Origin of the sequence: Sulfuricurvum sp., assembly GCF_023229695.1 — a bacterium.
Classification (GTDB): domain Bacteria; phylum Campylobacterota; class Campylobacteria; order Campylobacterales; family Sulfurimonadaceae; genus Sulfuricurvum.
In genome coordinates, this window is sequence record NZ_JALNYS010000024.1 from 1,177 (window position 1) to 44,852 (window position 43,676).

General features: G+C 45.6%; 45 protein-coding genes. 23 read left to right on the forward strand and 22 right to left on the reverse strand.

The features are described from left to right. Nucleotides 1–61: 61 nt before the first annotated feature. Nucleotides 62–217, reverse strand: coding sequence for a hypothetical protein (locus tag M0P91_RS14170; RefSeq protein ID WP_295068841.1), 156 nt, complete (start codon nt 215–217; stop codon nt 62–64). A gap of 181 nt (nt 218–398) precedes the next feature. Here M0P91_RS14170 and M0P91_RS14175 point away from each other — a divergent pair, with 181 nt between their 5' ends. Next, nucleotides 399–626 carry a CopG family transcriptional regulator gene (locus M0P91_RS14175; RefSeq protein WP_295068843.1) on the forward strand — a complete coding sequence of 76 codons (228 nt, stop codon included), beginning with the start codon at nt 399–401 and terminating at the stop codon, nt 624–626. A gap of 11 nt (nt 627–637) precedes the next feature. On the opposite strand, the gene M0P91_RS14180 is transcribed toward M0P91_RS14175, so the two are convergent. After that, nucleotides 638–1,054 carry a HEPN domain-containing protein gene (locus M0P91_RS14180; protein ID WP_295068846.1) on the reverse strand — a complete coding sequence of 139 codons (417 nt, stop codon included), beginning with the start codon at nt 1,052–1,054 and terminating at the stop codon, nt 638–640. Continuing rightward, nucleotides 1,035–1,370 carry a nucleotidyltransferase domain-containing protein gene (locus M0P91_RS14185; RefSeq protein ID WP_295068849.1) on the reverse strand — a complete coding sequence of 112 codons (336 nt, stop codon included), beginning with the start codon at nt 1,368–1,370 and terminating at the stop codon, nt 1,035–1,037. The genes M0P91_RS14180 and M0P91_RS14185 overlap by 20 nt, the downstream gene beginning before the upstream one ends. 164 nt (nt 1,371–1,534) lie before the next feature. Between M0P91_RS14185 and M0P91_RS14190 the strand changes: the two genes are divergently transcribed. Genes M0P91_RS14190 through M0P91_RS14200 form a run of 3 tightly spaced genes read left to right on the forward strand, consistent with a single transcriptional unit; the run spans nt 1,535 to nt 2,605 of the window. Next, nucleotides 1,535–1,723 (forward strand): hypothetical protein, encoded by a 189-nt coding sequence (locus M0P91_RS14190; RefSeq protein WP_295068851.1) that lies wholly within the window; start codon nt 1,535–1,537, stop codon nt 1,721–1,723. After that, nucleotides 1,708–2,013 carry a type II toxin-antitoxin system RelE/ParE family toxin gene (locus tag M0P91_RS14195; RefSeq protein ID WP_295068854.1) on the forward strand — a complete coding sequence of 102 codons (306 nt, stop codon included), beginning with the start codon at nt 1,708–1,710 and terminating at the stop codon, nt 2,011–2,013. The genes M0P91_RS14190 and M0P91_RS14195 overlap by 16 nt, the downstream gene beginning before the upstream one ends. Next, nucleotides 1,994–2,605: a hypothetical protein gene (locus tag M0P91_RS14200; RefSeq protein WP_295068856.1), complete on the forward strand. Its 612-nt coding sequence runs from the start codon at nt 1,994–1,996 to the stop codon at nt 2,603–2,605. The genes M0P91_RS14195 and M0P91_RS14200 overlap by 20 nt, the downstream gene beginning before the upstream one ends. On the opposite strand, the gene M0P91_RS14205 is transcribed toward M0P91_RS14200, so the two are convergent. Then, nucleotides 2,602–3,975, reverse strand: a complete 1,374-nt coding sequence (locus tag M0P91_RS14205) for a PLP-dependent aminotransferase family protein (RefSeq protein ID WP_295068859.1) — start codon at nt 3,973–3,975, stop codon at nt 2,602–2,604. The genes M0P91_RS14200 and M0P91_RS14205 overlap by 4 nt on opposite strands. A gap of 89 nt (nt 3,976–4,064) precedes the next feature. Between M0P91_RS14205 and M0P91_RS14210 the strand changes: the two genes are divergently transcribed. Together M0P91_RS14210 and M0P91_RS14215 are read left to right on the forward strand one after the other, a co-directional pair. Further along, complete coding sequence (locus M0P91_RS14210; RefSeq protein ID WP_295068862.1) at nt 4,065–4,679, forward strand: pyridoxamine 5'-phosphate oxidase family protein; 615 nt, start codon at nt 4,065–4,067, stop codon at nt 4,677–4,679. Continuing rightward, a complete protein-coding gene (locus tag M0P91_RS14215; RefSeq protein ID WP_295068865.1) occupies nt 4,676–5,431 on the forward strand; it encodes an arylamine N-acetyltransferase in 756 nt (251 codons plus the stop codon). Before M0P91_RS14210 ends, M0P91_RS14215 begins: the two co-directional genes overlap by 4 nt. Nucleotides 5,432–5,567: 136 nt before the next feature. On the opposite strand, the gene M0P91_RS14220 is transcribed toward M0P91_RS14215, so the two are convergent. The 11 genes from M0P91_RS14220 to M0P91_RS14270 form a co-directional block, all read right to left on the reverse strand. Continuing rightward, nucleotides 5,568–6,344 carry a TOBE domain-containing protein gene (locus M0P91_RS14220; RefSeq protein WP_295068867.1) on the reverse strand — a complete coding sequence of 259 codons (777 nt, stop codon included), beginning with the start codon at nt 6,342–6,344 and terminating at the stop codon, nt 5,568–5,570. A 9-nt stretch (nt 6,345–6,353) separates the two neighbouring features. Continuing rightward, the gene (locus M0P91_RS14225; RefSeq protein ID WP_295068870.1) at nt 6,354–6,890 is read right to left on the reverse strand and encodes a hypothetical protein; all 537 of its coding nucleotides are present in this window, start codon (nt 6,888–6,890) and stop codon (nt 6,354–6,356) included. Between the two features lie 143 nt (nt 6,891–7,033). Continuing rightward, nucleotides 7,034–7,825, reverse strand: coding sequence for a shikimate dehydrogenase (locus M0P91_RS14230; RefSeq protein WP_295068873.1), 792 nt, complete (start codon nt 7,823–7,825; stop codon nt 7,034–7,036). Then, entirely contained in the window at nt 7,822–9,234 is a 1,413-nt protein-coding gene (locus M0P91_RS14235) for an anthranilate synthase component I family protein (RefSeq protein WP_295068875.1), read from the reverse strand. The genes M0P91_RS14230 and M0P91_RS14235 overlap by 4 nt, the downstream gene beginning before the upstream one ends. 1 nt (nt 9,235) lies before the next feature. Beyond that, complete coding sequence (locus M0P91_RS14240) at nt 9,236–10,132, reverse strand: SPOR domain-containing protein (RefSeq protein WP_295068878.1); 897 nt, start codon at nt 10,130–10,132, stop codon at nt 9,236–9,238. 45 nt (nt 10,133–10,177) lie between these two features. After that, complete coding sequence (locus M0P91_RS14245; RefSeq protein WP_295068881.1) at nt 10,178–10,720, reverse strand: DUF1882 domain-containing protein; 543 nt, start codon at nt 10,718–10,720, stop codon at nt 10,178–10,180. Between the two features lie 222 nt (nt 10,721–10,942). Then, nucleotides 10,943–12,190: a serine hydroxymethyltransferase gene (locus M0P91_RS14250; RefSeq protein ID WP_295068884.1), complete on the reverse strand. Its 1,248-nt coding sequence runs from the start codon at nt 12,188–12,190 to the stop codon at nt 10,943–10,945. Then, complete coding sequence (gene lysS / locus M0P91_RS14255; protein ID WP_295068887.1) at nt 12,187–13,704, reverse strand: lysine--tRNA ligase; 1,518 nt, start codon at nt 13,702–13,704, stop codon at nt 12,187–12,189. The genes M0P91_RS14250 and lysS overlap by 4 nt, the downstream gene beginning before the upstream one ends. Nucleotides 13,705–13,715: 11 nt before the next feature. Next, nucleotides 13,716–14,201 carry a Fur family transcriptional regulator gene (locus tag M0P91_RS14260; RefSeq protein WP_295068890.1) on the reverse strand — a complete coding sequence of 162 codons (486 nt, stop codon included), beginning with the start codon at nt 14,199–14,201 and terminating at the stop codon, nt 13,716–13,718. 2 nt (nt 14,202–14,203) lie between these two features. Continuing rightward, nucleotides 14,204–14,761, reverse strand: coding sequence for a CvpA family protein (locus M0P91_RS14265; protein ID WP_295068893.1), 558 nt, complete (start codon nt 14,759–14,761; stop codon nt 14,204–14,206). Beyond that, nucleotides 14,761–15,690: a diguanylate cyclase gene (locus M0P91_RS14270; RefSeq protein WP_295068896.1), complete on the reverse strand. Its 930-nt coding sequence runs from the start codon at nt 15,688–15,690 to the stop codon at nt 14,761–14,763. The genes M0P91_RS14265 and M0P91_RS14270 overlap by 1 nt, the downstream gene beginning before the upstream one ends. Before the next feature lie 160 nt (nt 15,691–15,850). Between M0P91_RS14270 and M0P91_RS14275 the strand changes: the two genes are divergently transcribed. After that, complete coding sequence (locus tag M0P91_RS14275) at nt 15,851–17,197, forward strand: class II 3-deoxy-7-phosphoheptulonate synthase (protein WP_295068898.1); 1,347 nt, start codon at nt 15,851–15,853, stop codon at nt 17,195–17,197. A gap of 61 nt (nt 17,198–17,258) precedes the next feature. Here the strand turns inward: M0P91_RS14275 and M0P91_RS14280 are convergent, their stop codons facing one another. From M0P91_RS14280 to gatC, 3 genes are read right to left on the reverse strand one after another with little or no spacing between them, the layout of a single operon-like run. Then, nucleotides 17,259–18,329 (reverse strand): type IV pilus twitching motility protein PilT, encoded by a 1,071-nt coding sequence (locus M0P91_RS14280; RefSeq protein WP_295068901.1) that lies wholly within the window; start codon nt 18,327–18,329, stop codon nt 17,259–17,261. Beyond that, the gene (locus M0P91_RS14285) at nt 18,326–18,670 is read right to left on the reverse strand and encodes an arsenate reductase family protein (protein WP_295068904.1); all 345 of its coding nucleotides are present in this window, start codon (nt 18,668–18,670) and stop codon (nt 18,326–18,328) included. The genes M0P91_RS14280 and M0P91_RS14285 overlap by 4 nt, the downstream gene beginning before the upstream one ends. Before the next feature lie 3 nt (nt 18,671–18,673). Then, nucleotides 18,674–18,964: an Asp-tRNA(Asn)/Glu-tRNA(Gln) amidotransferase subunit GatC gene (gatC, locus tag M0P91_RS14290; RefSeq protein ID WP_295068907.1), complete on the reverse strand. Its 291-nt coding sequence runs from the start codon at nt 18,962–18,964 to the stop codon at nt 18,674–18,676. A gap of 134 nt (nt 18,965–19,098) precedes the next feature. On the opposite strand from gatC, the gene M0P91_RS14295 reads away from it, so the two are divergent. The 13 genes from M0P91_RS14295 to M0P91_RS14355 all read left to right on the forward strand — a co-directional run bounded on the left by M0P91_RS14295 (nt 19,099) and on the right by M0P91_RS14355 (nt 36,847). Further along, nucleotides 19,099–19,695, forward strand: a complete 597-nt coding sequence (locus M0P91_RS14295) for a hypothetical protein (protein ID WP_295068912.1) — start codon at nt 19,099–19,101, stop codon at nt 19,693–19,695. Then, nucleotides 19,695–20,693 (forward strand): hypothetical protein, encoded by a 999-nt coding sequence (locus tag M0P91_RS14300; protein WP_295068914.1) that lies wholly within the window; start codon nt 19,695–19,697, stop codon nt 20,691–20,693. The genes M0P91_RS14295 and M0P91_RS14300 overlap by 1 nt, the downstream gene beginning before the upstream one ends. Next, entirely contained in the window at nt 20,693–21,568 is an 876-nt protein-coding gene (locus tag M0P91_RS14305; RefSeq protein ID WP_295068917.1) for a tyrosine-type recombinase/integrase, read from the forward strand. The genes M0P91_RS14300 and M0P91_RS14305 overlap by 1 nt, the downstream gene beginning before the upstream one ends. Nucleotides 21,569–21,742: 174 nt before the next feature. Continuing rightward, complete coding sequence (locus M0P91_RS14310) at nt 21,743–24,625, forward strand: CHASE domain-containing protein (protein ID WP_295068919.1); 2,883 nt, start codon at nt 21,743–21,745, stop codon at nt 24,623–24,625. Then, nucleotides 24,622–26,055, forward strand: coding sequence for an HD domain-containing phosphohydrolase (locus M0P91_RS14315; RefSeq protein ID WP_295068921.1), 1,434 nt, complete (start codon nt 24,622–24,624; stop codon nt 26,053–26,055). Before M0P91_RS14310 ends, M0P91_RS14315 begins: the two co-directional genes overlap by 4 nt. A gap of 156 nt (nt 26,056–26,211) precedes the next feature. Next, nucleotides 26,212–26,880, forward strand: coding sequence for a response regulator transcription factor (locus M0P91_RS14320; RefSeq protein WP_295068924.1), 669 nt, complete (start codon nt 26,212–26,214; stop codon nt 26,878–26,880). A gap of 7 nt (nt 26,881–26,887) precedes the next feature. Then, nucleotides 26,888–28,390 (forward strand): response regulator, encoded by a 1,503-nt coding sequence (locus tag M0P91_RS14325; RefSeq protein WP_295068926.1) that lies wholly within the window; start codon nt 26,888–26,890, stop codon nt 28,388–28,390. Further along, the gene (locus M0P91_RS14330) at nt 28,371–30,530 is read left to right on the forward strand and encodes a CHASE domain-containing protein (protein WP_295068930.1); all 2,160 of its coding nucleotides are present in this window, start codon (nt 28,371–28,373) and stop codon (nt 30,528–30,530) included. Before M0P91_RS14325 ends, M0P91_RS14330 begins: the two co-directional genes overlap by 20 nt. Nucleotides 30,531–30,583: 53 nt before the next feature. After that, entirely contained in the window at nt 30,584–33,115 is a 2,532-nt protein-coding gene (locus M0P91_RS14335; protein WP_295068933.1) for a GAF domain-containing protein, read from the forward strand. Nucleotides 33,116–33,156: 41 nt separating this feature from the next. Beyond that, entirely contained in the window at nt 33,157–33,765 is a 609-nt protein-coding gene (locus M0P91_RS14340; RefSeq protein ID WP_295068936.1) for a type III pantothenate kinase, read from the forward strand. Nucleotides 33,766–33,767: 2 nt separating this feature from the next. Beyond that, nucleotides 33,768–34,394: an ATP phosphoribosyltransferase gene (gene hisG / locus M0P91_RS14345; protein ID WP_295068938.1), complete on the forward strand. Its 627-nt coding sequence runs from the start codon at nt 33,768–33,770 to the stop codon at nt 34,392–34,394. Nucleotides 34,395–34,604: 210 nt separating this feature from the next. After that, nucleotides 34,605–35,600 carry a type I glyceraldehyde-3-phosphate dehydrogenase gene (gap, locus tag M0P91_RS14350; RefSeq protein WP_295068941.1) on the forward strand — a complete coding sequence of 332 codons (996 nt, stop codon included), beginning with the start codon at nt 34,605–34,607 and terminating at the stop codon, nt 35,598–35,600. Then, nucleotides 35,600–36,847, forward strand: coding sequence for a glucose-6-phosphate isomerase (locus tag M0P91_RS14355; protein WP_295068942.1), 1,248 nt, complete (start codon nt 35,600–35,602; stop codon nt 36,845–36,847). Before gap ends, M0P91_RS14355 begins: the two co-directional genes overlap by 1 nt. A 2-nt stretch (nt 36,848–36,849) precedes the next feature. Here the strand turns inward: M0P91_RS14355 and M0P91_RS14360 are convergent, their stop codons facing one another. Genes M0P91_RS14360 through dbpA form a run of 3 tightly spaced genes read right to left on the reverse strand, consistent with a single transcriptional unit; the run spans nt 36,850 to nt 40,166 of the window. Beyond that, nucleotides 36,850–38,307, reverse strand: coding sequence for a methyl-accepting chemotaxis protein (locus tag M0P91_RS14360; RefSeq protein ID WP_295068944.1), 1,458 nt, complete (start codon nt 38,305–38,307; stop codon nt 36,850–36,852). Then, nucleotides 38,282–38,770 carry a PAS domain-containing protein gene (locus M0P91_RS14365; protein ID WP_295068946.1) on the reverse strand — a complete coding sequence of 163 codons (489 nt, stop codon included), beginning with the start codon at nt 38,768–38,770 and terminating at the stop codon, nt 38,282–38,284. Before M0P91_RS14365 ends, M0P91_RS14360 begins: the two co-directional genes overlap by 26 nt. 43 nt (nt 38,771–38,813) lie before the next feature. Beyond that, a complete protein-coding gene (gene dbpA / locus M0P91_RS14370; RefSeq protein WP_295068948.1) occupies nt 38,814–40,166 on the reverse strand; it encodes an ATP-dependent RNA helicase DbpA in 1,353 nt (450 codons plus the stop codon). A 129-nt stretch (nt 40,167–40,295) separates the two neighbouring features. Between dbpA and M0P91_RS14375 the strand changes: the two genes are divergently transcribed. Continuing rightward, nucleotides 40,296–41,321 (forward strand): hypothetical protein, encoded by a 1,026-nt coding sequence (locus M0P91_RS14375; protein ID WP_295068951.1) that lies wholly within the window; start codon nt 40,296–40,298, stop codon nt 41,319–41,321. A gap of 66 nt (nt 41,322–41,387) precedes the next feature. Here the strand turns inward: M0P91_RS14375 and M0P91_RS14380 are convergent, their stop codons facing one another. Beyond that, the gene (locus tag M0P91_RS14380; protein WP_295068954.1) at nt 41,388–41,882 is read right to left on the reverse strand and encodes a histidine phosphatase family protein; all 495 of its coding nucleotides are present in this window, start codon (nt 41,880–41,882) and stop codon (nt 41,388–41,390) included. A 343-nt stretch (nt 41,883–42,225) separates the two neighbouring features. On the opposite strand from M0P91_RS14380, the gene M0P91_RS14385 reads away from it, so the two are divergent. Beyond that, nucleotides 42,226–42,693 (forward strand): globin, encoded by a 468-nt coding sequence (locus M0P91_RS14385; RefSeq protein ID WP_295068956.1) that lies wholly within the window; start codon nt 42,226–42,228, stop codon nt 42,691–42,693. 223 nt (nt 42,694–42,916) lie between these two features. Next, a partial coding sequence (locus tag M0P91_RS14390; RefSeq protein WP_295068959.1) for a citrate/2-methylcitrate synthase occupies nt 42,917–43,676 on the forward strand: 760 nt, incomplete at its 3' end.

Below are 43,676 nucleotides of genomic sequence, written 5' to 3' on the forward strand. Positions count from 1 at the left end.
GATCAGATGTTTGTGAAATTAGCATGAAGTGGCAGTGGAAACCGATTCAAAATCGCGAATGCTATTTGACGAGCCACTCTTTAGCTGCTACTTCATTGCTCTCTTCGGTAGGTGTTCCGTAAGCGTAGGAACCGAACAGGATGATTTTATCGGGATCGAGAGGTTTGAGGGGGAGCGTTAGAAATTCTGTGTCAATCCAGTAGAATAAACTACTCAAGGACAGACACATGGAACTAACACTCGACACACAAGCAATATCGTCTCGCTCCCAAGCTCCAGCTTGGGAGTGTATACGTTAGTCTGCATTCCCAATGAGGACGTTGGGAACGAGGGAAAAAATATTTCAGCATTCGAGTGATGACTCCCAAAGAATTTTATCCCTTATTAGGAGGTGTACAATGAATTTCGTACTACGGATTCCCGATTATTACCGACATGAGATCGAAGCCCTAAAAGGCGATGTATCCATCAATCAGTTTATTATTTCGGCATTGAGTGAAAAGATCGCTTCATTGCGAACGGAAGAGTATCTGCAAGAGCGTGCAAATCGCGGTTCACGTGCTCATGCACTTTCAATGCTCAAAAATGCCCCTGATGTGAAGCCCGTAGAGGGAGATGGGGTTTAAAACTCGTATGTTCAGTTCGGCTCTGATTTGATTTCTTGGGTAGAGATATTGAGTAGCGTGCAGACGCGATCTAAAAGTTGATCGGCGAACTCTAACACCTTTTTGATTTCGTCTCTGGAAGGAAGTTTTCTATGGGGAGTGGGATAAGAACCTTTGATATGATATTTAGTAATAATACTGAGTAACACGGACTCTTCATCTGAGAATACCATATATGCTTTAACAAGTTCAGCAATCTCAAGTAGATTATGGGTTTTGAGTATTTTTTTATTTTCGTATGCTAAAAAAGATTTTAGCGTTATTTCAATAGCATAATGCAAATCTACACCAATGGTATCTGTATAGTGATTTGCATCGTACAAAATTCTTCCAGAGCTATAGTGATGCCAAGCTTTAGTAAGCCACTCTTTAGCTGCTGCTGCGTTCATAAAAAACTTTACCTTTTTCCAAAATATCTATTTTATAAAAGTAATCTTCCCTTGCATTTAAAAAGCTACTTGAAGCTGAAAGTATGTCAAACCCAATATGGTACTTAGAGATAAGGTCTCTCGTATTCATCATTGCTTCTATTTCGTATTGATCATAGGCATCGTCACTCAGACCATTTTTGACTAAAAACAGATCAATATCGCTCTCTTCGGTAGGTGTTCCGTAAGCGTAGGAGCCAAACAGAATGATTTTATCGGGATCGAGTGGTTTGAGACGTTCGACGATTTCATGTTTGATTACTTCGATATCGACCATCTGATCCCTCCTGTTTTGTAATGAGTTATTATACCTCAAAACCTATTCTCCGTTATTGTGTGAAATCCTTAAGGGCTTGATACGATATTTTGCCATTAATATTTAATGCTTGTCATGTATGAAAAAAACAACTATGCTATAATTTTGATAAAAAGGGAGTATTCATGGTAGCTGTAAAACAAGAAGCACAACAAATGATTCAAAATCTTCCCGATAATTGTACGTATGAAGATATACAATACCATCTGTATGTGGTGGAAAAAATCAAAAACGGTATTGACCGCGCTCAAAAAGGGGAAACTTCATCCCATGAAGAAGCAAAAGCAAGAATGGCTAAATGGCTATCACATTAGAGTGGTCGAATGAGGCACTCGAAGATATAGAATCCATCGCTACGTATATCGAAAAAGACTCCCCCGCCTATGCAAAATCCGTTGTATCAAAATTTTTTGAAAAAGCTGAAATTATAAAAGACTTTATCGAGATAGGTCGCAAAGTTCCTGAACTTAATGATAGTAATATTCGAGAAATATTTGTCTATAGCTACAGATTAATTTATAAAATCGATTCTAATACTGTTTTATTTGTAGCTGTAATACATGGCAAACGACTTCTTGAAAATCATGAAAAAAGTTATGGTTAAAGGAAGAAATTATATGAAATATGCTGATGATTATTCTGGATATGGCAATGAAATTTTATATAAGATGTGCCAAAATAAGCTGTACCATAACGATCTCGATGTTGTTGAATCTAAACTTTGGATTATTGGCAGAGCATATGCTGCTTCTATAGAACGGAAAGCTGGTAAAGATTTTGATATTAAAGTAGCGGCTCAGATTTTAATTGATTCAGAAATAGATAAAAAGATTGCTAATCTAAACTCTATAGGTAGAATCAACAGCAATCATGTAGATGAGCTGCTTGATACTCACAACTATATGATGCAATTATTAAAATTAGCAACTGGTGTGGACAAGCGTTCGCTAGCTTCTAAATATCTTCATTTTCATGCGCCAATGTCGGTATTCATTTATGATTCTATTGTAAGGAATAATTTAAGAGACAGATTGCGAAAGATTGGAAAAAATAGGTTTCCTATTTCAAAAAAATATGATGATGAATATGAATCACATGTAAAAAGGTGTATATCTTATAGAGACAGTGTGTATGAGAATGAGTTGGGTTTATTGGCAACCCCGAGAAAATTAGATTCTCATCTTTATGGATATTAATTATCTTTCAAACTCTCCAACACCTCCGAAAATGCTCTAACGGCGGGTTCAATCTCCTCCATTTTGAATCCGCCGAATCCCATCCGCAAAGCATCCCACTCACCCCCTGAGTAATCTTTTGCTGCGTAGAGTTTGATCCCCGCTTCTTCGGCATATTTGCGCAAAACATCATAATCGATGTCGGAAGTAGGGCGGATATTGATCGAGAGACCTCCCCCTTCGCTGAGGATGAGTATCGAATCGCCCAAATATTTCGTGAGCATCTGTTTCATCAGGTCGTGTTTCTTGCGGTTTAGGTTTCGTACTCGTCGCAGATGACGTTCCCAATGCCCCTCGCGCATGAACAGCTCTAGTGTCTTTTGGGTCATGAGGCTGACCCGTGCGAATGCGCCGTGAAAGGAGCGGTATCGGTCCATCAGATGACGTGGCAGTACGATATATCCGACACGCAAGGCAGGGGAGAGAGCTTTTGCAAAGGTGCCGATGTAGATGACTCTCTCACTACTGTCGAGTCCTTGGAGTGAGGGGATAGGGCGGGAGCGGTAGGTGAGTTCGCTGTCGTAGTCGTCTTCGATGATGTAGCCGTCGTTCTCTTTTGCCCATGCGAGGAGTTTCAGACGGTTGGTGATGGGCATCGCCGCACCTGTGGGGTACTGGTGCGAGGGGGTGATGTAGACCACGCGCGCATCGGACGCGGATAGCTCATCGATGAGGAGTCCGTTCTCATCAACCCCTATGGGGGTAATATCATAATGTCGGTGGGCGAAAACCTTTCGGGAAATATGGTAGCCGGGATGTTCGATAGCAAAATGGGGGTGGGTCGGGCGGAGAATATCGGCGATCATACTCATCGCGTCGATAAATGCCCCCGTAACGATAATGTGTGAAGCGTCACACCGCACGCCACGCAGTTCGGTCAAATACCGTGCTATTTCAGCTCTCAATCCAATTTCTCCTTGCGGGTCGGAGTAGGCACCAAAATCGAGAGAGTCGTCTATAGCGCGATTATAGAGCCGTTTCCAAAGTTTGAGGGGAAAGACCTCTTTGGAGAGGCGGACGGGGTAAAAGTTGTAGCGGTAGGTGAGGGCGGGGGTGTCGGTAGCTACTGGCGTCGCAGGTTTCCCCAGCGGATTAAAATCGGCATCGGCGACGTAATAACCGCTTTTGGGACGGCTCTCGATGTAGCCTTCCGCGTAGAGTTGGCTATAGGCGGATTCGACGGTGTTTTTGCTGATGCGATACTCTTGGGAGATTTTGCGGATTGAGGGGAGTTTACTCCCGATAGCAAGAGTGGTCGTGATGTCGTGTTTGAGTGCTTCATAGAGCTGGATGTGTAAAGGAATATCCGAAGTTGCGTCGAGGAGATACATAAACTGACCTCATAATTAGTAAATATTTTGTCACTTGTACACAGTGCAGATTGGCGATATAGTATCACAAAATTTTTGAGGAAAACGATATGAGACGATCAGAATTTGAAGTCACAGACCCGCAAGCCATCGAATCAGTATTAAGCGAATGCGAGTACGGGGTATTGTCGCTTATGAGCAGTGGTGAGCCGTATGGAGTTGCGGTTAACTTCGCCTATCGTGAGGGGGCGGTGTACTTTCACGGCAGTAGAGAAGGGCGAAAAGTCGAAGCGATAGGTGAGGGTGCGAAGGTGGCGTTTTTGGTCGTAAAGCCGTATGCCTATATCCCGTCGTATTTCAGCGATACGAGTGCGGCATATCCCGCGACACAGTTTTTTACCTCGGTGCATATCAGCGGTGAAGCGTTACGGGTAAGAGATGAGCGAGAAAAAGCGTTCGGATTGACTGCTCTGATGGAGAAAATGCAGCCTGAGGGAAAATACGATCCCATCGATGCGGCCAATCCGATTTATACAAAAGTGCTGGAACAAACGGGCGTATACAAGATAGTGCCGAACGTGATGACCCTCAAAGTCAAAGCGGGGCAAAATTTACCGAAAGAGCGGTACGATACCCTTATCAAACACATAGAAGAGCGAAACGGCATAATGGACAAAGAAACAATCCAGTTGATGCAAAACGCCCACACCAAGGAATCTCGATGACAGCCGAAAATTTTAATCTCACAGACTACCTTTCCCGTATCGGCTACGATGGGGAAGTGCATCCTGATGTTGCGACACTCACTCAGCTAGTACAAAAGCAACTACGAAGTATCCCGTTTGAAAATACTGAGGTTCAGGCGGGGAGAATCCCCTCACTGGTTCCCGAAGATATTGTGAACAAAGTGCTATTGCATGGGCGTGGCGGGTACTGCTACGAGATCAACGGAATCTTTGCGATGGCACTCACCGCCATCGGGTTCGAGTGGTATTTCGCCGGAGCGCGACCGATGTTTTATCCGATGCGCCGACCAAAAACCCACATGGTGGTGATCGTCCGCATCAAAGGGAGAGATTATCTCTGTGATACGGGATTCGGCGGATACGCACTGCGCGCACCGATGGAGATTGTGGAGGGTGAAGCGGTGCAGGACGGTGATCGTTTCCGCATGGAGCGGGTCGATGGGGAATATGTCCTAAGCTCTTTAATACAGGGAGAATGGCAACGACAATACGGTTTTGCCCTTCAACCGCAAGAGTGGATCGAGTTTAGCCTCGCGAACTATTTTAACGCCACTCATCCCGATACCATTTTTACTCAAAAGAAACTCGCGATCATGCAAACACCTAATGGGCGTAAGATTCTCGTGGATAATGAGTTGAAGTTGATCGAAAATGGGGAATTGGAAAAACTCGAAGTGGAGTATGAGAGTGCGTTAAAAGAGTATTTCGGGTTGGAGTTATTTGAAAAATAAACCGATGAAACCGTTTTTAGAAGCAACCGACATAATCGATTTTACCCATCCGAGTGTTGTGTAGGTTATAACCGAATCTGAGCTGGATGCCCGATCTACCCTAAAGGGCACGTGAGGCCGGGAATGACGAGAAAGTTTACAGCCCGATAATAATATGCAGCGGCGAAACAACGGCATAAGCACGCATACCGATCTGCAGTTTCTGGAGAGCATCGTGTTTTTCGAGGGCGATGAGGAGGGTCCCGCCCTGGAGACGAAGAGCGATTTCGGTATTTTCCCCCGACGATTCCAACGATTCGATGGTGCCGGAGAGGAGATTGTCGGCAGTGTCGGCAGAGGGAGGTGACGAGACGATGGAAATGTCGCTGGATTTGATAATCGCATAAGCGTCGCAACCGATACTCAGCCCCATGTTTTCGACCGATTTGGCCGTAATGGTGGAACGGAGGATATCGGAGCCGCTGAGGGCGAGGGTGAGGGTGCAGTGGAGTCCGTTTGTCTCGATGTTCCGCACGGTAGCAGGGAGCTGATTGCGCGCGCTGGTAGTGAGAAACGTGCGGCTGAGGATGCGGGCGAGACGTTCGGGATCGTTGCCGGCTTCGGCAAAACGGTCGATGAATTGGCGATGGAGTTCACCCAGCCGATGAAACGTGGCAATGAGTTCACGGGCATAGGGGGTAAGTTTGGTCCCTCCACCTCCTCGCCCCCCTGTGAGGCGTTCGATGAGCGGTTGGCTTGCTAGGGCGTTCATTCCGTTGATCCGTTCCCATGCCGCCTTGTAGCTCATTTTCATGGCTTTGGCGGCGGCATTGATGGAACCGGTCTGATCGATGAGCTCCAGGAGCTCAATTCTCCCTGAGCCTAAAAAACTTTGACCCTCCTTGGTAAGCCAGAAACGTCCGTCAATCTTCACGAGACCTCTTTATTCGCCGTTTTCTTCGTTGGTTGCTACACCATTGGCAGGCGAATCGGTGAAATTGAGGATCTTTTTCGTTACGTTGACGGGGCAGAAAAAGAAAATTTCAAAGATGGGGTTCATAACGGTGGTCTCATCATCGATAATATTAAACGCTTTAAAGCTGAACCCTTTGCCGTCGGATTCATTGTTCATTGAGATTGTAAAAGTTAACGGCCCAAGTGAGCGGAGCATATTGGTAATTTTTTTGAAATTTTTATCCTCTTGGGCGGCCATCAGATTCGGGCTCTCTTCGGTACGGGCATTCATTTGGGTACTGAGGAGGGCAAGATTGTCGCGATGGACATTTTTATTCCATTTGATAACCCCTTTAGGGAATCGGAGCAGTGAAGTTTTAGAGATCAACGGATGGGGAGAGGTCTTTTTAATCGTCTCTAAAAGTTTTAAAAAAGAGTTTTTTCCACCCATATTGGCAGCATACGCAAGGAGTTGATCGCGAAGAAGAATTTTGTCAGCACTGGATAGCTGATGAAAATGGCACATAGTGGGCCCTTGCATTAAGATGCGCTATTATAGCGGATTCTTAGAGCGATAAGCCCCTTAGTGTGAGTTACGCACCTTGCCTTAGCAGGTATTTGAAGGGGAATTAATCTCCCGGGCATTGCGTGGAAAGTGCGTAACATCAGTTAATACAAAAAGCTCTTTTGCATCAAGGGTCTGATCTGTTCAACGGAATGGAGCTTATTTAGAAAAAGGTGGTTGGCAAGGAGTCCCTGTTCGAGAAGCATATCGCTTCCGTCTTTATACGGAAGGGCGAGAATTTTGACTTCCTGCAAAAATGGGGTCTCTTTTCCATAAATGACATCCACCGCCCCTTTGGTCTGTGCGAGCAGTTTCTTGAGGAGGGATCGGGGGAGCGGAAGTTCGTCATCACTCAATCCCGCAGAGGTGGTGTTGATGATCAGATCGTACGGCTTTGCGGTAAATTCATCCCAACATAGGGCAGAAAAACCATTCTCTCGGAAAAAATTTAGGCGACCGGATGAGCGGTTGAGGATGGTCGGGGTGATCCCTTCTTGCCGCAAAACCGTAGCAAGTGCACGGGCGGTGCCGCCGGCTCCGAGAATCAGAGCGTTTTGGATCGGACCGAAGGGCTGGATCGCATTGATGAAACCGTCCGCATCGGTGTTGTATCCGATCAATTTCCCATTTTCGTTTATCAGGGTATTGACCGCCTGGATCTTTTGTGCAATGCCGCGCACTTCGTCGCATTGGAGGTATGCGGCCTCTTTGTGAGGGACGGTGACGTTGGCGCCGCTAAGAGCTTTGGCAAAAAAAACGTCGCGGAGTTTCGATCCGTCACGAAGAGGGGAGCGTGTATAACACGCTTTGACCCCCAGCGCCTTAAAGACACTGTTATGCATCAAGGGAGAACGTGAATGTTCAATGGGATCCCCGAAGATGGTGAAAATTTTCATGCGGGGTTGACCAAATCTTCCAACGTACTGGTGAGGGCACCGAGTTTATTGGTCACTTCGAGATATTCAAGCTCGTTTTGCGAATCGGCGACAATGCCGGCTCCCGCCTGCAATATTACATGATCGGGCTTGATGAGGGCAGTACGGATCGTGATCGCGCTGTCCATATTGCCGTCAAATCCGAAATAACCGATCGTTCCGCTGTAAAAGCCGCGCTTTACCCCTTCGAATTGGGCAATCAATTCCATTGCACGGATTTTCGGAGCTCCGGTCATGGTCCCTGCGGTAAAAGTAGCGGCGAGAAGATCAAACATATCTTTATCCTCGCGGAGTGAGGCATGGACATCGGAGACGATGTGCATCACGTGCGAATAACGTTCGACGTGCATCATCTCTTCGACGCGGACACTGCCGGTTTTTGCAATCCTGCCGACATCGTTGCGCCCTAAATCGATCAGCATCAGATGCTCCGCCAGCTCTTTGGGATCGGAGAGGAGCTCTTCTTCAAGTTCCAAATCACGCTGTTTGGTCCCTCCGCGCTTACGGGTGCCGGCGATGGGACGTAAAAGGACATCGCCGTCGCTCAGACGTACCATCACTTCGGGAGAACTGCCGACGATATTGAAGTTTTCGTATTCCATCAGATACATGTAGGGTGAGGGGTTTTTCAGGCGTAAAATACGATAAAAACTAAACGGGTCAACCTGTGCGTGTCGAATATAGCGGTTGGTCATCAGGATTTGGAAAACGTCTCCGCTGCGGATCATTTTTCTGGACTCTTCGACCATCGAAAAAAACTTCTCTTTGGTGTGGATAAACTCGCCCCCCTTATCCTCTTTGATCGGGATCAGAGGCGTGTAGCGGTAAGGGGATTTCAATTCCGCTTCGATCGATGCGAAGCGTCCTTGAATCTCATCGGAGCTTGAAAGCATGGTGATCGTCAGATCTTTATGCGAAACGACAAGGGTGAATTTCGGGAGGATAAGATCCATGTCGGGAGTAGACGTTTGATCTTCCAGATGGGACATCGTTTTTTGAAGGACCGGTTCAAAAACTTGGACCATGTCATAACCGATAAATCCGATAAATCCGTCTACGTAACCGATCTTTAGATCCCGTGTAATGTTGCGGTAGCTTTTTTGATCCAGTTTCGCATAGTAAGATTTTAAAAATTCAAAAGGGGAGATATCCAGAACATTGATTTTTCCCGATCCGTCGGTGTAGGTGGTCGTTTGATCGGCATACACGAGACGCTCACGCGCCCCGATCACAATAATGGTATAGTTCCCCTCACTGTTTCCGGCACTTTCGAATAAAAAACTCACTTCCCCCGGGAAGAGGGTTTTTGTCTTCTCATAAACAGCTATCGGAGCAAACTGATCCAGTGAAAAAGAGAGTGAACGTATCACGTTACCCCTTTGTGATGTAGGCACCCGATTCGATATTTCTTCGAACCGTTCCTAATACATCACGTGCCGCTTTTTCATTTTGGAAAGGGCCGACCATGACTTTGGTTGCCGCACCGCTGGGAATATTCGAATATTTCAATCCGCTTGCATTGAGCCGCTCATAGAGCTGCGGATTGGGGGTTTTGGCAAATGAACCCACCTGGATATAGTAAACGCCTGTTGCACCGGCAGCTTTGGGAGCAGCCGCTTCTGTAGGTTTTGCCGCTGCTTTCTCTACCGGTTTTTCGGCCGGTTTGGCTACGGTTTTTTCGGGAGCTTTTTCCACCGTTTTTGCAACGCTCTTTTCAGCTGCTTTAGGTGTTGATTTGACAATAGCCGGTGCCTGAATTTTTTGTACTTTATCCGGTTTGGTCGATTTAATCGTCGGTGTATTGACAACCGGTTCAGCCGCTTTCGGCGTAACGACAGGGGCAACCGCTTTCGGAGCAGCCGCAGGAGCAGGCACCGGAGCAGCCGCAACACTTTGCGGAATCGGTTTGGACTCAATCATTTGCGGAGCTTGCTGTACGGTCGCAGCCGGAGCATTGGCTTCTTGTTTGATGCGCTGTGCAATCTGTCCTAAATCTTCAGAACCCGCAGCTGTCGTATTCCCCTCCTGAATCACCTCTACCGGTTCGAACAACGGATCATCGATAATTTCGGTTGGAGCAGAAGGTTCCGGTACGGCAGCGGCAGCCGGTGCACTCTCAACGCTTTCACTTTTGAGTGAATTCATAATGACCAGAACAATGATCAAGATCAGAGTAAGCGTCGCAATGGCAAGCAATAATTTTTTGCTGCCGGAGCTCCCCCCCCTTTTATTGAGGATGATGTCGTTGAGTTCGTTTTTTTCTTCCATTTGAGTATCCTTAATGTTGATTCTTACTACGCGATAAAGGCAATGCTACATATGTTTGGACCACGAAGCACCGCGCTCTTTGGCGTAAACTTCGTAGGGGAGATTCAGGATATTATAGTCCGGCGGCAAATCAAGCGTCGGAAAAATTCGCCACTGTTTTGGTTGTTTTGCGGCTAATTTCATCGAAATCATTTTACCCAGTTGATCGGCTTCTTGTAAAGTGGTATGCCCTTTATGGATATAAACGTGTAAATGGCCGGGAGTTTTGGTCTCAAAAGCGGTAAAGTTGATGTATCCCTCTTCCCGGAGGAGCAATTGGGCTTTGTGATAGAATCGCTGAGGATCGTTCCCGTTGTAATCGATGACGATGTTTTCAACTTTGTTGAATTGGTTGATCAGTGAATGGGCAACGGTAATCTGCCCCTTAAGATGTTGATCGATAACGGCCTGAGTAAGCGGCTTATCGATTCTTTCATATTTATTGAAAAAAGTACGCCCTTTGAAATCGATTTTATTCACGACGTTGTCGTGCTTGAGCCAGTAATGATCCGAGATCATTTTTATCAGTTTCATCTCCATCGACGTCATAAATGCGATACCCTCTTTTTAGAATAAGGCGGGTCTTCCCACCCCTTACGTTGGCCGTTTGGCACAGAAAATCAATAGCAAACCTTACGCACCTAGTCTAAACACGTGCGAAAAGGTTAGTAACCTCCCGTATCCGAAAGATACGGGAAGCTTCAGGGGGGTGCAGGGGACAAATTGTCCCCGCCACTTTACGGGCTTTGCCCGGAAAGTGCGTAACATCAGTTAATAGGTGGATTGTTTATAAATAATAAATCCGCGTGCCAGTTCTTTGAGTTCATCTTTGATAGCGGCATGAGCGGCTTCATCTTCGATATTGTCCAAAACATCGGCAATTTTATTGGCGATAATCTCAAACTCTTTCTCTTTCATACCGCGTGATGTCAGGGCAGGGCTTCCGATACGGATACCGCTGGTGACGAACGGTGAACGGGTTTCCCCCGGAACCGTATTTTTATTGACGGTGATCCCCGCACGTCCGAGCGCTGCATCGGCATCTTTTCCGCTGAAGGGTTTATTAAGAAACGACACCAATACAAGATGGTTGTCCGTTCCGCCGCTGACCACATCGTAGCCCCGTTCCATCAATACTTTAGCAAGTACCGCAGCATTTGCTTTGACTTGTTTGGCGTATACTTTCCACTCCGCAGAGAGATTGTATTTAAATCCGACCGCTTTTGCCGCAATGACATGAACCAACGGTCCGCCTTGAAGACCCGGAAAAATTGCGGAATTGACTTTTTTGGCGATCTCTTCGTCATTGGTCATAATCATACCGCCGCGTGGGCCGGCAAGGGTTTTGTGGGTTGTTGTCGTGACAACATGGGCATGAGGGAACGGGCTGGGGTGTTCACCGGCAGCTACGAGACCCGCGATGTGGGCGATATCGGCAAACAAGAGTGCTCCGACCGCATCGGCAATTTCACGGAATGCGGCAAAATCGATTTCGCGGGCATACGCGGATGCGCCGCAGACGATGATTTTAGGCTGAACGATTTTGGCGATATCCATAACACGCTCATAATTGATGCGGCCATCCAGTTCGACACCGTAGGTGAAACTGTGATAGTTTTTACCTGAAAAACTCACTTTTGAACCGTGGGTTAGGTGACCGCCGTGGCTGAGATCCATACCGAGGAGTTTGTCTCCCGCCTGTAAAAGGGCCGCATAAACCGCACCGTTGGCTTGTGAACCTGCATGAGGTTGAACATTGGCGAATTTGCATCCGAACAATTCACAGGCGCGATCAATGGCCAATTGTTCAACACCGTCGGCGTATTCACATCCGCCGTAGTAACGTTTTGCCGGATACCCTTCGGCATACTTGTTGGTAAACACACTTCCCATTGCTTCCATGACGGCCGGAAGGGTAAAGTTTTCCGAAGCGATCATCTCCAGATGGTCGCTTTGACGTTCAAGCTCTTGCTCACACAGGGTATAAATTTCATTATCGAATTCTTTGAGGAAACTCATTCTTCTTCTCCGTTATTAAGTTGGTTGTTGTGTAAAGGTTTCATGGCCGGGAAAAGCAATACGTCCCGAATTGAGTGTTGATTGGTCAGCAGCATGACGAGGCGGTCCATTCCGATCCCCTGACCCGCTGTCGGAGCCATCCCGTAGCTGAGTGCCGTAACGAAATCATCATCCATTTCATGGGCTTCGTCATCGCCGCAAGACTTGGCCGCCATTTGCCCCTCAAAACGTCCCAACTGATCGACCGGATCGTTGAGCTCGCTGAAGGCATTGGCAATTTCACGTCCCGCAATGAAAAGCTCAAAGCGGTCGGTCAGTTCGGGACGCTCGTCATTACGACGTGCAAGCGGTGAAATCTCGACGGGGTAGTGGGTGATAAACGTCGGATTGATCAGTTTGGCTTCGACAAATGCATCAAAAAGTTCCCCTTGAAGCTGCCCGAGATTCATCGCGGTGTTGGCCTCAAGATTTTTCGAACGAAGATAGGCTAAAATCGCCTCTTTATCATTGACGATCTCCTCCGGTACCCCGCCGATGGTGCTGAGGCTTTTGATCAGTTCGATTTCACTGAATTGGTCGAAATCGACCTCAAGTTCACCGTAGGGAAGACGTTTCGGCAGATTTAGATGGTCAAAGAGGTACTCGAAATACTCTTTGGTGATCTCGATCAGGTCTTTATAGGTTTTATAGGCCCAGTAGAATTCGATGGAGGTGAATTCGGGATTATGGGTCGCATCCATCCCCTCATTACGAAAATTGCGGTTGATTTCAAATACCGCTTCAAATCCCCCGACGATGAGCCGTTTCAGATACAGTTCGGGAGCGATACGCAAATAGCGGTCAATTCCCAGAGCATTGTGATGGGTGACAAACGGCTTGGCATTGGCACCGCCGGCGATCGGGTGCATCATCGGGGTTTCGACTTCCAAAAACCCTTTCTCTTCAAAGAAACGGCGGGTGAGGCTGATCACTTTCGAACGGATATGAAACGTCTTGCGTACTTCGGCGTTCATGATTAAATCAAGATAGCGCTGGCGATAACGCATCTCTTTATCCTGAATGCCGTGAAATTTTTCCGGCAGCGGAGAGATCGCTTTGGTCAGTATTTTTAGAGTACCGGCATGAAGGGAAAGCTCTCCGTGCTGGGTGACGAACGGATATCCGCTCACTTCGACAATGTCACCCACCTCGATCAGCTTTTTAAAGACGTCGTTGTAAAAATTCTCCGGAAGATTGTCGCGTGCCACGTAAACCTGAAGCATTCCGCTTTCGTCTTCGATTTTAATAAAACTGGCTTTCCCCATCAAACGGTAAAGTTTGATCCGTCCTGCGACGGTGTAATGGCGGTGTTCGTCTCTTTTCTCCTCTTTGGTGAACAAATCGGAGTTAACGTTGTGAAATTTATCGATAGTAGTATTACGCTCAGAATGGTTTGCGTAGGGATCGATCCCTAATTCTCTGAGTGCATTGGATTTTTCAATCCGTTGCTGTACGTATTGGTTTTCAAATGCCAATGGGATTCCTTTTACTTAGTGGTTTGTGAATGCTGACATGTTTCGCATATGCCGTATATCTGCATGGAGTGCTCTTGCATGATAAAACCGAGATCTTCGGTAATCTTTTTTTGGCGCTGTTCAATCTGCTCATCGACAAATTCGGTAATGGTGCCGCACTCGGTACAGATGATGTGATCGTGATGATCTTTTGCTCCGAGTTCATATTTTTTACCCTGCGCTCCGAAGGAGAGAGAGGTGACCATCTCCGATTCTTCCAGCAAAGAGAGGGTCCGATAAACGGTCGCGATCCCGGTGTTGAGGGTGGGGTGTTTCTCCTGAATCAGATGATGGAGCGCTTCGGGGGTGAGATGTTCATCCGAGCTGTAGAGCATCTCTAAAATGACCTCCCGTTGGATGGTGAATTTGAGGCCGTTATCTTTGAGCAATTGTTTGAAATCACTTAAAAGCTTGTTGTATTCTACGGTCCGTTCCGTAAAATCGGTATAAGCGTTCATGGTTATTTCTCCTTAGCCTGAATGGTGTCGTTTTGATCGCTTTGATTCGTATCGTCAAGAAGAGAGGTGACATCATCCGTTTCAATGTGGAGGATGAAATTCCCTGTCGAAAACATCGGTTCGTAGAACAAACTGCCGGCCATTTTCTCTTCAAAATTTTCACGAATCGCCGATACGCTGAAAAGGGCGTATATGATCACGGAAAGGATAAAGAAAAATTTGCTGCTTCCGATGACAAATCCCAATGCACGGTCAAGTGCCCCCAATCCGCTGAGGGTACTGAGTTTTTTAAATCCGGATCCCAGTGAGACCATTAAAATCCAGAAAATTCCCAATGCAAAAACAAAACCGATGAGATTGACTGCGGTAGGGGTTTCGAAATGAAAGAGGGTTTCGCTCAAAAAGCTACCGATTATCCCCCCCATATGAGAAGCGACGTAAATCCCCCCGACAATACCGACAAGGCCGAAAACTTCTTTTGAAAAACCGTTGAGAAACCCTTTGAGCCCCAGTAACAGAACGATGGAACCCACGGCGACATCAAAATAATTCAAATCCATTAAAACTCCATTTCGAGACGGTCTTTACCGCTGTTTTTTGCTTTGTACAAGGCACTGTCCGAACGGCCTACTAGCGAATCGATGGTATCCCCTTTGACTATTTTGGTGAGGCCGATGCTAAGGGTGACGGCAAGCTGTTTATTCTGAACCAGAGGTTTGTTCTGGCGGCACAAATTCAAAAGGCGCTCAGCGATCAGTTTCGCCCCCTCTTTATCGGTACGGTTGATCAAAATGATAAACTCCTCGCCGCCGAATCGGTATACGCGGTCTCCGTCACGAAGGGCTTTCTTCATGATTTTGGCAATAAAAATCAGTACTTTGTCCCCCACAATATGACCATATCGGTCATTGATCAACTTGAAGTCATCGATATCGATCATTAGGGCGTACATATCATAATTAAAGTGCTCCTTGTAAAGGATGGCGAGGAGATGTTCCTGAAGGGCATGACGATTGTAGGTTTTGGTCAAAGGATCCAACGTGGTTTTAATTTCCAAATTCTTGACTTGATTGGAAAGCTCTTTGATCACTTTGTTGGCACGCTGAACTTCGTGATTGAGATGGTTTTGAATATCGCCGAATTTTTCCGATATTTTTCCGAATTCAATCAAATCGGAAGATACCGATTCTTCTATAAGATCGGCATGTTTTTCGGTAATTTCGGTAAATCTGTTGTTGGTGGTTGAGTACGAATCGATACTTTTCTGGGCAAGCACTTTGTAATCGTTTGCCGAAAATCCGTAATAGCTTTGCAAATCGAGTTCACCGGAAATATAGGCATCCAGCGTCTCTTGCACCGTAGCGGTGATGAGCTCTGAAAATTCGGGTGAGCTAAGGGCCTTTTGGCGTTTTGTTGCAACGTCGAATTGGATCGAAAGTTCTTTGCACAAGTAGGCTAAAAAGGGATTAATCTCGCTGTGTGGCATCATCGACCTTGGGTATCTTAGAGTAGTGCAATTATACTTTTAAAAACATAAATATAACTTTTGAGAGGGTTAATCAGTCCCTTTTTAGGATAAAACGCTAAAATTCGGATACTTTAAAATAAATAAACGTTTTTTGAACGATATAAATATAGGAGATGATGGTATGAGTGTTTGGAGCCGATCGAGCTGGAGAGAGAAACCGATTAAACAGCAGCCTACCTATCCTGATGTAGCTGAACTGGAAAAAATTGAGGCACAACTTCGTAATTATCCGCCGCTTGTTTTTGCCGGGGAGGCGCGTACGTTGAAGAAAAGTCTTGCCGATGTGTGCGAGGGGAGAGCGTTTTTGCTTCAGGGGGGTGACTGCGCCGAGAGTTTTTCAGAGTTTCATGCCCATAATATCCGTGATACGTTTAAAGTTATCATGCAAATGGCTGTTGTTATGACATTCGCCGGAGGGGTCCCTGTCGTTAAGGTGGGGCGTCTGGGGGGGCAGTTTGCCAAACCTCGTTCATCCGATACGGAAACGGTGGAGGGGATAACGTTGCCGAGTTATCGCGGGGATATCATCAACGGTGCCGATTTTACTTCGGAAGCACGTATTCCGGATCCGAAACGGATGGTACAAGCGTACAACCAATCGGCCGCGACACTCAATCTTCTGCGTGCATTTGCATCGGGCGGACTGGCCGATCTTCATCAGGTTCATGCGTGGAACCTCGGGTTTGTGGGACAAAACGAACTGACAAAAAAATACGATGACCTTTCGCGTCAGATTGATGATTCCCTTCGCTTTATGGCGGCATGCGGAATCACGTCGGATACCTACCGAACACTACGTGAGACCGATTTTTATACCTCTCACGAAGCGCTCCTTTTGAATTACGAAGAGGCTTTTACCCGTCAGGATTCATTGACCGGCGAATGGTACGACGTATCGTCTCACATGCTCTGGATCGGTGACCGGACGCGGCAGCTTGACGGTGCCCACGTCGAATTTATGCGGGGAATCCAAAATCCGATCGGAATCAAAGCGGGTCCTTCCATGAGTACGGAGGATCTAATCCGTTTGTGCGATGTTCTTAACCCGAATAATGAAGCGGGGCGTTTAAATATTATTGTCCGTATGGGCGCCGATAAAGTAGCCGACGGAATGCCTGCACTGATTCGTGCGATTGAAAAAGAGGGGAAAAAAGTGCTCTGGAGTTGTGATCCGATGCACGGAAACACGATCACCAGCAACGGGTACAAAACCCGTCCGGTAGATGCCGTCCTCAAAGAGATGAAACAGTTTTTTCAAGTTCACAAAGCGGAGGGGACGTATGCAGGAGGAGTTCATCTGGAGATGACCGGGAAAAATGTGACGGAGTGTCTGGGAGGCTCTTTTGAAATCACATCAGAGAATCTTAAAAGCCGTTACCATACCCACTGTGACCCGAGACTCAATGCCGATCAATCGCTTGAACTTGCTTTTTTAATCGCCGATACCCTTAAGGAAGCGCATCGTTAAGTGCGGATTTTATCCGCTTTTCGGGCCAAGAAGGAAGATTTTCTTCGGCGAGCGTGCGCGATCAGGTTGCGCTGAGGATACGGATCAATTCATCCGGTTTGTTGGAATACTGTATGGCCGTATCTTTGCTGACCATTTTCTTGCGGACAAATTCTACGATTTCCTGCGTCTGGGTCGTCATGTTGGTCACTTGCTGATTCAACTGCATTTGAGAGTAGAGCTGATGCACTTTGTCTTCACGGATAAGATTGGAGATGGCCGGATTGGTAATCATAATCTCTTGTGCGGCGACCCGTCCCCCTCCGATTTTCGGAAGAAGCGCTTGGGAGACTACGGCTATTAGCGATGTCGAGAGCTGTGCGCGTACCTGAGGCTGTTCATCACCCGAGAAAACGTCGATGATACGATTGATTGTCTGAGGGGCGGAGTTGGTGTGCAGGGTTCCGAAAACCAGGTGACCCGTTTCTGCGGCGGTGAGGGCGGCTGAGATCGTTTCACGGTCTCGCATCTCCCCGATCAGGATGATATCGGGGTCTTGCCGCAGGGCGTATTTCAAAGCGGCTGAGAAACTTTTCGTATCGCTCCCGACGTTACGGTGGGAGAAGAGTGATTTTTTATTGGTATGGACAAATTCAACCGGATCTTCGACGGTAATGATATGTCGCGATTCGCTTAGATTGATTTCGTTGAGCATCGCGGCAAGGGTCGTCGACTTACCGCTTCCGGTAGGCCCGGTGACAAGAATCAGCCCTTTTTCCCGTTTGATAATCTCTTTAAAGATTTTTTTGGCATTCAGATCGTCGAGTGAGGGGATATTGACCGGAATGATACGAAACGCGCAGGCGATATCGTCCATCGTTTTGTAATAGTTGGCACGAAACCGGCCGACATCGGGGATAATGATTGAGAAATCGAGTTCGTTGTTCTCTTCAAACGCTTTTTTCTGTTTTTCGGTCAGAAGGGAATACCCCATCTCTTCGATCCCTTTTCCGTCTAATATGGGAAGGTTAAGTGCCACCAGACGTCCGTCAATACGAATCTGGGGTTCGGAACGGCTGACGAGGTGCAAATCCGATGCCTTGTAGGCAACAACACTTTTAAGAAGCTTATGGATATCTAAAGGGGTGCTCATGCTAAAAATATTCCTTCGTATTGGGATGGGTTGAATCCGATCAGCAATTTGCCTTCATACTCGATAACGGGGCGTTTGATGAGACGGTTGTCTTGCGCCATCCACTCAATCTTTCCGTTATCGTCTAGGTTGAGCGATTTTAAATTCAAGGTTCGGTAGGTCGTCCCTTTGGTGTTGAAGAGTGTGGCTACATCGCTCAAGTGAGCCCAATTTCGGATGACGTCGCGGGAAACCGGGGCAGATTTGAAATCATGAAAAGTATACGCAAGGGCGTGTGCATCAAAAAATTGGAACGCCTTTTTAACGCTGCCGCAATTTTTAATTCCGTAAATACAAATCATCCGTTACTCGATAATTTTGGGAACAATAAAGAAGTGCTCTTTTGCATGGGGGGCATGGGCAAAGATATCGTCATTGATTGAACGTTCTACGTAGCTGCTGTCATCGCGCAGTGGGGTCGAAGCGTTGTCCATCGCAAATGTCGGATCAATCCCTTCGGTGGTGAGTTCGGATAAATTATCGACAAACGAGACAATCTCGCTTAGTTGTGCAATCATCTGCGCACGCTGTTCTTCGGGAATTTGTAAATACGATAGTTTTTCTAGCCGTTGCAATAAGGTTTCATCAATTTGCATGGGTCCCTTTCATCATGTTATGGTAAATTGAAGAAGATTGTACCAAAAAAAAAGGAAGATTCGGTCGGTTTACAAATTTTTAACGAATCATAAGATATCATTGTACACATTATGATAATAATCAGGAGCATTTTTTGAGTCTAAAAGAGAATATGGAGGCCCTTAAAGAGGAGCTGAATTCCGAAGAAAAATTTTTTGAAAGTGCGGTTCGAACGGAACGTTTTATCAAACGCTATCAGAAACCTTTAATGGCGGGGGTTGCTGCTTTATTATTATTTGCAGGGGGTGCTATAGCCTATCAGGCCTATGCCAATAGCAAAATTGAGAGTTCAAATGTCGCTTTCAATACGCTTCAGTCCAATCCGACGGATGCGCAAGCGTTAAAAATACTCAAAAATGACAATCCTAAATTGTACGACCTGTGGATGCTTTCTCAAGCCATCGGAAAAAACGATGCCGCTGCATTGGAAGCCTTGAAACATTCGGATGCTTTGGGGGTCGCTGATATCGCTGCGTATGAAGCGGCCGCCATCAAAAAGGACAAAGGTGCCCTTGAAGGGTATACCAAAATGCAGGGGGCTTTGTACAAAGATCTCGCTTTGGTCGAATTGGCCGTTATGGCATTACAGCAAGGGAATGTAGAGGAAGCGCATAAAAAAATCGCCCTGATACCGGAAGATTCGCCAATGTATTCCGTGGGGCGTTCACTCTCTCACTACGGAATAAAATAATGAAGATTATAGTTTCCGGGTCTTTGATTGCCGCGATGATGCTTATGAGCGGATGTTCCCATAAAGAGATTTTCAAACCTGAAAATGTGAAAGGGACGTGGAAAAATTCCGGCCGTTTGAGTGCACCGATCCGGGAAGTCTCCCAATCGGCGGCATCTTTGGAAAACGGCCGTCTCTTAACCAAAGAGGGGGAGAAAACAGTTGCGATTCCCCAAGATTTCCGGTTGATTAACGTCAGTGACGGATGGATTATCACCGAAAACAAAGAAGGGCATCTGGTATTGCTTCCTGAAGAGGGAACGGACGGTACCATTACCTTCGATATGAAGAGGGGTGTTGCCGCCGCTACGGTTCAAGGGGATACGGCAGCAATTTTGTTCACGAACAACGAGATGGCTTTGTATTCGCTTGAGACCAAAAAGCTCCTCTTTAAAGAGAGTTCAAACGCTCCGGTCGCTGTGGATGCGCGGATAGCGAATCCCTATTTTCTTAAAGAATTGGTTTTGTTTTTAACGCTCGATGGCAAAGTGGTCATCGTCAATTCCGAAACCAAACAGGTTCTTCGATCGCTGGTGATCAGCTCGGAAGAGTATTTTAATAATGTCACCTATCTGGGGGTTATTGAAGAGAACCTCATCGCCGCGACCGGAAACGGAATTCTGGCCCTTTCCCAAAAAGAGGGGCGTGAGAAATACGATCTTCGCAATATCACCTACACGGCGGACGGAATCTGGATGACGACGAAGCAGGGGGAGGTGATCGCATTGAGTCCCTCTTTGCAATTAAAGGCAAAGAAAAAATTTCCGTTTGCCCATTTTGTCGGGATCAATGTGTATAACGATCATGTTTATCTCCTTGAAGAGCAGGGGTATATGGTCGCATTGACGAAAGATCTGTCGACATACGAGATCTATTCTGTTGATATGGAAAAAGAGAATAAAATTTTTGTCGGTGAGGGACGATTTTATTTTGATGATCATTACATTACCATCAAGTAATGTCACCGGGGCTCGAAGCATTTATCGAATACATCACCGTCGTTAAAGCGCTGAGCCCGCGAACGATCGAGGCGTATCGGGGTGATTTGTCCGAGATCGAGACGGCGGCGGGAGGCGCTCTCGTAACGCTGGATTCCAATGCTGTTTTCGGTGTACTGGGGAATATTGCCAATAAGCGGACGTTAAATCGTAAGCTCTCCGCTTTTAACTCTTTTTTAGACTTTTGCCACCGTCACCGCTTCACCTCTTCCTCCTCCAAATTTTCCCTCTCTAAAATACCGAAAAATCTTCCGAAATACCTTACCTACGAAACCATTCAATCGGGGTTGAAACACATCGACAGGGGGGAATGGATCGGGATGCGCGATTATGCCCTTATCCTTTTTTTATACGCGACCGGGGTGCGGATCAGTGAATGTTTGGGGGTTGAAGAGGGGGATATCGAAGGGGAGTGGCTTCGGGTGCGGCACGGAAAAGGGGAAAAAGAGCGCTATGTCCCCATCGCGCACGAGGCATTACAGGCGTTACACAGCTATCAAGAAGCCTCTCCTTATTTCAAAAGTACGATGTGGCTCAATTACCGGGGAGAACCTCTGAGTCGTATTTCGGCCTTTAAAATTGTCCAAAAGTATCTGGGGGTTTCCCCGCACGCACTGCGCCACTCCTATGCGACGGCATTGATTTTGGGAGGGGCAGATTTGCGCGTTGTTCAGGAACTTCTGGGGCATGCGTCGCTGATTACCACCCAAATCTATACCCATGTGCAAAAGCATAATCTTCAAGAGACGGTGCTGGGCTGTCATCCGATGGCAAAGACGTTAGCGCCCTTTGATGAGAATAAATCTTTATTAAACCTCGCGCATGAGGTGCTGTAGGGAACTCGATCGACCGGAGGGAAGAAGAACTAAAGAATGACACTCATTATTGGCTAGTATTTGGTTAAAAATACAAATTGTGACTTTTTTGAGACATATAATGAATAAAATATCTAAATTTTATAACATTTTAAAGAGTTTTAACCCAATGTTTAAATGACTCAAGGTTAGTAGATGATTAAAAAAGTACACCTGGCTCCATTATTACGAAACGATATTCTAAATAGCAAATACATAACCTACATAGGGTTGATTTTTTCGGTCGTTGTTGTAGCGGTCGTATGGAAATTTTCACAACACTATTTTGAAAATCGCGCACAGAATCTGTTTGAGCATCATGCATACGAGAATCTTAATGCCATTGAGCGGCGTATCGAACGGTATGAAAATGCTTTACGCAGCGGTGTCGGATTTTTGCAAGGGAGTGATTATGTCAGCCGAGAGGAGTGGCGCCGTTTCGTCCAAAATCTCGATCCCGCAGGACATTATCCGGGAGTTCAAGGGATCGGATTTTCGATGATGCTTTATCCCGAAGAGGTGGAAAAGATCGAAGTGCAGATGCGTTTCGAAGGATTCCCCACCTTTACACTGACACCAAAAGGGGTTCGGGATCGCTACAGTGCGATACTGTATCTCGAACCGCTCGATCAGCGTAACCGAAACGCTATCGGATACGATATGTTTTCCGAACCGATTCGTAGAGCCGCTATGCAAAGAGCTGCCGATACCGCCTTGGCAGCCATTTCCGGGAAAGTGAAGCTACTCCAAGAGATTGATTCGGATGTGCAGGCCGGATTTTTGATGTATCTCCCTTTTTACAAAACGGATAAAAAAATAGAGACAATTGAAGAACGCCGAAAAGCGTTGGTAGGATTTGTCTACAGCCCGTTTCGGATGAAGGATCTGATGCGGGCTATCGGTCTTCATGACGATTCTCTCCTGTTTGAGATTTACGACGGTGAAAAACACTCCGAGAGCAATCTTTTATACCGCTCTTTTACCCCCTCGGGCTATGTTTCGCAACATAGGTTACATCAAACGATTTTGATCGGCGGGAAAAAATGGGATGTTTTTTATTCCAGTTCACCCCGCTTTGATGCCGCTACCGACAGCCATTATCCTATTTTTTTAACCTTGAGCGGTTTAGTGTTTTGTTTTTTTCTTCTCTATATTATTCTGGAACTGTTTCGCAGCCGTAAAATGCTTCAGCACAATACGGTTGCCCTCGAATCAAGTCGTTCCTGGCTTAACAGAGTCCTTGAAGCTTCGATTGACGGTATCCATATTCTTGATTCCAAGGGGAATTTGATCGAATACAGTCCGTCGTTTATTCAGCTATTGGGGTATGATGAGCATGAGGCAAAAACGCTGAGCGTCTACGATTGGGAAATGAAATTGTCCCTTGAACAGATACAAGATGCCCTTGACTCTCTATCGGAAATTCCTACGACATTTGAAACGGTATTTTGTCGTAAGGACGGGAGCTTGTTGGATGTGGAGATCACGGCCCATCGCATCGTTATGGATGGAACCTCGTATCTGTACGCTTCATCGCGTGTGATTACCGAACGTAAAAAATTTGAGCAATCCCTTCGATCGGAAAAAGAGACGGCGCAAAAATATTTGGATATCGTGGATGTGATGATCGTGGTCGTCGATACCCATAAAAATGTCCAATTAATCAATCGAAAAGGGTGTGAGGTGATCGGTTATCCGGTCAATGAGGTGATCGGAAAAAATTGGATTGATCATTTTTTGCCGGAACGGTTTCGGAGTGATGTGGATGCCGTATCGGACCGTTTTATGCAAGTTTCGGAGGAACCTTTCTATTATGAAAATCCTGTTTTAACGAAAAGCGGGGAAGAACGGCTGATTGCATGGCGAAATACGGCACTCTTTGATCCCGATGGGAGGCTAATCGGGCTATTGGGTTCGGGTGAAGATGTCACCGATATCCGTTCTACGCAGGAGAAGCTCAAAGAGAGTGAAGAATTTTATCGAACGATCTTTTCTTCTGTCAGTGAGGCTATTTGTATCTTATACAATAATACGATTATCGACTGTAATGAAGAAGCGATTCGTCTTTTTGGGATGTCGAGAGAAGCGTTGATCGGGATAAATATTTTTGATACCGCCGATTATATCGAGTGTCAGGAAAACAGTTTCGATTTTTACCTCAACACCGCTTATCAGGGCAAGTGCGCAACGGCAGAGTGTTCATTGACGTTGAAGTATCCCAACTGTACGACAAAAATTGTCGAGTTTACTTTCTCCGGCTTTGGCGGTAATAGTGAAAACAAGTTGGTAATGATCGCTCGTGATATTACCCAAAAGATGGAAGAGGAACGAATCTTAAGGATGAACACTCGGCAGGCACAAATGGGAGAGATGATTTCGATGATTGCCCACCAATGGCGTCAACCGTTGACCATTATTAATGCGATAACCTCTCAAATGCGACTCACTGAGATGATGAAAGATGAGAGTGATCCTCTTTTTATCGATAATTTGATAAAAATAGAGGAACAAAGTACCCATCTCTCCCAAACGATTTCGGCGTATCGGGATTTTTTTCGCCCCGATAAGCCTAAAGAACAGTTCACTATCTCTCTCCTGATCAAAAATGCACTGAGCCTTATCGATCATACGCTCAAAAATCGCGGAATCAGGATTGAACACATGATCAAACACGATTTTACCCTTTTGACCTATCGCAATGAAATCCTTCAGGTCGTGATTGTATTGTTGAAAAATTCCCTGGATGCCTTTGAAGAGCATGGGATCTCCGACGGTCAAATTTTGATTACTCTGGACCGTGATGATGAGTATGGCATTATCCGTTTTGCCGACAATGCCGGAGGGATTGCGCCTGAAATCATCAATAAGCTTTTTATTCCCTATTTTACAACAAAGACGAAAAACAATGGCACAGGATTGGGTCTTTATATGAGCAAAATGGTTATACAAGATCACTGCAACGGTTTGCTGGAGGTGGAAAGTGAAGGGGTGAAAAGCGTGTTTACCATTAAATTGCCGCGTGAAGGGGGGGGTATATGATATCAAAAGAGAGTTTGTCTCAGCTCACGTTGTACGCTCAGGGGATACGTCTCTTGTATGTAGAAGATGAGGCGCAAATCCGTGAAAATACCCGATTGCTTTTTGCGAAATTTTTTACGGACATTGAAACGGCTGCCAACGGCGAGGAGGGGCTTGCCCTTTATAAAAAGGGGGCATTTGATCTGATTATTACCGATATCTTGATGCCGGGTATGAATGGGGTTGTGATGCTTCAAAACATAAAAGAGCTGAATCCAAATCAGCCCGTTATCGTCACCTCAGCGTGCGAAGAGAGCAGTTATCTGCTGGAGCTGATCAATTTGGGGGTGGCACAGTTCCTCCTTAAGCCGATGAAAACCGATCAAATCATTCAGGTCCTTTATGAAGTCGTTCGAAACATTTACAATGCCCGAAAAGTGGAAGAGTTTACCGCTAACCTCAAACAAGAGCTGGTGCATCAAACAACGCTTTTGGAACAGTATAAAGAGGTGGTTGATATCTCGATGATTGTTACGAAAACGGATCTATCGGGGGATCTTATCTATGCTAATGACGCGTTTTACACTACCAGTGGCTATAACTGGGATGACATAAAAGCCAAAGGGGAGACTATCCTCCGCCATCCGGAGATGACATCGGAATTCTACGCGGATCTTTGGGAAACGATTCTGGGGAAACAGACCTGGCATGGAACGATCAAAAATTTAAAAAAAGAGGGGAGCTATTATATCACCGATACCACGATCAAACCGATTCTGGATGAGTTCGGAAATATTATCGATTTTATCAGTATCAGCTACGATGTTACCGAACTCTTCGATCTGAATGAAGAGATTTGGCAAACGCAGCATGAGATGCTCTCTTTGTTGGGGGAGATTGGAGAGACCCGATCGGAAGAGACCGGAAACCATGTACGCAGAGTGGCAAAATATTCGAGATTACTCGGTCAGCTGTACGGTCTTGATGACGAAGAGATCACACTTCTTTACCGTGCCTCACCCATGCATGACATCGGCAAAATCGGAATTCCTGACCGTATTTTGCTTAAACCGGGCAAACTGGAGGCAGATGAATATGCGATTATGAAAACGCACAGTGCGCTGGGGTATCAGGTCCTCAAGCACTCGAAACGCCCTTTGCTTCAGGCTGCTGCGGTCATTGCCCATGAACACCATGAAAAATGGGATGGTTCGGGCTATCCCAGAGCGCTTAGCGGCGAACAAATCCATATTTACGGACGTATTACCGCACTTGCCGATGTCTTTGATGCATTGAGCTGCGAACGGGTATACAAGCCTGCCTGGCCGTTGGATACCATTATTGAGTTTATCCAAAGTGAGCGAGGCAAACATTTCGATCCGAATCTGGTGGATAGGTTTATGGATAATCTGGATCGATTTATAGCGATTGCACAAGAATATAAAGATTAGACTTCCTGCATAACCTTGTTATGCAAGAAGTTTTCTGCCTCGAAGAGGCAAGCTTTAGTGCCATAGCGGCCAGCGTAGTGCTTTGGGCTTTGCTCAAAGCACGTTTAAAAGAGAGTTCTGTAAGAACTCTCTTAGGATAAAAAGAAAATGACAAAAATGAATGAAATGAAAATGTTATCGGTACTGTACGCTGAAGATGATACGGTTTTATGTGAAATAACCGCTAAAACGCTTAAGCTGCTGGTGGACAAAGTCTACTCCGTGACCAATGGTACGGATGCGTTACGCGTGTACAAGAACCATCATGTCGATGTCGTTATTCTGGATATTTATATGGGAGACATTAGCGGAATCGATGTCGCGAAGAAGATACGGCTTATGAATCCCCATATTCCGATAATCATTGTATCCGGTTCGATTGCGACCGAAGATCTTTTAGCGGCATGCACACTTAACCTTGTCGATTATATTCAAAAACCGATTGCTTTGAATGGTTTGATCAATGTTCTTGCTTCTTCCGTTGATCGATTGAAATTGCACGGTTTTTTACTCGTAATGATAAACGAATCGGTATCGTATGATTTTCAATCGAAAGTTTTAATTAGAGAGGGGGAGAAAATTGCATTGACCAAAAATGAAATTAATGCGATGGAGCTTCTCATCGGTCGTCGAGGGCAAATTATTACACGCAATACATTCTCACATATTTTAAAAGAAGAGATGTCCGATGGTGCGTTAAAGAATCTGATTTTAAGACTTCGTAAAAAAATGGGGGATGAACACAATATCCGTAATCTGCCGCGCATCGGATATACCCTGATATGAGCTTGGCATGAATGAAATCGTCCAACAGATTAAAACGTTCGGATCAGACCTTAAAGTCCTTTATATTGAAGACAATAAGGGGTTAAGGGAAGGGGTGTCGGAACTCTTGGGAAAACTATTCACCAAAACGGTGTGTGCCGACAATGGAGAACACGGATATCAGCTCTATCTTGAGCATCTTCCCGATATCATCTTGACGGATATCAATATGCCCGGGATGAGCGGTTTTGATTTAGCAAAAGTGATCAAAAAAGAGAATAAGGATATCCGTATCATCTTTCTCTCTGCTTTTGATGAAAAAGAGTATTTGTATGAAGCGATTGAGATCGGAGCCTTTCGCTACCTCTCAAAACCGACAAAAGTCCCTTTATTGGTGAGTACGTTGCACCATGCTGTCCTTTCGATCCATAACGAACGAAATGAACGGATTTTTGAAAAGCAGCTTACCGATATTTTCAACTATCAAAATAACCTTTTGATGATGTTGAGGGGAGGGGAGCCTATGCTCGTCAATCGGCAGTTTCTTGATTTTTTCGGTGCCGATAATCTTGATGGGTTTATGGAATATCATGGAGGAATTCGAGAGCTGCTTTTGGAACACAAGGGCTTTTTGTATGGAAGTGCTGAGGTGGGATGGTATGAAACAGCATTCGATAATCCGGGAAAACTGTTTCACACTAAAGTGCGTAATTATGCCGGAGAAGCCCGGCATCTGATTATGAAGCTGAGGATAATTCCGGATAAAGAGGGGTTTGTCATCCTCTCTTTTGATGATATCACGGATTTAAATTTGATGATGCTCTTTGACAGTAATGCAACCAAAAATGATCAAAGATTTCAAGATTGCAGTGCCGTCATGAATCTTATGAAAGTGATAAAAGAGAATGCTTCAGAGGTTAAACTGCACAATTTCTATCGTGGTTTGACCATTATAAACAGCGGCGTCTTGATGAAAATTGATAACAATAAAATTGTCATAAAGACGGCCTATTCACAGCTCAAAGCGATTAAACTTTCCAATAATCTGACAATCACTTCTGAACTTTTTCCTTATGGGGTTTGGTGCAAATCCGCTGGTCTAATCAATTTCGATGAACAAAGCGTCACCTTTTCCGAGATGCAATTTGTGCAGGAGAGTGCGAATCAAAGAGCCAATATTCGTCTTGAACCGGAAGAAAAACGGCACAGTGTTACCCTGTTTTTGAATAACATCAAGTTTTTTGGGAAAACCCGGATTGTCGATATTTCGATTTCTTCGGTTAAAGTCGAGATGGACGCTCTTCCCGGCGGATTCTCTACCGGTGAGACGGTACGCATTTCTATCGTATTGGAAACCGGTAAACAGCCGATCAATCTATTGTTTGATGCAACTGTTTACCGAGTTGACCGTTTGGAACGAAATTTTAACGTGGTCTTTCGTTTTGAACTCTTTGCGCTTGATGAAGAAAAATTACGCGGCTATCTTGCCAACCGCCAAATAGAGCTGATCCGTGAATTTAAAGCTCTTTGATATCCCCTCTCATCGTGTACTCCTCCTCTTATCCCAATATGTGATTGTTGCATGGTTCGGTTTTTTTGTTGTGATTAGTGTTACGTTGCTATTATGGTTGAATGCACGTGAAGATGCAATAGATAAAGCTAAAAACCGCTTTGAAATTTCTGTCGATGAAACGGTTCATGAGATCCGTGCACGGATGCACTCGTATGAAACTATGCTGCAAAGCAGTGCCGCATTACTAAACACGGTTGAGCGGATGAACCGTCAAAAATGGAATATCTATATCTCAACTCTGAATCTTGCTGAACATTACCCCGGTGTTCAGGGGGTTGGTTTTTCCAAAGTGATTCTGCCGGAACAACTTGCTGAACATACCGTTTGTATGCGCGCTGAAGGATGTCCAGACTATAGGGTTTACCCCTCCGGAAAACGGGAGGAGTACCATTCGATTATCTATCTTGAACCGCTGGACGAGAGAAATCGACGGGCTATCGGGTATGACATGTTTTCCCATCCGGTGCGGCAGGAGGCCATGATACGTGCACGGGATACCGCCCAAACAGCTCTTTCGGGCAAAGTGAGATTGATACAAGAACAGGTAAACGATGTTCAAGCCGGATTCTTGATGTATGTACCGTTTTATCATACGCGGGGTGAATTGTTGTCTTTAGCACAAAGAAAAGAGAAGCTTGAAGGATTTGTTTATGCCCCTTTTCGTGCTAAAGATCTGATCCTTGAAGTTCTGGCAAGTAAAGATCCTCATATCGCTGTGAAAATTTATGAGGGTAGATTCGTTCAAGATGAAAATTTACTTTACGAGAGTGAAAGACCCTCCGGTTCTACGGTGGATGAAAAATCGCTCTTTAAAAAGGTTGTTTCTCTCGAAATGTACGGACGGACGTGGACGGTCATTTTTCAAACCCTTCCCTCCTTTGAATCCGCAACGGATCAGGAACACTCTCGAATTATCCTTCTGGCCGGTTTGCCCATATCTTTTTTGGTGTTGCTTGTGCTTCTCTCGTTTTCTCGAACGACGCAGCAGGCACAAACTATGGCGCGTACCATGACTGCTGAAATCAGAGAACTCAATAATGAACTCGAAAACATGATCAATACGGCTCCCAATCCGATTATTGTCCATACTGAAGAGGGTGCAATTATAAAAATCAATCAGACCTGGATCGATCTTTGCGGTTATACCTATGAAGAAACTCCGACAACCGATATCTGGGTTGATAAAGTTTATAAAGAAAATCAAGAGGTCGTCAAAGCACATATCCGCAATCTCTTTACAATTACGCAAAAAGTCGATGAAGGGGAGTTTTCATTTTACAGTAAATCAGGATCAAAAATAACGTGGCAGTTCAGTTCCGCGCCGTTTGGTATTATTAATGGAAAAAAAGCCGTTATTTCCTCTGCAATGGATGTGACGGAGCTCAAAAATAAAGACGATTTGATGATGATGCAGTCACGTCATGCCGCAATGGGGGAGATGATCAATATGATAGCCCATCAGTGGCGTCAGCCTCTGGCCTCTATCTCAGCCGTTTCGGGGTTGTTGAGTTTTGAAGTGATGATGGATCAATACGATAAAGAGCATTTTAGTGAAAAACTTGATTTAATCAGTGATATGGCATTGGATCTTTCCGATACCATCAATGACTTTAGAAATTTTTTCAAAGAAGATAAGAGAAAAGAACTGTCGACGTGGAAAGAATTACTGGACGAATGTCTCATGATCATCAATCCTCTTTTAATCAGCAAAAGGGTTACGGTGGATACAACTTTTAAAAACGATGACCCCTTTATGACCTATCCGCGTGAGATGAGACAGGTGATCCTTAATCTGCTCAAAAATGCAGATGATGCCTTGCATGATACGTCAGCGGCTGAACCGACCATATGGATTCGAGTATTCTGTGCAGAGAACATGAGCTATTTTGAGATAGAAGATAATGGCGGCGGAATTCCGGAGGCAATAATCGACAAAATTTTTGATCCATACTTTAGTACAAAAATGGACAAGAATGGGACGGGCATCGGACTCTACATGTCTAAAACAATTGTAGAAAAACACGCGCATGGCTCATTAATCGCTTATAATACAGAATTCGGGGCATGTTTTAAAATTATGTTTCCGGTATATGGGTAACATGGGTCTCATCTTTGAGGAACGGTTGTCTTGTACTTATTTGAAGGAGGATCATGACGTCGCACACAGACTCGGCTCTATTCATTCGAACGATTTGGCAAACATTGATTGTATTAATCCTTTTTGCGATTTTTTTCGGTGTTTACGTGTATTCCGAAAAGCAGATTGATCGGGCCAACGAAATGCGTTTGTACTCTTTTACTCTTGCGGATGAATTGCGTCAATCTTCGGATGATTTAACGCGAATGGTTCGAACGTATGTCGTAACGGACAATCCCATCTATAAAAAACATTATCAAGAGATATTGGATATTCGAAACGGTAGAAAACCGCGTCCGCTGATGTATCAAAACATTTATTGGGATTTGGTCGGATTGGATGACGAACGTCCACGCCCTTTTGCTTCTTCAACGCTATCTCTACTCGAAAGGATGCGTCAGGCAGGCTTTAGCGAGATCGAATTGGCAAAACTTTCGGAAGCTAAAAAAGAATCGGATCTCCTTACCCGGACAGAATATGCCGCCATGAAACTGATCGAGTCCCAAGGGTCGGATTCTCAGAAGATGATCCAAAAACAAAAAGCCCTCGGACTTTTGCATGACGCAGCGTATCATCAGGCTAAAGCCTCTATTATGAAACCGATTGACGAATTCTATCGCCTTATGAACGAGCGGACGGTCGCGGCGATTCATACCGCCAAAACGGTCGCTTTAATTTTACGAATTATTTTTGTCCTTATCGGCTTTTTCTTGCTCTTTATGCTATGGAGGCTGAATCAAACCTTGAATCATATCTTGGGCGGGTCGGTCACGGATGTGCATGATAACATCACCCGGATCGGTGGAGGCGACTTTTCACTTCCGATAGGTATTGACGAGAGAGATAAGGGGAGTGTATTGGGATGGTTGAGTGAAATGCAAGGGAGATTGAACGATCTCATCGCCTATAATGAACGGCTTAAACAGCTCTACGTTACCTTGAGCCAATGCAACCAAGCCATTGTCCGCTCCAAAAATGAAGGAGAACTTTTCCCTATTCTCTGTCGGAATGCCGTCGATTTCGGCGGTATGAAAATGGCGTGGATCGGCAAACCGGATCAAGCGGGATCCTTTATTAAACCGGTAGCGTATTATGGGGAGGGAGGAAGCTATCTCGAAGGGTTGATTGTTTCTGCCGATTCTTCTGATGTATTTGGGCGCGGTCCGACAGGATATGCATTTCATAACCATCGCCCTTTTTGGTGTCAAGATTTTGCGAATGATCCAGCGACTGAGCCCTGGCATGAACGGGGAAAAGAGTTTGGCTGGGGTGGTTCTGCCGCCTTGCCGCTTGAATACGGCGGCAAGGTTGTCGCGGTTTTTACCCTTTATACTTCATCGATCAACGCTTTTGATACGTCCACCAAAGAGCTATTGGAAGAGATGGCAAGAGATATCAGCTATGCATTGGAGAGTTTTGAACACGCCATTGCACATCAAACGGCAGAGCTAAAACTGGCTGAAGAGAAACAGATGACACAAAATTATCTCGATATTATTGTTGAGAGTGAACAATTTTATCGAACGCTCTTTGCCTCAGTGTATGAAGCGATTGTAATTTTGAATAACACTATGATTATTGACTGTAACGATATGGCTTTGACCCTTTTTGAAACGGAGAGAGACGATTTTATTGGGAGAAGTATCCTTGAATACCCTTTGTTGTTTCAAGAAAATGATCTCTCGTATTACCTAGCATCAGCAGAGCAGACAAACATAATAGAGTGCTCAGTCACGATGAAAAATTCTATAAAAAGTAAAATTATCGAGATCATTATTTCCGGCTTCGGCAATGCAACCGGTAAATTGATTCTAGTCGCACGCGATATAACACAAAAGCTTGAACATGAAAATCTTTTTAAAATGCAGGCGCGTCAAGCACAGTTAGGAGAGATGATTGCAATGATTGCGCATCAATGGCGTCAGCCGTTAGCCATAATTAATGCCATTGCATCTCAGATCCTTTTGACCGAGATGATGAAAAAAGTGGAGGATAAGTCTCTTATCAACAATCTGATGCACATTGAGGAGCAATGTGCACATTTATCCCAAACCATTTCGGATTACAGAGAATTGTCCAATCCTAATAAACCGAAAGAACGGATGGCTGTTTCTAAATTGCTCCAACATGCCGTCAATCTGATGGATCATGCCTTTAAAAACAATGGTGTTGCGTTGAGGCAGATGATTGTCCAAGATCTCGAAGTTGCGACCTATCGTAATGAAGTGGTCCAGGTCCTCCTGACAATTTTCAAAAACGCGCTTGACGCTTTTGAAGAAAAAAAAATCAACAAACGTATCCTGACGCTCACTCTGGATCATGACGAACAATTTGCAATTATTCGGATACACGATAACGCAGGGGGGATAGTACCGGAAGTGAGGGATAGGATATTTACCCCTTATTTTACGACCAAACAGAAAACTAACGGTACAGGGTTGGGACTTTATATGAGTAAAATAACGATAAAAGAGCGTTGCAACGGTGCACTTGAGGTGAGCAGTGAAGGGGAAGAAACCGTTTTCAGTATTAAATTGCCGCGATAGTTTATCGGATAAATGAATGCACCGTAAGCTATAATACCACCATGATATACTGTGATATTGGCAATACCTCGGTTGATGTGTACCGTGAGGGGAAACGTACGAAGTGGAGGGTAGATGATTTTGATCCCGCGTCGTTAGAGGGTTCGGTCCATTACGTGAGTGTGAACGGTGCGTTTAATGAACGTCTTCAAGGCTATTCGAATTGGCACGATATGCGCGAATACGTCAGATGGGAGAACTATTATCCGACGATGGGGATGGATCGGATTATGGCATGTGAAGCGGTTGATGATGGGGTGATCGTCGATGCGGGGAGTGCCATTACCGTTGATGTGGTCAAAGAGGGGAGGTATCAGGGGGGATTTATTTCGCTTGGGCTGCGTGCGGCGCAGGAAGCGTACGCTAGATTGTCACCGGCATTGGACGTGTCATTTAACTTTGAGGTTGATTTGACTATAATGGCGAAAAATACCCCTGATGCACTTACGGTTGGGTTTTTGGCTCCTCTGATTCATGAGATTGAGAGGCTGGGAAAACCGATTTATGTAACCGGAGGCGATGCGCGGCGGATTTCTCTTTTTTTGGAGGGGTCGGTTGTGGATGAAGCGCTGATCTTCAAAGGGATGAAAAAGCTAATCGAAAAAGGGTAAGTATGCTGAGTGTCGCATTGCCAAAGGGGCGGATTGCCGAAGAGACGTTGGAGATTTTCGAATCGATTTTCGGAAGCAGTTTTAAATTCGATGATCGTAAATTGATCTTGCAAACGGAACATTTTAAATTTTTGTTGGTACGCAATCAAGACGTAGCCACGTATGTCTATCATCAGGCTGCCGATATCGGAGTCGTGGGGCTTGACACCCTTGAAGAGCAGGGACTCGATGTGATTCGGCTGCTGGATTTGCAAAAAGGGAAATGCCGTATTGCCATCGGGATGCGTGCGGGTGAGAAGCCCGATTTCACCAAAAGTGAGATCAAAGTCGCGACGAAGATGGTCAATATCACCAAACGCTATTTTGCCGAACGCGCCGTTGCGGCCGATATTATCAAACTCTACGGATCGATCGAACTCGCACCGCTGGTCGGATTGGCCGATATGATCGTGGATGTCGTCGAGACAGGGAGTACGATGAAGCAAAACGGTTTGGAAGTGGTTGAGACGATTATGGAGTCGACCACCCACCTCATTGCCAATAAAAACAGCTTTTTTGAAAAAAAAGGGGAAGTTTTGGATCTCTATGAGAAGATCAATACCCTTTTATACCCTGCAAAGCGCCAATAATTCTCCGAAGGTGACCATCTTTGCATCTGTATCACTTTGTGTGATACTGCACCCCTCTTGACCTCTCCCCTTTTTTGGCAAATCCTCTTAGAGGAGGCATAAGTGAAACAATCTCCCCTATGTTGGGATAAATTTACTGTTTGTAATCCGAATGTAAAGTTTTTTTGTTAAAATAAGATATGTTTAATTTTTTATAAATCAGGAGTCACTATGGCACTCAAAGTAGCAATTAACGGAACCGGAAGAATCGGAATTATCGTCGCGAAAATTATTGCGGAGCGCAGCGATATCGAATTGGTCGCCCTCAATACGACCGCAAAACCGGACATGTTAGAATATCTTCTCAAATTTGACAGTGTCCATCGCGGAATTGATGCGAAAGTTATCGATGACAATACGATCGCCATCGGTGGCAAAAACGTCAAAATGTTTCGTGAGCGCGATATTGACAAAGTGGATTTCGGGAGTGCGGGTGCTGAAGTAGTGATCGAGTGTACCGGAGTCTTTTTGGATGTGGAAAGCTGCCAAAAACATTTGAAAAACGGTGTCAGAAAAGTCATCATGTCGGCACCTGCCAAAGATGATGCACCGACGTATGTCTACGGGGTTAATTCTGATGGATATCTAGGGGAAGCGATTATTTCCAATGCGAGCTGTACCACCAACTGTTTAGGACCGATTTGTAAAGTACTTGACGATGCGTTCGGGATTGAAAACGGTTTGATGACGACAATTCACTCCTATACGAATGACCAAAACGTTTTGGATGTGAAACACGCTAAAGATCCCCGCCGTGCACGCGCTGCTGCTTTGAATATGATCCCAACCTCTACGGGAGCGGCCAAGGCGATCGGCAAGGTAATGCCGCATCTGCTTGGAAAACTGAACGGTTATGCGATGCGGGTTCCGACACCGGATGTTTCGGTCGTCGATTTGACGGTCAACCTTGCGAAATCGGTAACCAAAGAGGAGATTCATGCCGCATTTACCGCAGCAAGCGAGGGGGCTTTCAAAGGGTTACTAGAAGTGGATAATGAGAAGCGCGTATCGTGCGATTTTATCGGCTCTACCTACAGTGCGACGTACGTACCCGATATGACAAGTGTCGTGAACGGTAATACCGTGAAGGTCTTAGCCTGGTATGATAATGAGTGGGGATACAGCAGCCGTCTTGTCGATATGACCGTTTTGATCGGTAATCGATAATGCCTCAGTATACGAACCATTTTAATACGAAAACACTGGACCCTCATACCCTTGAACAAGGGTATGAGGCGCTGAAGCGCGAAGCACTCAGCCAAGAGGTCGGGTATTATACCCTTGCGGCCGATTCGCAGCTTCTCGTAGAGGGGTTGGCTCCCTTGTCCGAAGAGATTGAACGTCATTACCACACCATTGCCGTGATCGGTATCGGCGGTTCTTCTCTCGGGATCAAAGCCATTGATCGCCTTCTTCGTTCAAAGACTCCCAATGCCAAAAAAATCATTTATCTTGAAAACTCCGATCCGGTCAGTATCCTGAGTGAAATGTCCCAGATCGATCCGCGACGGACCCTTTTTATGGTGATATCCAAATCGGGCGGTACGGTTGAGACCCTCTCCATATTTAAACGGCTGATTGTGAGTTTTGATCTGAAAGTGGAACATTCAAAACAGATTATCGTCATCAGCGACGAGGGGTCTATTTTGTCCAAATTTGCCGATGAAAACACCCTTCGCCGTTTCGTCATACCGGCCAATGTCGGCGGCCGTTTTTCGGTATTGAGTGCGGTGGGGATGGTGCCGCTTACGCTGGCCGGTTTTGATACGATGGCTTTGTTAAAAGGGGCCGATGGATTTCTAAACCGATTTTGGAACCGTGAAGAGGAGCATCTGATTCAAAAAGCCTCTTATTATATTTCGAATGCGCAGAGCATGCCGATCAATGTTTTGTTTGCCTATTCCGATTTATTCGAAGAGTTCGGCAAATGGATCGTGCAGCTGTGGGGGGAATCGTTGGGTAAACGTAACCGTCAGGGAGAACGGGTCGGTTTGACTCCGATCTCTTTGATCGGATCGGTTGATCAGCACTCTTTTTTACAGCTGATCGTAGAGGGGCCGCTGAATAAAAGCGTCACCTTTATGCATATCAACCATTCGGAAGAGGCTTTGATGATCCCGGAACTCTCTTTGAAACATCTTGAGAAGAGTGATTTTGTAAATGGGATCAGCTTTAATGAATTGATTAATGCCCAATGTCAGGCGACGATGCAAAGCGTTTTGCAAAGCGGTACGAGCGTGGATGAGATTGCATGGGAACGGTTGGATGAAGGATCGGTGGGAGAGATGATCCTTTATTATGAGCTTTTGACGTCGTTGGCCGGTGTATTACTGCAGATCAATACCTATGACCAGCCGGGGGTAGAACTCGGAAAGCAGATTCTAGCCGGTTATTTTGAAAAACAGATCCCTTAAGCTTACGGCTTAAGGGACTTAGCGACCAGATCTTCTTCGGACTCTTTATTCAGGTTATTCAATAATCCAAAGAGGGTGTTACTGGCATTTTCCATCGATGTGAAATTCGTTATGATCTCCTCTTGATGATGGATTGTGTCATCTTTTTTCTCAACAAAAGCCAAATTTTTATAGACTTCTTCATGAACGGCAGTATGCGGTTTTTCGATCCCTCTAAAGCTTGGGAGATGGGAAAAGCGCTCTTTTCCGATACCGGTTTCGTACCATTTTCCTAATCGGCAGTTGTGGTGATCGATGAATACGGCCTCTTTGTTTCCGTTAACAATCGATTTATAGGCGTTGGATTTAAACATGATATGGTCGATTTTCGCCAACGTAATAAAGGTGGTATTCTCAATAGCCGTTGTCTGTACGGCCGCTTTTTTTGCATCCGAGTTAAACATATGGAGGGTGTGTCGAAAAGTATCGATCGATTGACTCGATTCATTGGCGATTGCGTTCATCGTTTCTGAATTGGTATAGATTTCGGTCGTATCCTGCTGTAGGGTTTGAACGGCGATGGCGATCTCTCCCGTCGCTTTTTGAGTCCGTTCGGCGAGCTTGCGTACCTCATCGGCAACGACGGCAAAGCCTCGTCCGTGTTCGCCGGCCCGTGCCGCTTCAATCGCCGCATTTAGGGCGAGGAGGTTGGTTTGATCGGCGATGTCTTTGATCAAATTGACAACAGAATTGATTTCACTCGTTTTTTCATTCAGTGAATGGATCGCATCGGCAGAGACCTGAACCAGTTCGATCAGGCGGCTGAGCTTAACATTGATCCCTTCGAGTTCATTCACCGATTCGGATGAGCTCTCCGAAGTGGATTGGCTGATCCCGGCAATCGTGTGAAGTCTTTGTATCGTTTTTTGGAGATCTTCTTGAATCACTTCAAGACCGCCGCCGACACCGGTACCGATTTTACTGATGGAGCTGTTAAGGATCGATTTTTGCATGTACACATGGGATGTGTGCATGGAATTAATAGCCTTGTTGATCAGTGAACTTGCCTCTTTGTATTCGCCGGTCAGCCCCTGTATCAGAATCTGGCGATAGTAATCATTACGGCTTGCCGCTTCAACCGAGGAACGGATTTCACGGATAAAAACTTCGGTTTGATCGAGCATATTGTTGATGTGCCAGCACAATTCTCTGAGTTCTCCGCCATCACCGATATGGATAATGCGGTTTTCAAGATGACCGGTTTTGGCATCTTTAATGACCGTGGTTACTTCATGAATCGTTTTTTGAGAGAGCCTTATATTGATAAAAATAAACCAGGCCAGAGAAAAATTGGCCAGAGTAATGATTCTTACCCAACTCCATCCCTCCAAAACTGTTTCAACGACCATCCCGACGATAAATAGGGAAATCGAAGCGATATTGGCATAGTGTATTTTAGAGAGAGAGGACAAATTCGTCATACGATACCCCTTTTTCGTGTAAGATTTGATTGAGTACCGCTTCCGAAGCGCCCATTCCGCCGACACGCTCTTTTTGAAGCAGCATGGCATACAGCGGTATGATCACATCGAGTGCTTTTTTGGAAGGTTTGCGCCGAACGGAGTGGTAATTGCTGATTTGACGATTGCGGTCAAAGGAGGGGGTTACGTGGGCGAATACCCAGTAAAAATCGCCGTTTTTTGTTTTATTTTTGACGTAAGCAAAAATCTCTTTCCCCTCTTTGATCGTGGACCAAAGGAGCTTGAAAACAACGGCAGGCATATCTTCATGCCGAAGTATATTGTGGGGCTGATCGATAAGTTCTTCTTCCTCATATCCGGCCATATGAAGAAACAGGGCATTACCGTAGGTAATTTTCCCTTTTAAATCGGTTTTAGAGACAATAAATTCCTCTTCACCGAAAGTCAATTCTTTGTTTGCCATAAAGTTCCTCTCTGCTATAAAAATTTTTCATAAATGCGTTTCGTTAGTCTAACAGCCACAACCTGAAGATTCTCCCTTTAATGGGTCTATTTTTGAGTTTATTATAAATTTTTTCAGCTAATTCTCGTGGCAAAGCTACATAACTGAGGTGATCGAGTTGATCGATTTTTCCTATTTGCTCTTTCGTCAGAGCGGCTTCATGGATTAAGGCTCCGACAATATCTCCGGCGCGCAGTTTCTCTTTTTTACCCGCATCGATACAGATGGTACGCATCGGGGTGATAACCTCTTTTGAACCTTTGGCTATCGGGAGTTCAATCGGTTCACACGGTCGCTGCAGAGCGATAAACGACTCTTTTTGATGCGGGCTTATCAGCGTAATCGCCAACCCCTCCATTCCGGCACGGCCGGTACGGCCGATGCGATGGACATAGCGGTCGCTTTGCTGGGGAAGATCGTAATTGATGATGGCATCAAGCCCTTCGATATCGATACCGCGTCCGGCGACATCGGTGGCGACGAGAAAAGGGGCGCTTCCGTTTCGAAATTGGATAATGGCCTCGTTACGGTGGAACTGTTCCATATCACCATGCAAGGTTATGGCATGGATGCGGCGGTTATTGAGTGTTTCGCACAGTTCAGCCGCAACAATTTTTGTATTGCAGAAAATGATTGCGTTCACAATAGCATGATGGTGCATAACAATATTTAAAGCGGAGAGTTTATCGTTAACCAAATAGGCAACCTCGGTAATGGAAGGTTTGGCGGTAGTGTTCTGGGTTTTGAGAAAGTGCGCCTCGTGTGTCAGGCGTGCACTGAGAGTTTTGATCGAATCGGGGTAGGTAGCTGAAAAGAGGAGTGTTTGTCGTTGTGTCGGAAGATAACCGAAAATGGCTTCGATATCGTCGATAAACCCCATATCGACCATCTGATCGGCTTCATCCAGCACCATGGTTCCGCAGGCATTAAGATCCAGTGTGTTCATCGAGAGGAGTTTGAGGACGCGTCCGGGGGTTCCGACGATGATGTGAGCTCCGTGAGTCAGTGAGTGGATCTGCCCCTTCATCGGAACCCCTCCGCAGAGGGTGAGGAGTTTAATGTTTCCGATTTCGGATGCACAGGAACGGATCACTTTGGTCACCTGTTCGGCAAGCTCACGGGTCGGACATAAAACAACCGCTTGGGGAGCAAAAAATTTGGGATTGACTTTATTTAAAATCCCAAGGGCAAATGCCAATGTTTTACCGCTTCCGGTAGAGGCTTGAGCAATGATATCTTTCCCCTCCAGTATCATCGGCAGCGAAGCGGACTGTATCGGGGTCATAGCGGTGAAATTGAGACGTTTTAGTGCTGTTTTTAACGGGGCACGAAGGGGTAGGGGGTCGAAAGAGGACATGGGGTTGCTTTAGTATTAGATGTGCCATTATAGCACATCGGCATTAAGGTATGAAATCGGCTTAGGGGGGAAGCTAGGCTATAATTCGGTTACGAGAAGAGGAACGATACTATTGTAAATGGGGAAAATATGGAGAATGGCGTGTCGGAGGTGTTGATAGAAATGGCAAAGCACCATTTGGAAGGACTTTTGAAATTGGCGTTTAATCATACGGAACAAGAGCGTGCCGTCGTGGTCTATGATACCGGTTGCACCTTGTCCATTATTTTAGCCGAGGCCTATAAACGGTCTCTTCCCCATGCGCAATGGATCGATTTTAATACCCTTCCTCAGGAAGAGACACTGAAAATATTAGAAGCGCTTCAACCCTACGATTTGGTTGCGCTTGTGCAATCCACCAGTTTTCGCCTGAATGCATTCCGTTTACGTGTCGAGTTGTTCAAACGCAAAATCAAAGTGATTGAACATCCCCATCTTAGCCGTATGTCGCAAGAGGAGGCCCCTTATTACATTGATTCGCTGGCGTATGACGCACCCTATTACCGGACACTCGGCCGTGCACTGAAAAAGAAGATTGATAATGCGCAGGGTGGGGTATTGGACAGCGGCGGGGAGCTGTTGGTTTATGGTTCCCCTTTTGAGCCGGCAAAGCTGAATATCGGAGATTACACCGATATGCCGAATATCGGGGGGCAATTTCCTTTGGGGGAGGTTTTTACCGAAGCGCAGGAGTTGAGCGCGCTCAACGGAAGGGTACGGATTTACAGTTTCGGTGACGTCAACTATAAACTGAACACTCCTCCAACACCGATTACCTTGACCATCAGGGAAGGGCAGGTTGTGGAGTGCGAAAATTCAACTTCCGCATTTGATCGGATACTTGCCAATATACGCAGGGACGAAGGGGTCGTATGGGTACGCGAACTGGGGTTTGGTCTTAACCGGGCATTTGATAAAACACGTACGGTTGCCGATACGGGGACGTATGAAAGGATGTGCGGTATCCATTTTTCATTGGGAGCCAAGCACGGTACCTATGGCAAACCCGGATTTAAACGCCGAGACGGGAAATACCATGTAGACGTTTTCGCCGATACCGAAACGTTTACCCTTGATAATGAAGTGATTTATAAAGAGGGTGCCTGGATCGTTTGAAAAGAATAGACTTCTGCCTCGAAGAGGCAAGCGTAGCCAATCGGGGTGGCGTTCAAAAATAGAGTTTTACGTGTACATCTTCGGATATTCAAACGAAACAAAATCAGCCGAATCTCTTCCGAGCGTGCTCCAGTCATCTTTTTTGAGTGTGACACAAAAAATGCCGCATGTCGGAATATTTTCTATCAAAATACCGCTGATATATTCGGCGAAGAGGGTAAGCCCCGGATTGTGGCCTACGATAAAAACGGTATTGTCCGAAGTGCAGAGCGATTGCAATAGCGCTTCGATCGCCCGGATATCTGCCAGATACAAACTCTCCCGATAATCGATTTTTTTCCCCTTATATCCTACTTTTTCGGCAATTTTGAGTGCGGTTGTTTTTGCCCGCAATGCCGGACTGCAGAGGATGAGGTCCGGATGAATTTGGTGTTTCGCCAAAATTTCCCCCATAAAAGGGGCATTCTTTTCACCTCTCTTATTGAGCGGTCTTTCAAAATCATCCAAAGCAGGATTCTCCCAGTCCGATTTGGCATGCCTGATGAGGTAGAGTGTTTTCATATCAATCCTTTTTATATACTGATGTTACGCACTTTCTGGGCAAAGCCCAGAAAGTGGCAGGGACAGATGTCCCTGCAACCCCCTGAAGCTACCCGCATCTTTCGGATGCGGGAGATTACTGACCTATTTCGCCCCTTTTGAAAAAAGGTGCATAAGGTCAGTTATATACTTGTTACGCACTTTCCGGGCAAAGCCCAGAAAGTGGCAGGGACAGATGTCCCTGCAACCCCCTGAAGCTACCCGCATCTTTTCGCAATGGAGTACGGGTGAATCAAAAATCGGTTTTAAGGGGTTTGACCTTAACAACATTTTACAATACTCTCAAAAAAAACAAGGGGCTTGGATGGATTTGACAATTAGAGACGGTCGTCTCGGCGCACTTCAGCCGACTGTGACCAAACCTCATCCCGATTTTTTATCTCAAGTGGGCGAAGAGCGGTTACGTGCATTGGTGAATGACCATTATGAATTGATACGCCACACCAAAATAGCGTTTATGTTTCCGGTTGATTATGAAGAGGATTTTTCCAAAGTCAAAAAACATGCTGCCGATTTTTTGATCCAGCTTTGCGGCGGGCCCGATTATTATGCCCAAACACGAGGTGATTCGCGTATCCTTGCCCGTCATACCCGTTTCCGTATTGATGAAAACGGACGGCGTATCTGGCTGGAGTGCTATGCTGAGCTTCTTCCTGAACTGGAGAGAGAGGGAGTTGATCCCAAACTGATTCAGTCGTTCTGGGATTATCTGAATACTTTCTCCATATTGATGGTCAATACTCCGAGGGTACAAGGCTCCGGTTTTGAGTAGAAAATAAGAAAAATGGATACACTCTAAAGTTTTTCCGATATAGTATTACTATCTGTTGTTACGCACTTTTCGCTCATAGCCCGTAAAGTGGCAGGGACTAAAGTCCCTACAACCCCCTAAAGCTACCCGTATCTTTCGGATACGGGAGATTACTAACCTTTTCGCACTTTTTTGACTAAAGTGCGTAACATCAGTTACTATTTGAAAATCAGGGAGAACGAAAATGGACACGGTCACATTAACCGATCATCGGACAGGGAAAAGTTACGAATTTTCAGTTTTGGATTCTACCATCGGGCCGAGTGTAATCGATGTCCGTTCGCTTTACAAAGAGACGGGAATGTTTACCTACGATCCCGGATTTTCGTCGACGGCGAGCTGCAGTTCGGCGATCACGTACATCGACGGTGAAAAAGGGGAACTGCGCTACCGGGGATACGATATTAGCGATCTGGCAAATCATAAATCGTATTTGGATGTCTGTTATCTCCTTCTGATCGGAAAACTCCCTTCCGAAGCGGAGAGGGCATCGTTTGATATGGAGCTGCGAAAACGTTCGTTTGTGCATGAAGGGATCAAAGAACTTTTTAAGGCGTTTCCCGATCGTGCCCATCCGATGGCGATGATGTCATCGGCGGTTTCGGCCCTTTCGACCTTTTATTTTGAACATTTAAATGTGGACAATGACGAAGATGCGCAGGTAATGGCACGGCGTATCATTGCTAAAATTCCGACACTGGCCGCTTTTACCCATCGGCGTATGTTTGGAATACCTTTTATCTATCCCGATATAGAGCGCCCGTTTACCGAAAATTTTCTCTACATGATGCGCGCCTATCCGGGGGAAAATCTTGAAGTCCGCGATGTCGAAGTCAAAGCGCTTGATACGATTTTTACCCTTCATGCCGATCATGAGCAAAACGCCTCCACCTCGACCGTCAGAGCCGTGGCTTCGACGGGTGCCCATCCGTATGCGGCGTGGT

Excerpts from the sequence above, each read along its gene's own strand:
- M0P91_RS14380 (WP_295068954.1), bottom strand. The coding sequence starts at position 41,882 with ATGAAAACACTCTACCTCATCAGGCATGCCAAATCGGACTGGGAGAAT.
- gatC (WP_295068907.1), bottom strand. The coding sequence starts at position 18,964 with ATGCAAATTGATGAAACCTTATTGCAACGGCTAGAAAAACTATCGTAT.
- M0P91_RS14240 (WP_295068878.1), bottom strand. The coding sequence starts at position 10,132 with ATGGAAGAAAAAAACGAACTCAACGACATCATCCTCAATAAAAGGGGG.
- M0P91_RS14335 (WP_295068933.1), top strand. The coding sequence starts at position 30,584 with ATGACGTCGCACACAGACTCGGCTCTATTCATTCGAACGATTTGGCAA.
- M0P91_RS14245 (WP_295068881.1), bottom strand. The coding sequence starts at position 10,720 with ATGACGTCGATGGAGATGAAACTGATAAAAATGATCTCGGATCATTAC.
- M0P91_RS14300 (WP_295068914.1), top strand. The coding sequence starts at position 19,695 with ATGAAGATTATAGTTTCCGGGTCTTTGATTGCCGCGATGATGCTTATG.
- M0P91_RS14310 (WP_295068919.1), top strand. The coding sequence starts at position 21,743 with ATGATTAAAAAAGTACACCTGGCTCCATTATTACGAAACGATATTCTA.
- M0P91_RS14195 (WP_295068854.1), top strand. The coding sequence starts at position 1,708 with ATGGCTATCACATTAGAGTGGTCGAATGAGGCACTCGAAGATATAGAA.
- M0P91_RS14215 (WP_295068865.1), top strand. The coding sequence starts at position 4,676 with ATGACAGCCGAAAATTTTAATCTCACAGACTACCTTTCCCGTATCGGC.
- M0P91_RS14230 (WP_295068873.1), bottom strand. The coding sequence starts at position 7,825 with ATGAAAATTTTCACCATCTTCGGGGATCCCATTGAACATTCACGTTCT.
- M0P91_RS14360 (WP_295068944.1), bottom strand. The coding sequence starts at position 38,307 with ATGACGAATTTGTCCTCTCTCTCTAAAATACACTATGCCAATATCGCT.
- M0P91_RS14305 (WP_295068917.1), top strand. The coding sequence starts at position 20,693 with ATGTCACCGGGGCTCGAAGCATTTATCGAATACATCACCGTCGTTAAA.
- M0P91_RS14260 (WP_295068890.1), bottom strand. The coding sequence starts at position 14,201 with ATGAACGCTTATACCGATTTTACGGAACGGACCGTAGAATACAACAAG.
- M0P91_RS14200 (WP_295068856.1), top strand. The coding sequence starts at position 1,994 with ATGAAAAAAGTTATGGTTAAAGGAAGAAATTATATGAAATATGCTGAT.
- M0P91_RS14315 (WP_295068921.1), top strand. The coding sequence starts at position 24,622 with ATGATATCAAAAGAGAGTTTGTCTCAGCTCACGTTGTACGCTCAGGGG.
- M0P91_RS14340 (WP_295068936.1), top strand. The coding sequence starts at position 33,157 with ATGATATACTGTGATATTGGCAATACCTCGGTTGATGTGTACCGTGAG.
- M0P91_RS14365 (WP_295068946.1), bottom strand. The coding sequence starts at position 38,770 with ATGGCAAACAAAGAATTGACTTTCGGTGAAGAGGAATTTATTGTCTCT.
- M0P91_RS14225 (WP_295068870.1), bottom strand. The coding sequence starts at position 6,890 with ATGTGCCATTTTCATCAGCTATCCAGTGCTGACAAAATTCTTCTTCGC.
- M0P91_RS14270 (WP_295068896.1), bottom strand. The coding sequence starts at position 15,690 with ATGATGCCACACAGCGAGATTAATCCCTTTTTAGCCTACTTGTGCAAA.
- M0P91_RS14285 (WP_295068904.1), bottom strand. The coding sequence starts at position 18,670 with ATGATTTGTATTTACGGAATTAAAAATTGCGGCAGCGTTAAAAAGGCG.
- M0P91_RS14265 (WP_295068893.1), bottom strand. The coding sequence starts at position 14,761 with ATGGATTTGAATTATTTTGATGTCGCCGTGGGTTCCATCGTTCTGTTA.
- dbpA (WP_295068948.1), bottom strand. The coding sequence starts at position 40,166 with ATGTCCTCTTTCGACCCCCTACCCCTTCGTGCCCCGTTAAAAACAGCA.
- M0P91_RS14180 (WP_295068846.1), bottom strand. The coding sequence starts at position 1,054 with ATGAACGCAGCAGCAGCTAAAGAGTGGCTTACTAAAGCTTGGCATCAC.
- hisG (WP_295068938.1), top strand. The coding sequence starts at position 33,768 with ATGCTGAGTGTCGCATTGCCAAAGGGGCGGATTGCCGAAGAGACGTTG.
- M0P91_RS14280 (WP_295068901.1), bottom strand. The coding sequence starts at position 18,329 with ATGAGCACCCCTTTAGATATCCATAAGCTTCTTAAAAGTGTTGTTGCC.
- M0P91_RS14355 (WP_295068942.1), top strand. The coding sequence starts at position 35,600 with ATGCCTCAGTATACGAACCATTTTAATACGAAAACACTGGACCCTCAT.
- M0P91_RS14175 (WP_295068843.1), top strand. The coding sequence starts at position 399 with ATGAATTTCGTACTACGGATTCCCGATTATTACCGACATGAGATCGAA.
- M0P91_RS14250 (WP_295068884.1), bottom strand. The coding sequence starts at position 12,190 with ATGAGTTTCCTCAAAGAATTCGATAATGAAATTTATACCCTGTGTGAG.
- M0P91_RS14320 (WP_295068924.1), top strand. The coding sequence starts at position 26,212 with ATGAATGAAATGAAAATGTTATCGGTACTGTACGCTGAAGATGATACG.
- M0P91_RS14190 (WP_295068851.1), top strand. The coding sequence starts at position 1,535 with ATGGTAGCTGTAAAACAAGAAGCACAACAAATGATTCAAAATCTTCCC.
- gap (WP_295068941.1), top strand. The coding sequence starts at position 34,605 with ATGGCACTCAAAGTAGCAATTAACGGAACCGGAAGAATCGGAATTATC.
- M0P91_RS14385 (WP_295068956.1), top strand. The coding sequence starts at position 42,226 with ATGGATTTGACAATTAGAGACGGTCGTCTCGGCGCACTTCAGCCGACT.
- M0P91_RS14210 (WP_295068862.1), top strand. The coding sequence starts at position 4,065 with ATGAGACGATCAGAATTTGAAGTCACAGACCCGCAAGCCATCGAATCA.
- M0P91_RS14275 (WP_295068898.1), top strand. The coding sequence starts at position 15,851 with ATGAGTGTTTGGAGCCGATCGAGCTGGAGAGAGAAACCGATTAAACAG.
- M0P91_RS14185 (WP_295068849.1), bottom strand. The coding sequence starts at position 1,370 with ATGGTCGATATCGAAGTAATCAAACATGAAATCGTCGAACGTCTCAAA.
- M0P91_RS14205 (WP_295068859.1), bottom strand. The coding sequence starts at position 3,975 with ATGTATCTCCTCGACGCAACTTCGGATATTCCTTTACACATCCAGCTC.
- M0P91_RS14325 (WP_295068926.1), top strand. The coding sequence starts at position 26,888 with ATGAATGAAATCGTCCAACAGATTAAAACGTTCGGATCAGACCTTAAA.
- M0P91_RS14375 (WP_295068951.1), top strand. The coding sequence starts at position 40,296 with ATGGAGAATGGCGTGTCGGAGGTGTTGATAGAAATGGCAAAGCACCAT.